At 48.6% G+C, this 57,397-nt stretch carries 55 protein-coding genes (1 of these 55 running past the window's edge); 29 read left to right on the top strand and 26 right to left on the bottom strand.

The window, feature by feature from the left end:
* Window positions 1–868, top strand: partial view of a hypothetical protein gene (locus EZJ49_RS14630; RefSeq protein WP_262552962.1) — the end only. It extends 1,106 nt beyond the left edge of the window; the window shows 868 of its 1,974 coding nt (coding positions 1,107–1,974); its start codon lies beyond the left edge, outside the window; its stop codon occupies window positions 866–868.
* A gap of 392 nt (window positions 869–1,260) precedes the next feature.
* Here EZJ49_RS14630 and EZJ49_RS14625 read toward each other — a convergent pair whose 3' ends face one another.
* Window positions 1,261–3,498 carry a hybrid sensor histidine kinase/response regulator gene (locus EZJ49_RS14625; protein WP_262552961.1) on the bottom strand — a complete coding sequence of 746 codons (2,238 nt, stop codon included), beginning with the start codon at window positions 3,496–3,498 and terminating at the stop codon, window positions 1,261–1,263.
* 210 nt (window positions 3,499–3,708) lie between these two features.
* Between EZJ49_RS14625 and EZJ49_RS14620 the strand changes: the two genes are divergently transcribed.
* The 6 genes from EZJ49_RS14620 to lspA all read left to right on the top strand — a co-directional run bounded on the left by EZJ49_RS14620 (window position 3,709) and on the right by lspA (window position 10,880).
* Entirely contained in the window at window positions 3,709–4,992 is a 1,284-nt protein-coding gene (locus tag EZJ49_RS14620; protein ID WP_262552960.1) for a radical SAM/SPASM domain-containing protein, read from the top strand.
* Window positions 4,993–5,127: 135 nt separating this feature from the next.
* A complete protein-coding gene (locus EZJ49_RS14615; protein ID WP_262552959.1) occupies window positions 5,128–7,008 on the top strand; it encodes a CHASE2 and HATPase_c domain-containing protein in 1,881 nt (626 codons plus the stop codon).
* On the top strand, window positions 7,001–8,524 hold the full coding sequence (locus tag EZJ49_RS14610) for a sigma-54-dependent transcriptional regulator (RefSeq protein WP_262552958.1): 1,524 nt from the start codon (window positions 7,001–7,003) through the stop codon (window positions 8,522–8,524). Before EZJ49_RS14615 ends, EZJ49_RS14610 begins: the two co-directional genes overlap by 8 nt.
* A 210-nt stretch (window positions 8,525–8,734) precedes the next feature.
* Window positions 8,735–9,526 (top strand): siderophore-interacting protein, encoded by a 792-nt coding sequence (locus tag EZJ49_RS14605; protein ID WP_262552957.1) that lies wholly within the window; start codon window positions 8,735–8,737, stop codon window positions 9,524–9,526.
* Between the two features lie 217 nt (window positions 9,527–9,743).
* A complete protein-coding gene (locus EZJ49_RS14600) occupies window positions 9,744–10,304 on the top strand; it encodes a hypothetical protein (protein ID WP_262552956.1) in 561 nt (186 codons plus the stop codon).
* A 60-nt stretch (window positions 10,305–10,364) separates the two neighbouring features.
* A complete protein-coding gene (gene lspA, locus EZJ49_RS14595; RefSeq protein ID WP_262552955.1) occupies window positions 10,365–10,880 on the top strand; it encodes a signal peptidase II in 516 nt (171 codons plus the stop codon).
* A gap of 15 nt (window positions 10,881–10,895) precedes the next feature.
* On the opposite strand, the gene EZJ49_RS14590 is transcribed toward lspA, so the two are convergent.
* The 4 genes from EZJ49_RS14590 to EZJ49_RS14580 form a co-directional block, all read right to left on the bottom strand.
* A complete protein-coding gene (locus EZJ49_RS14590; protein WP_262552954.1) occupies window positions 10,896–11,138 on the bottom strand; it encodes a BrnA antitoxin family protein in 243 nt (80 codons plus the stop codon).
* Complete coding sequence (locus EZJ49_RS16455; RefSeq protein ID WP_410468769.1) at window positions 11,128–11,349, bottom strand: BrnT family toxin; 222 nt, start codon at window positions 11,347–11,349, stop codon at window positions 11,128–11,130. The genes EZJ49_RS14590 and EZJ49_RS16455 overlap by 11 nt, the downstream gene beginning before the upstream one ends.
* A gap of 166 nt (window positions 11,350–11,515) precedes the next feature.
* Window positions 11,516–12,049 (bottom strand): response regulator transcription factor, encoded by a 534-nt coding sequence (locus EZJ49_RS14585; protein ID WP_262552953.1) that lies wholly within the window; start codon window positions 12,047–12,049, stop codon window positions 11,516–11,518.
* A gap of 1 nt (window position 12,050) precedes the next feature.
* Window positions 12,051–13,271, bottom strand: coding sequence for a sensor histidine kinase (locus EZJ49_RS14580; RefSeq protein ID WP_262552952.1), 1,221 nt, complete (start codon window positions 13,269–13,271; stop codon window positions 12,051–12,053).
* Window positions 13,272–13,495: 224 nt separating this feature from the next.
* Between EZJ49_RS14580 and EZJ49_RS14575 the strand changes: the two genes are divergently transcribed.
* From EZJ49_RS14575 to EZJ49_RS14550, 6 genes are read left to right on the top strand one after another with little or no spacing between them, the layout of a single operon-like run.
* Window positions 13,496–14,086, top strand: coding sequence for a hypothetical protein (locus tag EZJ49_RS14575; RefSeq protein WP_262552951.1), 591 nt, complete (start codon window positions 13,496–13,498; stop codon window positions 14,084–14,086).
* Between the two features lie 2 nt (window positions 14,087–14,088).
* Window positions 14,089–14,700, top strand: coding sequence for a hypothetical protein (locus EZJ49_RS14570; RefSeq protein WP_262552950.1), 612 nt, complete (start codon window positions 14,089–14,091; stop codon window positions 14,698–14,700).
* Window positions 14,697–15,749, top strand: coding sequence for an outer membrane beta-barrel protein (locus EZJ49_RS14565; RefSeq protein ID WP_262552949.1), 1,053 nt, complete (start codon window positions 14,697–14,699; stop codon window positions 15,747–15,749). Before EZJ49_RS14570 ends, EZJ49_RS14565 begins: the two co-directional genes overlap by 4 nt.
* 10 nt (window positions 15,750–15,759) lie before the next feature.
* Window positions 15,760–16,632 carry a metal ABC transporter substrate-binding protein gene (locus EZJ49_RS14560; protein WP_262552948.1) on the top strand — a complete coding sequence of 291 codons (873 nt, stop codon included), beginning with the start codon at window positions 15,760–15,762 and terminating at the stop codon, window positions 16,630–16,632.
* Window positions 16,629–17,198: an ATP-binding cassette domain-containing protein gene (locus EZJ49_RS14555; RefSeq protein WP_262552947.1), complete on the top strand. Its 570-nt coding sequence runs from the start codon at window positions 16,629–16,631 to the stop codon at window positions 17,196–17,198. The genes EZJ49_RS14560 and EZJ49_RS14555 overlap by 4 nt, the downstream gene beginning before the upstream one ends.
* Window positions 17,195–18,007: a metal ABC transporter permease gene (locus EZJ49_RS14550; RefSeq protein ID WP_262552946.1), complete on the top strand. Its 813-nt coding sequence runs from the start codon at window positions 17,195–17,197 to the stop codon at window positions 18,005–18,007. The genes EZJ49_RS14555 and EZJ49_RS14550 overlap by 4 nt, the downstream gene beginning before the upstream one ends.
* Here the strand turns inward: EZJ49_RS14550 and EZJ49_RS14545 are convergent.
* Entirely contained in the window at window positions 17,992–19,419 is a 1,428-nt protein-coding gene (locus EZJ49_RS14545) for a cyclic nucleotide-binding domain-containing protein (RefSeq protein ID WP_262552945.1), read from the bottom strand. The genes EZJ49_RS14550 and EZJ49_RS14545 overlap by 16 nt on opposite strands.
* A 105-nt stretch (window positions 19,420–19,524) precedes the next feature.
* On the opposite strand from EZJ49_RS14545, the gene EZJ49_RS14540 reads away from it, so the two are divergent.
* Window positions 19,525–20,289, top strand: coding sequence for a prolipoprotein diacylglyceryl transferase (locus EZJ49_RS14540; RefSeq protein ID WP_262552943.1), 765 nt, complete (start codon window positions 19,525–19,527; stop codon window positions 20,287–20,289).
* Here the strand turns inward: EZJ49_RS14540 and EZJ49_RS14535 are convergent.
* A complete protein-coding gene (locus tag EZJ49_RS14535; protein WP_262552941.1) occupies window positions 20,200–21,057 on the bottom strand; it encodes a hypothetical protein in 858 nt (285 codons plus the stop codon). The genes EZJ49_RS14540 and EZJ49_RS14535 overlap by 90 nt on opposite strands.
* Window positions 21,058–21,376: 319 nt before the next feature.
* On the opposite strand from EZJ49_RS14535, the gene EZJ49_RS14530 reads away from it, so the two are divergent.
* The 10 genes from EZJ49_RS14530 to EZJ49_RS14485 all read left to right on the top strand — a co-directional run bounded on the left by EZJ49_RS14530 (window position 21,377) and on the right by EZJ49_RS14485 (window position 31,821).
* The gene (locus EZJ49_RS14530) at window positions 21,377–22,111 is read left to right on the top strand and encodes a hypothetical protein (RefSeq protein WP_262552940.1); all 735 of its coding nucleotides are present in this window, start codon (window positions 21,377–21,379) and stop codon (window positions 22,109–22,111) included.
* Window positions 22,112–22,157: 46 nt separating this feature from the next.
* The gene (locus EZJ49_RS14525) at window positions 22,158–22,379 is read left to right on the top strand and encodes a DNA gyrase inhibitor YacG (RefSeq protein ID WP_262552939.1); all 222 of its coding nucleotides are present in this window, start codon (window positions 22,158–22,160) and stop codon (window positions 22,377–22,379) included.
* A gap of 161 nt (window positions 22,380–22,540) precedes the next feature.
* The gene (locus EZJ49_RS14520) at window positions 22,541–22,813 is read left to right on the top strand and encodes an HU family DNA-binding protein (protein ID WP_011165719.1); all 273 of its coding nucleotides are present in this window, start codon (window positions 22,541–22,543) and stop codon (window positions 22,811–22,813) included.
* Window positions 22,814–22,905: 92 nt separating this feature from the next.
* Window positions 22,906–23,895 carry a 6-phosphofructokinase gene (pfkA, locus tag EZJ49_RS14515; protein WP_262552938.1) on the top strand — a complete coding sequence of 330 codons (990 nt, stop codon included), beginning with the start codon at window positions 22,906–22,908 and terminating at the stop codon, window positions 23,893–23,895.
* 86 nt (window positions 23,896–23,981) lie between these two features.
* The gene (locus EZJ49_RS14510; protein ID WP_262552937.1) at window positions 23,982–25,103 is read left to right on the top strand and encodes an ABC transporter substrate-binding protein; all 1,122 of its coding nucleotides are present in this window, start codon (window positions 23,982–23,984) and stop codon (window positions 25,101–25,103) included.
* Between the two features lie 8 nt (window positions 25,104–25,111).
* Entirely contained in the window at window positions 25,112–26,014 is a 903-nt protein-coding gene (locus EZJ49_RS14505) for a branched-chain amino acid ABC transporter permease (protein WP_262552936.1), read from the top strand.
* Complete coding sequence (locus EZJ49_RS14500; RefSeq protein ID WP_262552935.1) at window positions 26,014–26,985, top strand: branched-chain amino acid ABC transporter permease; 972 nt, start codon at window positions 26,014–26,016, stop codon at window positions 26,983–26,985. Before EZJ49_RS14505 ends, EZJ49_RS14500 begins: the two co-directional genes overlap by 1 nt.
* Window positions 26,966–27,742 (top strand): ABC transporter ATP-binding protein, encoded by a 777-nt coding sequence (locus EZJ49_RS14495; RefSeq protein ID WP_262552934.1) that lies wholly within the window; start codon window positions 26,966–26,968, stop codon window positions 27,740–27,742. Before EZJ49_RS14500 ends, EZJ49_RS14495 begins: the two co-directional genes overlap by 20 nt.
* Window positions 27,739–28,452 carry an ABC transporter ATP-binding protein gene (locus tag EZJ49_RS14490; RefSeq protein WP_262552933.1) on the top strand — a complete coding sequence of 238 codons (714 nt, stop codon included), beginning with the start codon at window positions 27,739–27,741 and terminating at the stop codon, window positions 28,450–28,452. Before EZJ49_RS14495 ends, EZJ49_RS14490 begins: the two co-directional genes overlap by 4 nt.
* Before the next feature lie 123 nt (window positions 28,453–28,575).
* A complete protein-coding gene (locus tag EZJ49_RS14485) occupies window positions 28,576–31,821 on the top strand; it encodes a hypothetical protein (RefSeq protein ID WP_262552932.1) in 3,246 nt (1,081 codons plus the stop codon).
* Here EZJ49_RS14485 and EZJ49_RS14480 read toward each other — a convergent pair.
* The 19 genes from EZJ49_RS14480 to EZJ49_RS14390 all read right to left on the bottom strand — a co-directional run bounded on the left by EZJ49_RS14480 (window position 31,813) and on the right by EZJ49_RS14390 (window position 53,404).
* Entirely contained in the window at window positions 31,813–33,060 is a 1,248-nt protein-coding gene (locus EZJ49_RS14480) for a hypothetical protein (protein ID WP_262552930.1), read from the bottom strand. The genes EZJ49_RS14485 and EZJ49_RS14480 overlap by 9 nt on opposite strands.
* The gene (locus EZJ49_RS14475; protein ID WP_262552928.1) at window positions 33,044–35,200 is read right to left on the bottom strand and encodes a FecR family protein; all 2,157 of its coding nucleotides are present in this window, start codon (window positions 35,198–35,200) and stop codon (window positions 33,044–33,046) included. Before EZJ49_RS14475 ends, EZJ49_RS14480 begins: the two co-directional genes overlap by 17 nt.
* Before the next feature lie 116 nt (window positions 35,201–35,316).
* Window positions 35,317–36,729, bottom strand: a complete 1,413-nt coding sequence (locus EZJ49_RS14470; RefSeq protein ID WP_262552927.1) for an ATP-binding protein — start codon at window positions 36,727–36,729, stop codon at window positions 35,317–35,319.
* Window positions 36,710–37,384 carry a response regulator transcription factor gene (locus tag EZJ49_RS14465; RefSeq protein ID WP_262552925.1) on the bottom strand — a complete coding sequence of 225 codons (675 nt, stop codon included), beginning with the start codon at window positions 37,382–37,384 and terminating at the stop codon, window positions 36,710–36,712. Before EZJ49_RS14465 ends, EZJ49_RS14470 begins: the two co-directional genes overlap by 20 nt.
* A gap of 260 nt (window positions 37,385–37,644) precedes the next feature.
* Window positions 37,645–38,928 carry a flagellar hook protein FlgE gene (locus EZJ49_RS14460; RefSeq protein WP_262552924.1) on the bottom strand — a complete coding sequence of 428 codons (1,284 nt, stop codon included), beginning with the start codon at window positions 38,926–38,928 and terminating at the stop codon, window positions 37,645–37,647.
* 173 nt (window positions 38,929–39,101) lie between these two features.
* Window positions 39,102–39,533: a TIGR02530 family flagellar biosynthesis protein gene (locus EZJ49_RS14455; RefSeq protein WP_262552922.1), complete on the bottom strand. Its 432-nt coding sequence runs from the start codon at window positions 39,531–39,533 to the stop codon at window positions 39,102–39,104.
* Window positions 39,533–40,537: a flagellar hook assembly protein FlgD gene (locus EZJ49_RS14450; protein WP_262552921.1), complete on the bottom strand. Its 1,005-nt coding sequence runs from the start codon at window positions 40,535–40,537 to the stop codon at window positions 39,533–39,535. The genes EZJ49_RS14455 and EZJ49_RS14450 overlap by 1 nt, the downstream gene beginning before the upstream one ends.
* Window positions 40,538–40,548: 11 nt before the next feature.
* A complete protein-coding gene (locus tag EZJ49_RS14445; protein WP_262552919.1) occupies window positions 40,549–42,363 on the bottom strand; it encodes a flagellar hook-length control protein FliK in 1,815 nt (604 codons plus the stop codon).
* Window positions 42,364–42,396: 33 nt separating this feature from the next.
* Window positions 42,397–43,212, bottom strand: a complete 816-nt coding sequence (locus tag EZJ49_RS14440; RefSeq protein WP_262552918.1) for a magnesium transporter MgtE N-terminal domain-containing protein — start codon at window positions 43,210–43,212, stop codon at window positions 42,397–42,399.
* A 3-nt stretch (window positions 43,213–43,215) separates the two neighbouring features.
* The gene (fliJ, locus tag EZJ49_RS14435; RefSeq protein ID WP_262552917.1) at window positions 43,216–43,665 is read right to left on the bottom strand and encodes a flagellar export protein FliJ; all 450 of its coding nucleotides are present in this window, start codon (window positions 43,663–43,665) and stop codon (window positions 43,216–43,218) included.
* Between the two features lie 21 nt (window positions 43,666–43,686).
* Entirely contained in the window at window positions 43,687–45,015 is a 1,329-nt protein-coding gene (locus tag EZJ49_RS14430; RefSeq protein ID WP_262552916.1) for a FliI/YscN family ATPase, read from the bottom strand.
* Window positions 45,015–45,755: a FliH/SctL family protein gene (locus EZJ49_RS14425; protein ID WP_262552915.1), complete on the bottom strand. Its 741-nt coding sequence runs from the start codon at window positions 45,753–45,755 to the stop codon at window positions 45,015–45,017. The genes EZJ49_RS14430 and EZJ49_RS14425 overlap by 1 nt, the downstream gene beginning before the upstream one ends.
* Before the next feature lie 31 nt (window positions 45,756–45,786).
* Entirely contained in the window at window positions 45,787–46,821 is a 1,035-nt protein-coding gene (gene fliG, locus EZJ49_RS14420) for a flagellar motor switch protein FliG (RefSeq protein WP_262552914.1), read from the bottom strand.
* Complete coding sequence (fliF, locus tag EZJ49_RS14415; RefSeq protein WP_262552913.1) at window positions 46,821–48,470, bottom strand: flagellar basal-body MS-ring/collar protein FliF; 1,650 nt, start codon at window positions 48,468–48,470, stop codon at window positions 46,821–46,823. The genes fliG and fliF overlap by 1 nt, the downstream gene beginning before the upstream one ends.
* 24 nt (window positions 48,471–48,494) lie before the next feature.
* Window positions 48,495–48,830: a flagellar hook-basal body complex protein FliE gene (gene fliE, locus EZJ49_RS14410; protein WP_262552912.1), complete on the bottom strand. Its 336-nt coding sequence runs from the start codon at window positions 48,828–48,830 to the stop codon at window positions 48,495–48,497.
* Window positions 48,831–48,909: 79 nt separating this feature from the next.
* On the bottom strand, window positions 48,910–49,353 hold the full coding sequence (flgC, locus tag EZJ49_RS14405; protein ID WP_262552911.1) for a flagellar basal body rod protein FlgC: 444 nt from the start codon (window positions 49,351–49,353) through the stop codon (window positions 48,910–48,912).
* Window positions 49,354–49,356: 3 nt separating this feature from the next.
* Window positions 49,357–49,767, bottom strand: a complete 411-nt coding sequence (gene flgB / locus EZJ49_RS14400; RefSeq protein ID WP_262552909.1) for a flagellar basal body rod protein FlgB — start codon at window positions 49,765–49,767, stop codon at window positions 49,357–49,359.
* Window positions 49,764–50,606, bottom strand: coding sequence for a sigma 54-interacting transcriptional regulator (locus EZJ49_RS14395; protein WP_262552908.1), 843 nt, complete (start codon window positions 50,604–50,606; stop codon window positions 49,764–49,766). The genes flgB and EZJ49_RS14395 overlap by 4 nt, the downstream gene beginning before the upstream one ends.
* 8 nt (window positions 50,607–50,614) lie before the next feature.
* On the bottom strand, window positions 50,615–53,404 hold the full coding sequence (locus EZJ49_RS14390; protein ID WP_262552907.1) for a tetratricopeptide repeat protein: 2,790 nt from the start codon (window positions 53,402–53,404) through the stop codon (window positions 50,615–50,617).
* A gap of 665 nt (window positions 53,405–54,069) precedes the next feature.
* Between EZJ49_RS14390 and EZJ49_RS14385 the strand changes: the two genes are divergently transcribed.
* The 5 genes from EZJ49_RS14385 to EZJ49_RS14365 all read left to right on the top strand — a co-directional run bounded on the left by EZJ49_RS14385 (window position 54,070) and on the right by EZJ49_RS14365 (window position 57,327).
* Window positions 54,070–54,555 (top strand): hypothetical protein, encoded by a 486-nt coding sequence (locus tag EZJ49_RS14385; RefSeq protein ID WP_262552906.1) that lies wholly within the window; start codon window positions 54,070–54,072, stop codon window positions 54,553–54,555.
* Window positions 54,555–55,343: an MlaE family ABC transporter permease gene (locus EZJ49_RS14380; protein ID WP_262552905.1), complete on the top strand. Its 789-nt coding sequence runs from the start codon at window positions 54,555–54,557 to the stop codon at window positions 55,341–55,343. The genes EZJ49_RS14385 and EZJ49_RS14380 overlap by 1 nt, the downstream gene beginning before the upstream one ends.
* Window positions 55,340–56,086, top strand: a complete 747-nt coding sequence (locus EZJ49_RS14375; RefSeq protein ID WP_262552904.1) for an ABC transporter ATP-binding protein — start codon at window positions 55,340–55,342, stop codon at window positions 56,084–56,086. The genes EZJ49_RS14380 and EZJ49_RS14375 overlap by 4 nt, the downstream gene beginning before the upstream one ends.
* Window positions 56,086–56,901 carry an MlaD family protein gene (locus EZJ49_RS14370; protein ID WP_262552903.1) on the top strand — a complete coding sequence of 272 codons (816 nt, stop codon included), beginning with the start codon at window positions 56,086–56,088 and terminating at the stop codon, window positions 56,899–56,901. The genes EZJ49_RS14375 and EZJ49_RS14370 overlap by 1 nt, the downstream gene beginning before the upstream one ends.
* 129 nt (window positions 56,902–57,030) lie before the next feature.
* Window positions 57,031–57,327 carry a hypothetical protein gene (locus EZJ49_RS14365; RefSeq protein ID WP_262552902.1) on the top strand — a complete coding sequence of 99 codons (297 nt, stop codon included), beginning with the start codon at window positions 57,031–57,033 and terminating at the stop codon, window positions 57,325–57,327.
* The last annotated feature ends 70 nt before the right edge of the window (window positions 57,328–57,397 follow it).

Genomic DNA, 57,397 nt, shown 5'->3' with positions numbered 1-57,397 from the left:
TTCTTTCGACAAGCAAGATCAGGAAAGACACTTCCTGCTGGATACTTTTTCTAAATACAAAAAGTCCAAGATCCTGTTTGGTCTGTTCGGTGAAGAAACCCTGGCCACCTCCAATCTGCTGTTCACGGCAGGCAGCAAGTGGGAACCTCAGCGCTTCGTCACTCTGACCTCCAGCAACGAAATGAAGATGCGCGATGTTTCTGCACGCGACTTCCGCGAAATTCAGAAGATCGTTTTGGAAACGATTGGCCAGAAGGAATACAGCAAAGTGCCTTGGCACCTGTGGTCCTTTGCCAATGGCAAGATCGTGAATGGTTACTTCAAGCAGGAAGTTTTCTTCAACCCGAATGCTTTGAATTACCTTCCTTACATGACTAAAGACGCTTTCGCAGCCCGCTTTAAAACGTACATTGCAAGCAAAAGCCGTCCTCGCTCCACACCGGTGATCCGTATTCTGTTGCCACCGAAAGGGGCTGTTGGCAACTGGCTGGCGGCCTTCACAGGCGATATCAACCGCATTGCAAGCCGTTTGCAGATCATCATCAATCCGCTGACAACTGTTGAAAAACGTTTTGAAGCCTTCGAAGAACTGCAGGAAATCGGCATCTGGAGAGAGCGCGGCGTGGGCTTCCTGATGTCCCTGGTACCGGAGGCATCCCAGCATCAACTGATGCGCTATGAAATGGTTCTGTCAGCCAAAGGCACTCAACCAATTCAATACTCTTTCGGAACTTTCGCGGAAGAAAGCCTGTATCGTTCCCTGATGTATATCCAAAACATCATCCACAATCGCAGCTTTGACCTGCGCTTGTTCTCTGACGACGCTGGTGAATACCGCACATCCACAAAGCCCGCTCCGTTGATGTAATCTGAATTTCAGAATGAAAAATAAAAATCCCGGCTGTTCTGCAGACCGGGATTTTTTTTAGAAGGAATCAATAAACATCTCAAGAAGCTGAGAATTATAAGCGTCGCTGCTGAACATGACATGGTTCGCGGTGGCAGCGATGTCGGCACACCCCCGTGATCGGATAATTGCGAAACCGTCCGTCGAACAGAGCCTTCACCAAGGCCTTCCAGATCCACGATCGGTTTTCCATGTGAGTTCTAAAGAAACAAAGCCCTGCCTGTCTCTGCAAGAGATGCCGAAAGAGGTCTTTTTCGCTCCCTCAGATGGGAGCGAAATTATCATTTATAAAATCCGGAAAAATCTTTGCTTTCCCCGAGGGGATTTCTCACTTCGAGGCGTGTGAATCAAAGCTACTTTCTCAAAGAAAAAATCAGATATGGAAGCTGGCTTTTACTAAAACAACTCACTCTATACTGATCCAATAAAGCTTTCATCTCCGGAAAGGTACTCAGCGACGTAAGAAGAACTGTCTTTACACCTTTTATTTTATCGATCTTCTCTAAGAGATCCAAACCGGTCTCATTGTCTGAGTTCAGAGACAGGTCAATAAGTACCGTCCAGTCATGTGGATTCATTTTTATCCTTTCAGCCTGTGTCTCTGCTTCTTTTAAGCTCTGGCAGTATGTAAAGATGATGTCCGAAGTTTCTGGTGTTTCCAAATAACGACGTAGATCGCCGTCCTCTTCAAATACAAGAACATATTTTGAAAGTAAAAATGGTACCCGTCGCGACCGCAGTGGAAGAACTATTCGAAAAACAGCTCCTTCTTCGGAACTGCTGACAGTGATGACTCCCCCATAAATATCAAGTTCTTCCTTAACCTGAAACAATCCAAGGCCTGTTCCTGATCTCTTTCCATACGTCGCTCTCTCTTGGAAAAGCCTTCCCAGTATTTCAGAGGAAATACCAGGCCCATTGTCTCTCACTTCCATAGTTACACTGTCCGCATCGGCTTTTCCGGAAAGCATCACCCGTCTTATCCTTCCAAAAACCGGTGGAGCTTCAATCGCATTTGTCATTAGATTTGAAAGACAACGCTGCAGAGAATATTTTGGCATAAGACACTTTAAGTCTGCGTCAATATCCGTCTCAAAGAGACAGGCAGGATACAGATGCTGAAATGTCACTATAAGTTCCTGAATAGACTCCGCCAAATTTGTTCTTTCAGCAGATGAAACTTCTTTGTAAGAATTCAGGGTGCTGTCTGCAATTCCCTGCAAGCGCAGAGTTGATTCACGCAACAAAGACTCCAGATCCTCTGAAACCTGCCCTTTGATAAACTTCGTCGCCATCTGCAAGGCCATCAAAGGATTCCGGATGTCATGAGAGATCTTCGCAGCTATTTTTAAACTTGCGTCAGCCCTGGCCGATTGCAAAACAAATTTATTTTTTATTTTTTGCTGTTCATTCAATCTATCCTGTTCAAGCTTAGCCCGGTCCGCCCTCCGCAGAAAGCGAAGAAACAGTACGGGTATGCCAAGATATTGAATAACCATAGTTCCCAGTGCCGCTCGAGAAAAATCCACCAGCACACCCAAAAAAGTAAATACCATGAGCCCAAAAGACCAAGTTAAAACGAGAGCCCCAAAAGAAAATGCGAGATATCTGATTGGTCTTTTAGAAAAAAACCATAGCAAAAGAAGCTGCACATACAATATACCCACCAGCCATAATTGGTTCGTTGTCGCTCCGGCAGATTTCACATAGGAAAGCGTTTTAAGATTGCCATAGACCGTCGCCAGATAAGACGGTTCTGAAAAATAATGATCTGTATTCTGATCAGCGAAAAAATCAAACCGGCTGAATGGATGAATGCCAAGCAAGGACGAATGGGCGTCCCGAGTTCCCACAAATACTATTTTACCTTTTAAACTCTCAAAGTGCGGAGGATCTACGGCAAGACTTGCAACGGACTGTTCCGAATAGAGTCGCATATAAACCTGAATGGAGTTGAAGAGCTTAAAAGTCCCCGGCATTTGTTCCAAAGGGGGCAGGGGCAAATTCAGAACTTTTGCCAGACCTACCAATTCATCATCATAATCAACGCCATTCATACTAAGTACAAGTCGTCGGCTCTTATTATCTTTTCCCCCCAGCTTGGTATCTATGGCATATTTACTTCCAACCTGCCGGCCGAAGTTGCTGAACGGTTCGGTATTATTCAAAGCTCTATGAGAAGGCTCTCCCCAACGAGAATAGTAGAAAAGATTTGGAATTTGCTCACTTTCCCGAACGAAGCGGGCCAGGTCCTGGTCACTTCCACGTAACTCCGGAGTCCCAAGCGCCAGGATAATCGTGCGCGGCTGTTCCTTCGCTATGTCCTTAAGAATTTGGATAACATCGCCACTCGCAAGCCCTTCATCACCGTTATGCCCAGCTTTATGGGAGGAAAGAATCACTTCAGCGACTTCTTCTCCCAACGGATAGCTCTCGGCAGCGAGAAAACCGTTAAAATCCAGATTCAAACTATCCAGGAAATCCATTTTGATCGCCAGCAACGCAAAGGCCGCCAGCACCGAGAAAAACAATAAACTTCCCCCGATTACCATCGTACGTAAAGGCTGGCTCAACGATATTCTATTTATCACAGGGGCCTTATCGGATCCTTAGCCCCATGAATTGAGACTTTTGGACATCATCTAGACAGCTCTGAAATAGTTTCCTTTTGCCCCCGCTTCAGGCTTCTGGAGCCCAAAATACACCACCCAACGAATATGTAAGTATTTGATTTTACTTGATATAAGCACACCAGCCCCATGTCTCATTCTGGAACACTTATTGCAATCACCTGGGTGACTATGGAACAAAGACGATACAAGGACATTGTGGCATTTAAATGGGGACAAGGAGCTCCGTTGGCTTTCCATGCCCGAAACCTTGAGGTCGCTGAAATTTCCGACGATGCCTGGAATGAAATGTCCGCCTCCGAACCTTCTTTGGCCGGAGCATTTAAAGCCCTTACCAACTGGGAAAGTGAAAATAGTCCTGACGTAAAATCCGGAAAGCTGTCTGTCGGCATTCGCAGTCTTACGATTAATGTTACTCAAATTTGTAATTTGAAATGTACTTACTGTGCAGCTGGCGGCGACGGTACTTACGGTTCCGCTCAAACAAAGATCAATGTCGAAAAAACTCTGCCTCAACTTAAACTTTTCCTGGAGCGCATTCCAGAAGGTGGAAGCTTCAATATCACATTCCTGGGCGGCGAGCCTCTACTGTATCCTGAAGGCATTCAGGAAATCGGCAACTACGTTCGCCTCATGACGGCAGGACGTGATATCACGACTCGTTTTTCCATTGTTACAAATGGAACCCTTTTCAACGAAAAGACCTTGAGCATTCTTAGACAGCTGAAAGCCAATATCACCGTCAGTCTGGATGGTCCGGCAGAGATCAACGACAAAACCCGTCCAACAAGGAACGGAATCGGCAGCACCTCACTGGTGGTGGAAGGTCTAAAGCTCCTGGAGACCTGCAGAAGTGATTTGGGCTCGTTGACATTGCACGGGGTTTTCAATCGCGAAAATCTGGAAATCGCCAAGGCCTATGAATTCTTCCAGTCACTGAATGCCGACCGCTATGAATTCACATACTCTGTTGAAGAGAACGACGATGCCAGCAATAAGCTTTATGTTGAGCAAATGAACGATATCGCTGCCAAAGCTTATGCCTTGGGTGGCGAGTCTGAGCTGCGCAAAATCACTCTCTTCAACCAGTATTTCAACGCCCTGGATAACCAGCAACAAACCGAGAATTTCTGTGGCTCTGGAAAATCCTTCCTGGTCATGGATGCCAAGAACAACCTGTTCACTTGCCCTTGGGAAGTTGGGAATAAAGAAGAGAAAGTGGGCGAAAACACCAACGTGGACTTCGCCCGCATGGAAAATGAAAGTGCTCCTTTGATTGAAAAGAACAACTGCCAGAACTGCTGGGCACGTTTTATGTGCGGCGGTGGCTGTATGTTCATTCACAAAAAAGGCACTGGCAGCAAGCATCAAAAGGACGGTCAGTTCTGCTACCGCACCCGCAGCTTGCTTGGAACTACTTTTATATATTATAAATTAAGCAGGGCATCCTGCTAGAGGACTATATGGAACAACAGACTCATATCAAAAAAATCAAGCCTCAGAAGCCCAAGCCAAATACAAATCCCAAAGCTGGGCCTGGAAATGGTACTGGCGAAGGCTGCATCCCGGTTCGTTAAAAGATAGGATATCATGGCTCTTCCTCCCTCCCTTGAAGAGAAATCAGGAACTCCGGCAAAGAGTTCCCTTAAAGCTCTTGTGCTGCGAATGCTCTTTGCGGTGGGGATTTCTTTTTTCATTGCTCAAACAAACTTAGATTATCTTGAATCTTATCTTTACGATCTTCGTGTTCGTACCAAGATCGGCAATACAACTTCCGGCAATATTGAACTGATCTATATCACTCCTCAGACAGTTCAGCTTTATAAGGGGTTCCCGTCCGCAAAAGAACAAACGGCGTTGTTGAAAACTCTGGCGGCTCAGCAAACCAAAGCCATTGCATACGACTTTAACTTCGACGAAACACCCGGCAATGTTGATGATAAAAACGTCTGGGAAGAAACGATTATTTCCACCCCGAACACCTACGTGGCAAGTCGTACGACCCCCATGAAAGGTGAGGAAGACCAGCTCTTCCTGCAGGATCCTTTGGAAAAAGTGGCTATTGTGCCCGCCCCTAAGACAACTGATTTAGTGAACTTTGCCAAAGACGGCGTCACAAGACGTATGATTCTTACTTATCAGGATCAAACGATGCTACCCGTGCGCCTGGCGGCGCTGGTAACCCCGCAAGCTGCTGACATTTCCAGCCTGAGAGGTCTTTTTGACTTCTATGGAACTGATCAAGGCTACATAGACTTCCATGCGGCAAAGTCTTATCCATCCACATCTTTTGAAGCCATTCGCAACGGACAGGTGGATCTTTCACGCTTCAAAGACAAAATAGTTATTATTGGAACAGATCTTGGCCTGAATGAGGCTGAATACATCACGACTCCTTTCAGTCGTGATGTCATGGCGATGACCCGCATCGAAATGCAGGCCAATATCATCGACACGTTGATTAAGAATTCCGGTCCTATCAAGGTTTCCAAATACATCAATTGGCTTTTCATCCTGATAGCTTCGGTTTTAACGACTCAGGTCGTTCTAACAATGAAGCCGACACGGGGTCTGTTGGTACTGGGGGCTACTCTCGCCGGATTCGTCCTGCTGTCAGTCCTTGCCTTCTGGACATTGGGGTTGTGGCTACCTATGGCAGCCCCTCTGCTGACCATCCTGCTTTGCTATTACTTCTTCATCCCCTACCGTCTTATCGTGGAAAACCGACGTAGCTGGGAATACTATCAGAAGAACAAGCTGCTCAGTCAGGTGGAAGAGCTTAAAACCAACTTCATTTCGATGATGTCCCATGACTTGAAAACCCCGATTGCGCGCATTCAGGGCATGACGGATGTGATCCTGTCGGACAATATCGCCCTGAGCACCCAGCAGCGCGAGGCTGTCGATACGATCAAGCATTCCTCGGATGACCTTTTAAAGTTCATCAATGCGATCCTGAGCTATGGCCGTATTGAAAGTCAGGGTGTTCAGTTGAATTTACAAAGCAAGGACATCAATAACCTGCTTCAAGAGGTTATCCGCAAGCACGAATTCCTTGCCAAAGTAAAACGCATCCAGATCGTGTCTGAGCTGGAACCCATGTTCCCTGTTCCCGTGGACCCGGAGCTGATGAAGCAGGTGTTCTCGAACCTGGTTGAAAACGCCATTAAATACAGCCCGGAAGACACGAAAATCATGGTCAGCAGTGAAGAGACCGACACCAAGGTCATCGTTCAGGTGGCCGACCAGGGCCCCGGCATCCCTCAGGATGAGTTACAAAATATCTTTATGAAATTTTTCCGCTCTAAGAACGTGAAGTCCTCGCCGATCAAAGGCTCTGGCCTGGGGCTGTACTTGGCGAAATATTTCACGGAACTGCACCGGGGAAGCATTTTTGTAGAATCTTCCCATGGTAATGGTTCCACATTTACGGTAGAACTACCAATCGAACAAGGGGGTACGCATGCTTAAGGTTTTGGTTGTAGATGACGATCAGGGCTTAAGACTTTCGGTAAAATCCGCACTGTCCGTCACGCAGCGCTTTGAAATTGATGAAGCTTTCGATGGTGTCAATGCCATGGAAAAAATCAAAGCCGGTGATAAGAAGTATGACGTTGTCATTCTGGACGTGGACATGCCTCGCATGAACGGTTTGGAAACCCTTCGCCAAATCAAAGAACTTGATCCGGGCACTATCGTTTTAATCATGACGGCTCATGCGACCCTGAACGATGCCATCCAAGCGGTTAAAGACGGCGCCTTCAACTATCTGCAAAAACCTGTTGCTGGCGATGATCTGATTGCCCTGATCGACAAAGCCGTAAATGCGCACACCCTGATTTCCAATATCGCTGCCTCTGCTCCTGTAATGGTTGAAGAAGGCCGTAAAATCATCGGTCACACTTCTCAAATGCAAAAGGTCTTCAACATTATCCATCGTCTGGCTAAAGTTGACACCCCTGTTCTGATTCGTGGTGCTTCCGGTACAGGTAAAGAGCTGGTGGCGAAAGCCATTCACTTTAACTCTGCCCGTAAAGATGAAAAATTCGTGGCGATCAACTGTTCTGCCATTCCGGAAAACCTGTTCGAATCTGAATTGTTCGGTCACGAAAAAGGTTCTTTCACTGGCGCAGATCAACGCAAAATCGGTAAATTCCAGTTTGCTGAAGGCGGTACTCTGTTCCTGGATGAAGTTGGTGACATGCCTCAGTTGATGCAGGTTAAAATCCTGCGTGTTCTTCAGGAAAAGCTGTTCACGCCAGTGGGTTCCAACCGCGAATTCCCCACCAATGTTCGTATTATCGCAGCGACCAATCGTCCGTTGGAGGAAATGATCAAAGCCGGATCATTCCGCGAAGACCTGTTCTATCGTTTGAACGTTGTACCTATATTCCTGCCTGCTTTGGCTGAACGTAAAGACGACATGGAACACATGGTGAACATCTTTATCCGCAAGTTCAATCAGGCTCATGGTAAACGCATCAACGGCATTGCTCCGGATGCGATGACGGTTCTGAAAAAGCACTCCTGGCCGGGAAATATCCGTGAACTTGAAAACGTGATCGAACACGCTTTCGTTCTGGAAATGACCAACATCATCACTATTGCGTCTTTGCCGGAAGCGTTGCTGATGGCGACAGGTACGAATCTGATCGACATCCCGCCTGTTCAGGAAACAGCACAGACGGTGGCAGCAACAGGTCTTGGTTCTGTGGCTCAAGCTCATGCGACTTTGGGTGATGACGAAGACGGCGACATGGGCCTGGATGCGGACGACATGGAAGATGGCGACATCGTTCCTTACTCTGGCGAAAATCTGGATTTCAATGCGCAGAAGGAAGCTTTTGAAAAAGAGTTTATCATCAAGGCTTTGAAGACCTTCCGTGGTCGCATCAATCAAACAGCCCTGCATGCGAATATTCCGAAGAAAACGCTGCTGCGTAAGATCGAAAAATACGGAATCATCGCAAAAGATTATTCCAACTAAGTTCAAACACAAAACTGCCGGGTCCCACCCGGCAGTTCTTTTTTTGGCCCTCTGATTCTCAACAGCTTTTCATCTCATCCCTCACTTAGCAGACCGAAATTTCAAATCGCAAACTCGTTGATAACGCGAGTGATGTATATTTGAGATGAACGAAAAGCGGTTGCGTGCCCTGGTCCCTCCTCCTAGACAATAAGACATGGAGGTTCCAATATGGAAAACGCTTACAGACAGCCTCAATCAGTTCGTCACAATTTGAAATTCCGCCTGTTACAGGTCAAAGCCATTGCTGACCTTTCCCCACGCATGAGACGCATCACCTTAACCGGCGAGGATCTGGCTGATTTCATCAGCGCTTCTCCCGATGACCACGTAAAGGTGTTTTTCCCGAAGCCCGGCGAAAGTATGCCTGTTGTTCCTGAAGTCGGCCCACAAGGCCCTGTGTTCCCCGAAGGAGCAAAACCCATCATGCGCGACTATACTCCCCGTCGTTACGACAATGCCGCCAAAGAACTGGATCTGGAGTTTTTCCTGCACGAAGAAGGCGCTGCTGCGGAATGGGCCCGCCAAGCACAAGTGGGGCAGTATCTGGGCGTCGGGGGACCGCGTGGGTCTTTGGTCGTTCCTTATGATTTTGACTGGTATCTGATGGTGGGTGATGAATGTGCGATTCCATCTTTTGCGCGCCGTCTGGCAGAACTTCCCGCCAACACTGCGGCACTGGTGTTTATCGAAATTGGTCACGAATCTGAAAAGCGTGATTTTGAATCCCAGGCCAACGTGACCGTGAAATGGGTTTCGCGCGAAACACGTCCTGCGGGGGATTCATCCCTGCTGAAAGAAACTCTGCTGCGCTCAAACTTCCCGCATGGAGAGTATTTCAGCTGGATCGCCACCGAGCTTCAGTGTTCCAAAGAAATCAAGGAACTTCTGGAAACAGTTCGTGGAGCGAATCCTGAGTGGATCAAGGCCACCGGATACTGGAAAAAAGGCGCATCACACTAGTGTTCCGTCGAACACGAAAACAGTGAAATCAAGAAAAAGTTTTTCATAAATAGGGCCTTTCTGCGTCGCCTCTAGTTTTGTAATAGGCAGACAGGCCCCCTATCTAGAGATGCGTATTTTTTGAGCACATAATGTTTGGAAATAGTGCGGAGTCTGCATTGACTCAAAGTTATGAACTCTGTAGTTTGGGCTCCCTCACCCGCGGAGTTTTTAATTAATGACCATGAATCCGTTGCCACCACAGGCATACACGAAAGAGACGATGCTCAAAGCCTATCAATGGCTTATGGTGCAGAATAGCTCGATCAAGGAAATGGCAACGACTCCGGATATTCTGGTCAGCTTGTATCTAAAAGCCACTCGCGATGGCGATCATTCTTTGGAAAGACCTTCCATTCAGAATTTCAAAAATGAGCTGAAAAGTCTGGCAGGCATGATGGGTGAATTAGACAGACCTGTCATGACAGCGGCCGCCGCTGCTGCTGTTCAGGCACAACCGATGATGGCACCAGCTCAACAGGCAGTCGTGCCAACACATACGCCGGTGGCGCAGCCCGTAGTGGCGACATCTTTGCCTGCGACACAGACTCAGGTTTCATACACGGAAAAGACCCTGACCACGACATCCCATACTCAGGACCTTGTGGATCTGCTGGATTGTAGCTCCAAAGCCATGATTCAGGAAGTCAAAGGCGAGTTCAACCTAAGCTCGGACCTTGAAGCCCTTCGTATGTTAATCAAAGTCGGCTACAGCCGCTCTAAAGCCCTACTGAAGTAAGCTTATATCTCTACGAAATCATTTAATATCCGGCGGGAGTTGGGCTATACTGCCCCCCATATGAAGAACAAATATATCTGGCTTGTGCTTATTTCCGGCTTCTTAGTGGCCCTGGATCAACTGGTGAAGGTGTACGTCCACACGCATTTCCACCTGGGTGAGTCTGTCATCGTGATCCCGAATTTCTTCAATCTAACTTATGTAAGAAACTTTGGTGCTGCCTTTGGCTTCCTTGCCGAAAGCCATCCTTCGTTCCGGGAAATCTTCTTCCTGTCCATGCCACCAATCGCTTTGGTGATCATTCTGGGTATCCTGCGTGGCGTGAAGGACACAGACACCAAACAGATCATCGCTTTGTCCAGCATCTTTGGTGGTGCGATTGGGAACTACATCGACCGTGTGCGCTTCCGTTACGTGATCGACTTCCTGGATTTCCATCTTTACAACCGTTGGAGCTGGCCAGCCTTTAATATCGCTGACATGGCTATCGTCGGCGGTGTAGGACTTCTGCTTCTGCTGATGTTCCTGGAAAATAAGAAAAAAGATAATACCGAAAAAGAAGAAGGCGCCACATAGGCGCCTTTTTTATTTCTAAGACTTCTTGGGAAAAACGGCTTTCTCCAGTTTCAACAAACGATCTTCAAAAGTCTGCTCTTTCGACATGGCTTTTCGCAGATACCAATTCAGATAAGTCTGGTAACCCATCCCCTGCTTTTCCGCCTCGATCTCCAACCACTCAAGTATTTCCGGATCAAGACGAATAGTTTTCAGAACTTTGGTTTCCTTAACCACTTTGCCCTTTTTAGCTTTAGAAAAATCATACTCATTCTTCATACACACCTCGGAAATAGTATTTCATCTGTTCACTCTTCGCCGCTTTTCGAGCCGATATAATTCTAATCCGTCCCGGAGAAACTCTCTCGCAATAAATCACCAACAGCACACGGTTGTGATTCGAGTATCCTAGTCGAATCCACCTATCTTCAGAGGCGGGACTGTCCGGATCAAAAATTTCCAACGCTCTGGGGTCTGTAAATATCGTCATCCCATTCGAAATCCATAATATCACTTTCCTGCTACTATGTAAATACATTGTAAATATATTATAAGCATCTATAATGATTGGCGAAAAGAGATAGCAAAAAGGGGCCAGCTATGACGTTGGCCCCTTGGCATATTACGAGCTTTGAGGAGTCCGCTTGGCGGAAGCTTTATTTGCGGGGGATGTTTTTGCGGAGTTTTCTTTGCAGGCTTTGGCGGTGCAGGCCCAGTTTTTTGGCAGCTTGGGTGATGTTGCCTTCTGAGCTTTGCAAAACGTAGTCAATATATTCGCGCTCCATCCGGGCCAGAGAGATCTCCTCTTCCGGCAGTTCCATGTCGCCACCCTGGTCGGCAAAGGCCCGCAAAATCATTTCCACGGTCACAGGCTTGGCGATAAAATTATGTGCCCCCAGTTGCATGGCTTTCACTGCGGAAGCCACGCTGCCAAAGCCACTCATCATCACGACACGCACTGTGGGAAAACGACTTTTCAGTTCTTTTAAAAAATCCAAACCGTTTTCACTGCCCACGCGCAGATCCAGCAAGGCCCAATCCAGTCGCGGCACTTCAGACCAATCCGGTGTTTCAGCAAAGGCCTTGACCTGAAAGCCACGTTCTTGCAGCTCTTCTGTCAGAACTTCGCGAAGTCCCCTGTCATCTTCCACCAGCAGAATGGTTTTTGTGGTTTGCAGTTGTTGTTCCATATTATCTTTCCTCCAAAGGCAGGCGGATTTGGGCCGTTGCGCCTTTTCCAGAAGTATTATTGGCAATCAGAAAATCTCCGCCCGAGGCCTGAGCCATCATCTGTGCGGAATAAATGCCCAGTCCATTTCCGGCTTCTTTGCCGGTGACAAAAGGCTCTCCCAAGCGGGACAGTATTTCCTCGGAAATACCCGATCCTTTATCGACCACTTCCAGCACGGCCCAAGTGTCCTTCTGGTAAAGACGAACATACAAGGTGGCCTCTGAACCGGACGCCTCCAAAGCATTATCCAAAAGATCAAACAGAGTTTGCGAAAAAGCCAGCGTTTGCAAACGGCATGGCAGACTGTCAGTGGTCAGATAGGTTTCAACCTTAACGGATGAATTTTCTTTTTCCCAGACAGCCACCAGATCTTTCACCAGATTTTGCAACTCAACATTTTGCAGTTCACTTTGCGAGGAACGAGAGAATACGGAAGCCATATGCTGAAACACACTGACACATTCATCCAAAGAGCTTTGGGCTTTTTGCAGCTCTTCGCGCGCGGAAGCCACATCTGTATCGAGTTTACGCAAACCTCTTTCCATACGAAGCTTCAGAGAATTCATTGGCGTTGCCAATTGATGCGAGAACCCGGCAGTCAGGGCGCCCAGGGATTTCAAACGATCCGCCTGATGCTGACGATCCTGCAACAGACGAATGCGACGCTCTTTCTTCGCCAACAAGGCCGAGAAATAGTGACTGACGAACCACGAGGCAGTGATCAGCACCCACTGGGACAGAAAACGCAAAGACAGCTCTGAAAAATCCATCCCCACCGTTTTCTGCGCATCCAGATAAGTTTCATACTGCAAAATCAAAAGCAGGGATAAAACCGAGGCTCCAAATAAATAGGAGGCTTTTTTTCGTAACAGCATCCCCCCAAGGAAAGAATGAATGCACAAAATACTGACGAACGGATTATTCGCAGAGCCACTGACAAACAGCAAACCCACCGCCGCCAGCAGATCCACCCATAGATGAACCAGAACATGCTTTTGCCCGTACTCTTCCTGCTTAGGCCAGATGCCCTGACCAAGAACATTTAAAATTCCCAGCAGTACCAACACAGCGATGATGTATGGGAAATGGCGCTTGTCCAAATAACCCCACTTCAAAAGCGGGATCGTTCCAAGCAACAAACAAACAATGGCAATCCAACGAAAACGAATCAATCCAGGCATGCCCTTTTGTAGCCGAGCCCATCGGGGTCCGCAACCGCAGACTCTGAAATGCAACGATTCGCTGCCCCTTGTTCCCAAGCGCCCCAAGATTAAAATATATCTAATTATTTCAAATACTTACTGCTAACGACAGCCCGATCATTTCTCAGCTCATTTTCTAAATGCAAATTTATTGCATTTAGAAAATGACGGTGCTAGAAGCAGATTATCCAAACGAGGTGCTTATGAAAAAAATCGTCCTTAGCCTTTTAATTATCCTTCCGTCAGTCAGTTGGTCCCACGATCACAATCACGACGCGAATCTTCTTGGCAAGTCCCCGGTCACGGCTGCCTCTGTCGCCGCCTTGGAACTTTTTGAATCTGGCAATATTGGTGGGCTTATTGGGTTTCAAACTTTTTTCAGCGGAAACGAGAGCGCTGTTAAACTGACCTATCAGGATGAAAGCTCCACAACACGCGTTGTAGGTTACGACTGCCACTTCCACGCCCATGATGATGAATTTGAATCACACTGCCACGATTCTGCGGATCTTGGGATTATCGATTCTGCCGAAAATAATATTCAGTGGGGCGCTGATGAATTTATCGCCGCTCTGTCTTATTCTGCCGATATTTTTTCCCGCAAAATTGCACCTTTGCCTGAAATCACCGGCGTAAAAATGTGGCAGACCCACGGGGACATCTGGGTGAGTTTAAGCCACCTGTCTGCTAATGCAGAAGTAAAGTCACACTTTATGTGTCACATGCACGGCGACCATTTTGACTGCCATCGCAGCCGCAATCCGGGCCCTCATGAACCCCGCTATCAGGATTAGTCATGATACGTTTTATAATTTTCTTGCTAGTCCCACTTATGGTTGCTGCCTGTGGGGGCGGCTACAATCCAGATAAAGACAATCTCAGCAAGGCCCTTCCTGTCGGGGAATCGTCTTACTATGATCTTGGCAACAACAAAGGGCTGATGACAGAAGGACTTTCCTCTGTTGCTTCGGCAGCCAACTTTGAGATCAGCTTCAATTTGCAAGACGGCGGCAGCCTGACACTTCATACATTTACAAATTCACAGTTGCAAAGCGGCTTCAAATTCAAGTTCGCACGTCAGGGCGGAGCCCTGCTGATCCAAGCCGAAGCGCAGGGACAAATCCAGAACTGGAGCTCACTCTTTACTGACATCGACGCTACTCAGAAGCTGACTTTCACCATGGACGTTCACAATAATGAACATCCCGCCCATGTCATGATCTGGGTGGGCGCCAAGTCTTCGAGCATGAATCACACGAACACCATTTATAACAGTGCCGAAGACAGCCTGGATTTAAACTACGACAGTTCTCCCGGAAATGGTTCCGGCCGAGCTTGGGGATTTGAACTGATAAATGCCCAACTGACTAACGCACGACTTTCTTCACCACAGGATGCTCACGAATGAAAATTTTCACACTGATTTTGTTCTCTCTACTGTCCTTCCAGGCCCATGCCCAGATTCTGCAAAACATGCAGTCTGCGGCAGCCCTGGATTTTGTTGCGCCCTTGCATTTTGAAGATTCCGCAGAAAACAAACTGGATATCCGCTCTGCAGAGCTGATCTTTTTCGGCCCCTTGGACCCGACATTCGATGCCACTTTAAATTTTGCTGCACACAATGAAGAGGGAGAATTTGTCGCCGAGGTGCATGAGGCCTATGTGGGTTCCAGCAAGGTGATTCCGAATTCCCGCTTTCGGGTCGGGAAATTTTTCCTGGGCGTGGGACGTCTGAATCAGTTCCATCAACATGACTGGGCTTTTGTATCAGCCCCCCGTGTACAAGCCGCGTTTTTCGATGAAGAAGGTGTGGCCGACACAGGTGCGGAATTTTCGACTTTGCTTCCCACAGATTCTTTCTGGGACATCACTGTTGGTGTGACCAACGGTTATACCTATGGTCACAGCCATGATGCCGGGGAAAAGCCTCAAGTACCCACTCACTATCTGCATGCTGTGAACTTTGTGGACTGGGGCGACAGCGGAGCTTTGCAATGGGGCGCCAATTATCTGGGACGAACAGATGCTACGGAACTTAAGACCCAGCTCTATGGTTTTGATTTCGTCTATAAAAAATCTGAAGGTAAAATCACCACGCTGTTGGTGCAATCGGAGCTGTGGTATCGCAATCAAAGCGGGCCGGGCTATGAAACCACAGAAGAGCTTGGCGCCTATGTCTTTCCGCAGATTGCTTTATCCGAAAGACTTTTTGTGGGGATGCGCGTGGATCTTTTCTCGGAGTTCAGCCGGGCCTTCATCAGTGATGGATCTCGTCAAAAAAATCTGAATTATGCCGCTGTTCCAACTTTGACATTTAAAAACAGTGAGTTCTCTTTGTTACGTGTGGCGTACACCTATGATAATCAGACTTATCAGGGCGAATCGGACACCATCAATCAGAAGCTTGAATTCCAGTGGGTGGCTATTTTGGGTGCCCATCCTGCCCATTCATTCTAAGGACAATGCCATGAAATATCTTATCTGCGCTTTTTTCAGTTTGGCCCTTGCAGCAGAAGCTAAAATCAAAGTCGTCACCACCACACCGGACATCGCGGAAGTGGTGCGCGCGATCGGTCAGGATCAGGTGGAAGTGCAAAGCCTGTTAAGCGGTTCCGAGGACCCCCACTTTGCGGAAGCTCGTCCGGACTATATCTTGAAGGTCAATCGGGCCGACATTGTGTGTGCGATGGGTCTGGAACTTGAAATCGGCTGGCTGCCCAAAGTGCTTGGCAAATCCGGCAACAGCACGGTTCAGGAAGGGGGCCCGGGCTCCTGTTTCCTTGGAAAAAGCGTAACCCCTTTGGATGTTCCCAAAGGAATCATTGATCGCTCTTTGGGTGATGTTCATGCCCATGGCAATCCACACTTCAATCTTGATCCACTAAAACTGGCTGAAGGTGCTCAGGAAGTTGTGCGTGTTCTTTCGGTGGCGGCGCCATCACAAGCCCCTGTCTTTCAGAAGAATTATGATACGTTCAAAAAATCCATGACCGATCTGCATGCCCAGGTGGCAAAGAATCTGCCGAAAGTGAAAGTCATGGAATATCACAAGGAGTTTACTTACTTCTTCAGCTCCTACGGGCTGGAGTCTGCCGGGTCCCTTGAAGAAAAGCCGGGCATGCCGCCTTCCGCAGCGCGCATGGCCGTGGCAGCAAAGATGGCCAAGGAGCAAAATGTAAAAATCCTGCTGGCCAGTCCGTCGGCACCTCACAAAACTCTGGAAAGATTTCAGGAATTGTCCGGAGTCAAAGTCGTGACCGTCCCGTCCTATGTACAAAATAAGGGACAGGCCAATTCCATCGAGGCTCTGCAAAAAATTTTGGGGAAATCCTTTGAATGAAATCCTTACTGCATGTCAATAAAGTCCGGGTTCTCAGCCCCGAAGGAAACTTTCTGTCACCCGAAATCAGCTTTGATCTGGGGGAAGGGGAAGTCCTGCTTCTAAAAGGGGAAAATGGCTCTGGCAAAAGCTCGTTCTTAAAAACTCTTTTGGGATTGCACAAACCTTTCACGGGAAACTTCAATTTTGAAGTGCCTTTGCAGGACGTGCAGTATCTGCCCCAGTTGGGAAATCTGCATTTTCATCTTCCCCTGACTTTGCGGGATGTTCTGAACAGCGAACCCGCCAGTAATGGACTTTTAAAGAATCTGGATCTGAATAAGAAATGGAACACAGCCAGTGGTGGTGAGCGACAGAAGGTCCTTCTGACCTCGGCTTTGGCTAAAAAACCCCGTCTGTTGGTTTTGGATGAACCTTTTAATCACGTCGATCAGGAATCCGGTCATATTCTGGAAGAGGCTTTAAGCTTCTTTCTGAACGAGCATCCACAAAGCTCCTTGATCCTGGTGTCTCACCGCCCGCTGCTTTCAGTATGGAAAAATCTTCGCTCTTTGGAGATCCGATGACCTCATTGCTGCCTCTTTTACAAATCTACAAGTGGTCACTGCCTTCTTCAGTGATCATGGCTGCGGTGTTGGCTTTGATCGGTTCGCAGTGGACGGCCCGGGAAAAAAGTGCGCAGGTCTTCGTTCTGGGGCAGGGAACCTCGCTGGGAATTGTTCTGGGTCTTGCTGTTAATGTTCTGCTGGGCACGGATTTTCACGGGATCAGCCTGCTGATCGGGCTTTCTTTGGGCTGGATCACGCTGCTGCTGATGGATCTGCTTATTAAAGCCAAATCAGACCGCAATCATATTTATCTGACTTTGTTTGTCTTCTTTTTGGCTCTGACTTATCTGGTCAGCTATATGACCCCGGCGTTGGAAAGTCATATCGCAGCTTCTTACTTTGGTGATCTGGCTGTGATGAGTGATGCCGGAGCTATCGGGTGTCTGGCAGGTGCTTTGCTGTTCGGCTTGTTCCTGCTAAGTAACTGGCGGGAGCTGTCCCTGCGATCTTTTCAGTTGGCCAACCACAGTGCCATCCATCAAAGTTGGAAAAATCGCCTCTTTGACCTGGGCACCCTGCTGCTGACCACGATGGCCATTCAAAGTATGGGCTATCTATACACAATGGGCAGTCTGTTTATTGCCACCAGCTTTGCCGCATCCCGCAGTCAAAATCTAAGAAGCTATCTGGTTAAGATGCTGCTGATTGCTTTGCTGGGAAGTGGTTTTGGATTTGTCGTATCCCTGCAATCCACAAATCTACCCACAGTGCCTTGTGTTCTTCTGGGGCAGATGCTGATGGGACTGCTGCTTTATACGAAGAAATAATGGAAGGAAGGTTGCGCTTCGCGTTTTTGTCCGTCGATATTAAACAGACAGATCACTTCCGTGCGCACACCTTTTTTAACATTGAATACCGTCAGATCCGCATTTTCGATAATCTGATGCAGACCACGTCCGGCCCCGCCCTTTTCAGCGTTCATACTGCCAGCATGGCCGTTATAGCAGCTTAAAAGATAGTCGATAATAATATCTTTTGTCAGAGATCCAAAGGGGTCTTTGACCGCGACAGCCAACAGCACTCCATCACTGGCATAACGAAGCTGGGACTGCTGATGGGTATCCAGCTGCACCTCTTCCTTGCGTGACACATGATTAAAGATGGACTTCCCCTGAGAATCCACCGGAGCATCGTAGATCGCATTCATCAGCATTTCTTCAACAACCGTGTTCACACGATCCAGAACCGTCGTGCGCACGCCCATTTTCTTGAAATAGCCATAAAGATCTTCACGAAGTCCTTCGCGCTGATTGGAACAGGAAACCAGTTTGTTCTGAACTTCCACTCCCCAGGTCAGATACTTTTCGATGCCGAAAAGATCCTTATTCAACAGCTTACCCAAAGCCGTCAGAATATAACGGATGGTGGCGTTGCGGTCTTCAGCGTCACGCGAAACAATGTGATCCACATGACGATTGGTCTGAAGGATCTGCAGGTTCCCCTGCACGTCCTTGCTGGTCAGAAGTACCGAATAATTCGCGGCGTTCTGGTCATGGACTTCTTTTAGAATTTCAACACAGCCTTCTTCGCACAGAACCAAATCGTATTTGTTTTCTGCCAAAAGCTGCCGGGCACCTTCAGAATCATTGGCGATATCCAGCTGAACACCCGTGCCCCCCAGAGCCATACGCACTGGAAGCTGTTGCTTTTTGTCGGGCTCCACCAGAAGGACATGCCCGCCGACTTTTTCGATTTTTTGCTGAGCCTCGTGAAGCTCGCGATTCAGAATTTCAAAGAGACGGGCTTTTTCGTTGGTTTTCACCAGACGCTGGGTCAGAACATTGCAATAGATCTGAAAAAGCAGTGCCTGAAATCGATCCTTGTCCTTCGGATGCACATGCGCAAAGTCCTCGGTGCGAATGACAAAACATTCCACGGCACTTAAGGCCTTTACTGTGGTCGAGGTTGGATTTTTAGTGATGACACTCATTTCGCCAAAGACTTCGCCCGGCGTATCCAGCGTGGCAATCACCTCGGAAGCCAGAGAAACTTCAACTTTGCCTGTTCGCAAAAAGAACAGGGAGCTGTTTGTTGCACCCTCTTGCAAAAGCACGGTCCCGGCAGCAAATGACTCGGTATGAATCATAGCTGACGTTTGCAAAAGCAAATCATCCGTAAAGGATTTGAAGAAAGAGAAATCCCGAATTTCTTTGGCAATTTCAGCCGGATGCAATCTCATATAGGACCTATTATGTATTTAGTTACGGGCCCTTGACTAGAATCGTCTTGAATATTTCCTGTAATGAAAGAAAATTAAGTCTATCGTCGGTATAGCGGAGGAAGCTTGTTTCCCACCATCTCAATATCACCCAATCTATCCATACCGACCTACTATCTCATTCTGAGTCTGACAATCTGTCTGGCTCTGGTGTGGATTACTCGCCGTGCGGATCAAAGAGAGCTGTCCCGCAAAGTGGCTCTCGACCTAAGTCTTATCATTATGGTCAGTGGTTTTATCGGAGGACGTCTATTCCACGTCTTCTATGAAAGCTTTCCATATTATCAGGAAGACTATCTGCGTATTCTTTATTTCTGGAATGGGGGCTTTGTCTTTTATGGCGGAGCCATTCTGGCCACATTGTGCAGTGTCTTTTATATGTTCTTTCTGGCAAAAGTTCAGATGGAGGATTATCTGGATCTCTTTGCCCCGGTAATGTCGTTTTCTTATATGTTAGGACGAATCGCCTGCCTGTTTGCCGGGTGCTGCTATGGAAGAACCTGTGAACTTCCCTGGGCCGTGGCCGGTCGCCATCCGACACAGGCCTACGCATCACTGTGGGAACTGGGGGTTCTGTTTATTCTGTTGGGAACTGAATCCATTGCTCGACCACTTCGTCCGCGCTGGCTGCACAATCCCGGCAGTATTTTTTTCCTGTGGATGGTTTTACACGGACTGGGACGATTGCTGATGGAATCTTTCCGCGATGACTTCCGCGGGCCTTCGCTGGGACTTTCGGTTTCAAGCTGGATCAGTGTTTTGCTGGTGGTGTTGGGAATCTTCCTGCTGGTGCGGAAACCAGCAGGCCGGCGGACGACAAGTTCCGTTTAACTGACACCGAGCCCCTGCCAGATAAGTATCCAAACGACATTGCACGGATGGATAAACATTGCGCAAAAGTTCTTGGGCAGCCGGAGCGGGCGTCAGCAATGAAACTGCATCTGATTTCTGCGAATCATACTTTTGGAAAAAGCGAACCATCTCTAAGCCGACTTGAGCGGTGCGCGCGCACAACAGGTTCCCTTCACACACAGACAACGCTTCTTCGCTGATATTTGTCGCAAGTTCGGGATGGGCACTGAGAAATTCCGGCAAACAGGTTCTGCCCGTAAAGAAATCCGATTGCCCTTCTGACGAAGACCACTCCGCCCCCGCAAAAGTCTGGCGGGGTTCTTCACCCATAGTGTGACCGATCTCATGACACAAAATACCGGCTAGAACTTCCAAGGAAGCCCCTGGAGCCCGCGCAGTTCCACCCCACAGGATCACCTGCAAGTAAGTGCCTTTGTCCATCGAGCCACCGGCAAAATACGGATTCACCCAATCATAAGAAATCAGCAGGGGTTTTCCTGTCGTCTTAAAAACCGGCATCATGTACTTGCTTTGAAAATCGACGATCAATTGACGATACTGCTCTTCGGTCACACCTGAAACATTCGCACTGCCCGGGGGAAGATAGAAGTATCCGGCATCCTGAGCAAATGACGTGTGCGAACTTTTACCCTGCAACGGCTTTTGCGTCTGCACCATCACAACCAATCCCACCAACAGGATCACGGCTAAAATATAGGGAATGTATTGCTTCGTCTTTTTACTCATAGCGGTCGGGACTTTATCACAGATCAACAGGAAACCCCATAGCTAATGATTGCAAGAGCACTCACAGGTTTTGTCACTGCTTTGCCGGAAGGACACTGTCTTATTTTGAGACGCACTCACAAGCCCCTGCTTTTGCGAAAGAAATTGTTATTTCTTATTTAAGAATCGACAAAGTGACACAATTTGGCCCTTGCCGGTAAAGCTTAAACACTGATTCCACCTTCGTTGCGGGTTTAATTGCATCCGGACGCTTTCGGCCCGTGGCACGACTCCTGTATTGCATCCTTAGTGAAGAGAAGTATCGAGAGAGAGGTTTATTATGAAAAAGCTTTTAGCTTCAATGATCGCGATCTCCACAGCGTTGTTTGTGGTGGCGTGTGGAAAAAGTGGTGGTGATTCCAACTATGTGAATCCCCAAGTGTGTAATTCCGGATATATCTGGAATGGCAGTGCCTGCATACTACCCAATGGTGGTACTGGCGGTGGCAATGTTATCACAACAACCGTGGGCTTTGCCGATGGCAGCACATCCTTTATGATGGGTGGCCGTCAGGTGAACGGTTCCTTGAAAATTAAAAACAGAGGCGCTTACGAAGCCTTCCTTAAAGATGCTTTCGCAATCTGTGATCGCATGATCTGGGGTATCGAAGCAGGTCTTTCCAAGTGTGCCAACTGGTCCACTGGTTATTTGTACCTGAGCTTCACAATGGGGCCTTCCATGGTTCCAGCTGTGACTTTGACAGCTTACCCTGCACCTAACTGGTACCAATATGCTTTGAATTTCGGTATCAGCGCAGGTGGCGCGGCTTACAACCCGCTTTATTTGAATAACCAAAATACATTCAACCTGATTCCGGACAGAGATGGTGTTCCAAGTCAGGCCTTTGAGATCCGTGCACAAGGTGCGTGGGGCACTCCGGCTGGCAGATACTTGATTCAAATCCAGGCTCATAAAGGAACTTTGGCTAACACAAGCATCAACTATGACCTGGCTTACAAGTACGGAAGCCAAAACGTTGTGTTCGCAACCGGCACCTTGCAGCGTTTCCAATAAACTCCGCGTCTTGCTTCAGAAGCAGGACTTGGAATAAATTTCGACTATGACCGAATCTCAATCTCGACAGGTCAAATGCCCGCAGTGCGGGCGTTTGGCTTTGTACTCAACCGAAAATCCTTTCCGTCCTTTCTGCTCTGAAAGATGCAGATTGATTGATCTTGGCGAATGGGCCAGCGAATCCTACAGAATCCCCGTCAAAGATTCTTCAAGTGATGCTTTAACTTCCCTTGATGAAGAGGACTATTCCGACGAAGGCAAGCACTAGAATCCGCACTGAGAGCCGCAGTCAGAGACCTTTTCATATTTTGCTATTGACGAATTTGCCTTTTTGTCTTTTCATGAGGCTGTCATTGGATGACGAAGAGTTATCATCACGATTTTATTATCAACATCGGATACACAAATGTATCCAAAAGAGGAGTTCAAATGAACAAAGCTCAACTTATCGAAAAAATCGCTACTGAAACAAAAGTTTCTAAAGCTCAAGCTGAAGCAATCCTTGATTGCGCAGTAGAAAACATCAAAAAATCCGTTAAAAAAGGTGACGATGTTAAACTTGTTGGCTTCGGTACTTTCACTAAAGCTAAACGTAAAGCTCGCACTGGTCGCAACCCACAAACTGGTAAAGCGATCAAAATCCCTGCTGCATGGGCTCCGAAGTTCCGCGCAGGTGCTGAATTCAAAGCTATGGTTAAGTAATTAACCAGAACTTTCGATTTCCTGGTAAAGGCGTCCCTCAAGGACGCCTTTTTTATTTTGTCTATATCTCAAAGCTCCGGTAGCCTCTTTTCATGGCTCAATTTCAAAAGCAAATTCAAAAAATTGGTGTATATACAAGCGGTGGCGATGCTCCGGGAATGAATGCGGCGATTCGTGCGGTGGTTCGTGTTGGTATCTCTCAAAAACTTGAAGTTTACGGCATTCACAATGGTTACGTTGGAATGATGGAAAACAAAATCGAGCCTTTGCAACTGCGTGACATGGCCAATATCATTCAGCGCGGCGGCACAATTTTAAAAACCGGAAGATCCACGGAATTCATGCGTCCTGAAGGGCGTGCCCGTGCAGCAGCAAATATCAAAGCCATGGGAATTGACGCCTTGGTCTGCATCGGCGGCGACGGCTCTTTCCGCGGGGCTCATGCCTTGTGGGAAGAACATCAAGTGCCAGTGGTTGGCGTGCCCGGCACGATTGACAACGATATCTTCGGCAGTGACAAAACCATCGGCTTTGATACTGCTGTGAACACCGCACTGGAGGCGATTGACCGCATTCGTGATACGGCAGCTTCGCATGATCGTCTTTTTATTGTTGAAGTGATGGGCAGAAATTCAGGCTTTATTGCTTCTCACGTCGGTCTTGCAGGAGGTGCTGAAGAAATCTTCACCCCGGATGCAAACACCACTGTGGAAAAAGCCATTGATCGCATCGCCGATGCCAAAGCACGCGGCAAAACCAGCAGCATCCTTATCACCGCCGAAGGGCAAAAACCAGGGCGCGCTTACGATTTGGCTGATGCCATTCGTAAAAAATCCGGCATGGACGCGAAGGTCTGCATCCTGGGACACCAACAGCGTGGAGGATCTCCAACCGCTGCGGATCGCATTCTTGCAAGCCGTATGGGCGCAGCCGCAGTAGATGCGCTTTTCAAAGGCTATTGTGATGTGATGATCGGAACTGAAGGCGAAAGACTTATTCAAGTGCCTTTGGATCTCGTCACAAAAAACGAGAAAAAGAATCAGCTGGATTTGATTTCTCTGGCGAGTGTTCTGGCGACTTAAAACTTCCTCACGTTTTATCTTGACCTCTGCTGTAGATGCTTGAATTCTATGGGATATTCCATTCAAGCAACCACAGCGAGGTTCCCATGAAAAATCTTTTCGTAGCATTGCTTTTAGTTCTTCCGCTTCTAAGCGGTTGCACCAAAAAAGAAAATGAAATTGTGATCGGTGAATACGATTCCCTGACTGGCAGTGATGCCACTTTTGGACTGAGCACCAATAAAGGGGTTCGTCTGGCTTTGGATGAAATCAATGCCGCCGGTGGAGTCAAAGGCAAAAAGATCAGCTTGGTGACTTTGGACGATCAGGGTAAAAATGAAGAGGCTGCTTCCGCAACCACTCGCCTGATCACACAAAATAACGTTGTGGCCATTCTGGGCGGTGTTGCCAGCGGTCGTTCCAAAGCCGCTGCCCCGATTGCGCAGTCTCATGGGGTTCCGTTTGTTTCCCCAGCTTCCACAAATCCGGATGTAACCAAGGCCGGTGACTATGTTTTCCGCGTTTGTTTCATTGATCCCTTCCAGGGCTTGGTGATGGCAAAGTTCGCCAGTGAAAATCTAAAAGTAAAAAAAGCCGCTATTTTGCGTGACGTGAAAAATGACTACAGTGTGGGCCTGGCGGACGTGTTTTCTGCTGAATTTAAAAAACGCGGTGGTGAAATTGTTGCGGATCTGAGCTATCAGGCCGGCGACATTGACTTCAAAGCGCAACTGACACAAATCCGCTCTAAAAATCCGGATGCGATCTACATTCCGGGCTACTACACCGAAGTGGGATTGATTGCACAACAAGCCCGCCAACTGGGCCTGAAAGTCCCACTGATGGGTGGAGACGGCTGGGATTCTGACAAGCTTTACGAAATCGGTAAAGACGCCATCAACGGCAATTACTACTCCAATCACTACACAACCGAATCCACAGACCCTGCGGTGACAGAGTTCATCAAAAAATTCAAAGCGAAATACAGTGAAACTCCGGATGCACTGGCAGCATTGGGTTATGATGCCGCAAAAATTCTGGTTGCTGCAATTGAGCGAGCTCCTGACTTGTCAGGAAAAGCCATTCGTGATGAACTGGCCAAGACAAAAGATTTCCCTGGCGTGACCGGGAAAATCAGTTTGAATGAAAATCGCGACGCCGTGAAAAGTGCGGTTGTGATTCAGGTGGATGGCAACAACCGTAAATTCATCACCACCATCACCCCGTAAGGACAGACATGCAAGATTTCGTACAGCATCTGATCAATGGAGTAAGCCTTGGATCTATTTACGCCTTGATCGCTCTGGGTTACACGATGGTCTATGGAATCCTGAAAATGATCAACTTCGCCCACTCTGATGTTTACATGGTGGGCGCCTTTGCCGCCTACTACTTCGCCCGCTGGATCGGCATTGAAAACGATCCGGGCCTTAGCACCCTTCTGACCCTGATTGTTGTTTCCATGATCTGTTGCAGTCTTCTGGGGCTGGTGATCGAACGTCTGGCTTACCGTCCCTTACGCAACTCTCCTAAATTAAATGTTCTTATCACCGCTATCGGTGTCAGCCTGTTCCTGGAATATTCCGGTCAGGTGGTTTTCGGAGCTGATCCCAAAGTCTTTCCCGAAGTGATGAAAGATTTTGTGATCTTCTCTATCGGCAATGTTGAAGTTCGTTCTTTTGACGTCACAGTGCTTGTGGTCGGCCTGCTGGCCATGCTGGCATTGCAGTTTCTTTTGTTTAAAACCAAAATCGGCCGTGCCATGCGTGCGGTCAGTGCCAACCCCATGGTGGCCAGCCTCATGGGCGTAAATCCGGATCGCATCATCGCTTTCACTTTTGTCGTGGGATCATCCTTGGCTGGTGTCGGCAGTGTTCTGGTCGGCATGAAATATCCAAAGATTGATCCCCTGATGGGCATGATGATCGGCCTGAAAGCTTTTGTTGCTGCTGTATTAGGTGGTATTGGAAATGTCGGCGGAGCTGTTCTGGGCGCAATGATCATGGGGCTTTCTGAAGAAATGGTTGTGGCCTATCTTTCCAGCACCTATCGTGACGCGCTAGCCTTTGGAATTCTGATTGTGATCCTGATCTTTAAACCCGCTGGCCTTCTGGGCAAATACTCTGTGGAGAAGGTGTGATGAAAGCATTCAAGAATCCGGCCTTGGCTCTGTTGGGTTTATGTCTTCTGGGTGTGGCTCTGAATTTCAGCGTGAATGCCTACATCCAACTGATTCTTCTTTTTGCCGGTGTGAACTGTCTGCTGTCGATGAGTCTAAATCTGGTCAATGGCTATACCGGGCAGTTTTCCCTGGGACATGCGGGTTTTATGGCCATTGGGGCTTACTTTTCCGCTTATGCCTCCACCCGCTGGAGCTTTGCTCCGTCTTCTCTGTTGGTGGTTCAGTATTTTGTTTTCACACTGGGCGCGGGTCTGGTGGCGGCAGTGGCAGGCTTTTTGGTGGGACTGCCTTCCTTGCGCCTTAAGGGTGACTATCTGGCCATCGTGACTTTGGGCTTTGGCGAAATCATCCGGGTGGCCTTGCTGAATATGGATTTCGTGGGTGGACCACGCGGGCTTTCCGGTATTCCGGGCTTTGGTTCGTTCCTTTGGTCTTTTGCTTTTGCCTCTTTGTGGATTGTGATTTGTTTCTTTACCATTTGGCGCGTGATGCATTCCAGTCACGGTCGTGGATTTCTTAGTGTGCGTGAAGATGAAATCGCGGCAGAGGCCATGGGCATCAACACCACCCGCATGAAGGTAAAAGCCTTTGTTCTGTCCAGCTTCTTTGCCGGTGTTGCCGGAGCCCTGTTTGCGCATTTTACCAACTTCATCAACCCGTCCTCTTTCACCTTCCTGCAAAGCGTGAACGCCGTCATTATGGTTGTTTTGGGTGGCATGGGTTCCATGACCGGTTCCATCGTGGCAGCCATCATCATCACTGTGCTGCCAGAGGCTTTGCGCCCGCTACAGGAACTGACGGGAGTGGATTTGCGCATGGTGATTTATTCTTTGTCTTTGGTTTTGATGATGATTCTGCGCCCGAAAGGACTGTTCGGCGATATGGAACTCAGCGATGTTTGGAGAAAATATGTCAGACGTTCTGCTTGAGGCCCGAAAGATCACCATGCGTTTTGGCGGCTTAAAAGCTGTTGATTCCCTGGAGTTTCAAATTAAAAAAGGTCAGCTGGCCGGATTGATCGGTCCAAATGGCGCCGGCAAGACCACCGTATTTAATATGCTGACCGGAGTCTATCAGCCCACATCCGGAGAAGTCCTGCTGGAAGAACAAAGCCTGCAAGGCCTGGCCCCGTATGAAATTTCCCATCGTGGCGTGACCCGTACTTTCCAGAATATCCGTCTGTTTAAAAACCTGACTGTGCTGGACAACGTTCTGATTGCCGGTCACCAACATGTGAAGTACGGGCTTTTCGATACGCTTCTGCAAACAGAAAACTTCCGAACTGATGAAAAGCGTCTGCAAGAAAAGGCCATTGATCTTCTCAAGATCTTCCATCTGGAAGACAAAGCCCACAAACCTGCAACCTCCTTGCCCTACGGTGAACAGCGCAAACTGGAAATCGTTCGCGCACTGGCAACAGACCCAAAAATCATTCTTCTGGATGAACCGGCTGCCGGAATGAATCATTCCGAAACCCATCATTTGATGGAAACCATTGCCAAGATCCGCGAAGAATTCAAGCTGACCGTTCTTTTGATCGAACACGATATGAAGCTGGTCATGGGGATTTGTGAAAATATCATTGTTCTGGATCATGGTGTAAAGATCGAGGAAGGCGCCCCGGCCAAAGTGCAAAATTCCGCCAAAGTGATAGAAGCCTATCTGGGTGTGGAGGAAAAGGAATGAGTGCTCCACTTTTAAAAGTTGAAAATCTGGATGTCTTTTACGGCTCCATTCATGCTCTAAAAGGCGTCAGTTTCGAGGTCAATCAAGGCGAGGTGGTCTCTCTGATTGGCGCCAATGGTGCGGGAAAAACCACAACTCTGCGTGCGATCTCTGGCATCGTGCCCTGCAATGGCCAATTGCATTTTAAAGATCAAAATCTAAAAACAGTTTCCACCTTCCGTCGTGTGGGTTTGGGCATTGCCCAGTCTCCGGAAGGTCGCGGTGTTTTCCCCCAAATGAGCGTTCTGGAAAATCTGGAAATGGGCGCTTATTCCCGTAATGACGCTGCCGGGATCAAAAAAGATCTTGAAATGTGTCTGGAGCTTTTCCCGCGCATGAAGGAACGTCTGGCTCAGATGGCCGGAACTCTGTCCGGAGGCGAGCAGCAGATGCTGGCGATTTCACGGGCCTTGATGGCAAAACCGCAGCTACTGCTGCTGGATGAACCGTCCCTGGGTCTGGCTCCGCTGATCGTGGCGCAAATTTTCGATATTGTAAAAAAACTGAATCAGGAAGGCATGACCATCCTTTTAGTTGAGCAAAATGCGCGTATGGCTCTGAAAATTTCGCATCGGGCTTATGTTCTTGAATGTGGTCGCATGATTATGCAGGACACAGCACAGAATCTTTTGAATAACGACGTTGTTCGCAAAAGCTATCTGGGCGTCTAGTTTCTGGACCTTATGGCCGCCCCTGTTCCCCAGTCTTTCACTCGGGAACTTAGAGCGTGTCTCATTACGGGATTTTACCTGACTAAGCCTTTATAATTGCTCTCAAAAACCGAAAAGAAGAGCATGATCAGGCTCGTTCTTGCAATCAGCACAGTTTGGCTCCTTAGTTCTTGCACCACCAAGAACGACATGTCGTTAATTTTCTCCAGTGAAAATACTCCGACCGTGACATTGAAACTCAATGACGACAAGGCTTATACCAGCCAGACTTCCGTTCCCCTGCAAATCACAGCTTCTCGCGAATCAACGGAAATGACCTTTTCCAACAGTGCAATCTGTTCCGGTATCTGGGAACCGTTTTCCTCTTCACGCACTGTCACCGTCCCGAACGTGGAGGGTGAGCATTTTGTCTCTGTTAAAATCCGCACTCAGGACGGCTTCAGCAGCAACTGTGTAACCGCCAAAGTTGTACTGGATAAATCCCCTCCGACAATCAGTGATTCCATGAGTCTGACCAACACCCGCTCGCTTACAACCCAGTCTCCGCGTCTGCTGCCTCCGGTAACAGCAGATACTTTTTCCGGTGTGGCAAAGTATGAAATCAAACTGATCAAAACAGCAGGCACAACCGTCATTAAAGACTGGGCGGTTAAAGATAAAGACGCTCTTTATTTCGATGGACTGACTTTGCCTGATGCTGACAGTGACACCTATTATTATCTGATTCGCGCCACAGACAATGTCGGCAACGTCAGTCTGGAAAAACAATCACCGAACTTTATCGTCGGTCCAGTGGTTACCGTCGTTGGTGAATCTTATAATATTCAACAAACCATGGGTTCAGCGGATATTCAGTTGTCCCGTGCAAGTTCGCTTAGCACCACTGTCTATCTTAGAGCCGTTTCTGGAACGGCTATCGCGGGTCTTGACTTCCTTTATCCGGATATCACTTCGCAGGAAGTTGTTATTCCCGCAGGAGCCACGACAGCCAAGACCTATTTTTCCATCGCGACTTATTCCACCCCCGGCAGCAACAAACGGTTTGAACTTGAAATTGCGAATATTATCAATGCAGCCCCTTCTCCTTCCAAGGCTGCGATTGAACTATTAAATGCCAACCCGGTAATTTCAGGTCAGACAGCTTCCGGCTACAAGGGCCTGACGGGCGCCAAGGGACATATGTGTGCCCTGCGAACAGACAATAAACTCGATTGCTGGGGCGGCCTAAGATACTCCAACGGTCAAAGCGGCGAGGTCTTCTATGCCACGGAAGTCGCTGGTACCGCCAACGTCCGTACTTTAGGAATCGGATACAGCGATCACAACTGCTACATCGACACAGTGGGTGACCTTTACTGCTTTGGTGACAATACATATAAACAACTGGGCAACAATGCGGTGACGCCATCCGCTTCTCCGCTTAAGATTGCCGGATATAGCAATGTTAAAAAAGTTTCTGTCGGAATGGGCTTTACCTGCTTCATTGATTCATCTGACAAAGTCCGATGTTTGGGTAAAAACGACGAAGCCACCTCGGGTCAGGCCGTATCGGCACCGGTGGCAACACCGACTCTTTATGCTTCTGTGACCAAAGCCATAGATGTTGCCACCGGCAACCGCATGGCCTGCGCAATTGATGACGTCGCAGGAACCCGCACCGTGAAGTGCTGGGGTAAAACCATCAACGATGTGGCAGGATCTGCAACGGCCACCAGTATCACCGATATTCCTAATGATATTATTTCCCTTACTGTGAACGGCAGTATTCTGGCGGATGTTCGCCACGCATGCGGACTGACCGAAAGTGGCGATGTTTATTGCTGGGGCAGTAATTACCGCTCTCGCCGTGGGGCTGCGTCAGGCTCTGTCGGCTGGACTACGGCCAACAAAGTCACCCTGCCGGTGAAAGCTGTGAAAGTTCAGGCAGGTACTGACAGTACTTGTGCCCTGGGTGAAGATGACAGCCTGTACTGCTGGGGTGCCGGTCTTCCTTCTACAAGCAACGTGAATGAATATCTTGAAAGTTACATCCCGCTAAAGCTTGATAATTTCAATGAAAATGTCACGGACTTCCAACTTACAGAACTGGTCAGTTGTGCGATCACCGTCAGTTCCCGCATCAAGTGCTGGGGCGTGAACAAACTTGGTGAACTTGGAAATGGCATTGCCGGTGACGCATGGAGAACCGTTGCCTTTAATCCTGCGCAAACCTTTGACAAGTATTTGCAAGTGGCCACTGGTGTTTATTCCACGTGTGCGATTCGCGCAAATAAAACTGTCACCTGCTGGGGACAGAATGACGAAGGCCAACTTGGAAACAATTCGCGAAATCCAATTTCCAGACCGCATTACACCTTGGCGGGACTAACCAACGTTAAAAAAATAGTGGGCCGAAATCAGCACTATTGCGCGCTGACCGAAAGCGGTTCCGTGTACTGCTGGGGCTATAATCTTAGTGGTCAACTTGGCAACAATGCCACGGCAGGGACACCTGAAGCCGCACGAGTGATCGTGCCTTATCAAATTCCTGTCACCTATCCCGGCGGCATCTCCGGACTTCCCACAGGGATCAAGGATATTACTGTGGGCTTCTATAATTCTTGTGCAGTCACAACTGCCGGAGGTGTGATGTGCTGGGGCAACAACGCTGCCGGAGAATCAGGCCACAATGCCGGAGCCGCCTTAAGCTATCCACAGAACGTCACCGGTCTTGCCACCGGAGTCGAAAATGTCGCCATCGGCCTCAGCACCAGTTGTGCTGTTCGTAACAACACCACCACCAAAACCATTCACTGCTGGGGATTGAACAACTCTGGCATTCTGGCCAACGGTCTTCCGATCGGACCGACCAGCTATAGCTACACCCCACAGCTTATCGACACTATTACGACGACAAAAGCCGTTCAGGTTTTTGTCGGCGGTGAAGGCGCTTGCTACATTCACGACGGAACAACCAAATGCTGGGGCATTCGCACCACCAACGCCATCATGCCGGTTTCTTCGGTCCCGGCCGGAACTCCGGTGCAGACGCCGACGGCCGTGCCGGAATTGGCAGGAGCCTCCACCATCAGCTTTGGAACCTTCTCTGGTTGTGCAGCGATGACAGAGGGAACTGTTAAATGCTGGGGCGTGGACAACAGTGGTTTTGTCAGCTCAGCCTTCCAAATCGTCACAGCCCCTACGACAAGCTATGCGTTTTCTTATGGACTGGCGACGTCACTATCTTTGGGAATGGCACCGCAGGCAACAGATCGCGTTCATGCCTGTGCCGTCACTAGTTTAGGTGATCTAAAATGCTGGGGTTCCAGCACCTATGGCGAAGGCCATGATGCCTTCTTCCAGAACACGCCAAGCTATGTTCTAAAATAACCAGCCGTAACGAACTTCAAGATGGGTTTCAAAAAGAGAGACATCCGAATTGTCCTTGTCATCGGAACCCGTGTGTTTTCCCTTAAAGAAGCTTCCGTAAGTGTAAATTCCGACAGAGCGTTCATACCCCAAAGGGCGGGCAACACCCAAAGATCCTGAAACACCGACGCCACTGTAAGTGTGATCAATACCCATATATAAAGGATGCAGTCTTAACGAAACATCCGTGTACCATTTATTATTATGCGAAAAGAGTTCCGCATATCCACCGGCCGTGGCGCTGACATGCTGGCCAACGCCGATACCGCCTTCAGTGGCACTTTTAACAAAGGAATAAGGGCGTCTTTCAAAATCCCCTCCGACCAGATAGCCATATTGAACTTTGAAAAGAGGATTACGATAGGTCCAGTGTCGTTTGGTGAAGGTCACATCGCCCTTGATATCATAAATTCTTTCAGTTCCTGACGTTCCCAGTAAATTACTGAAGGAAAAACTGCTGGTGTAACCATTCACACGAATGGATCTGTCCACTTTCCAGTTCCAACGGCGTTCAAACGAAAGAGTGTCAAAAGTAAAGGACTGCTGATCCAGCGTGGTCAGAACCGGGCTGGTATCCTGTTTCTGCGCGGCCCCCATCAATCCAACTCCGGCCCACATCAGATTGCGTGAACAGAAGTCCTTACCCACCTTGTCCAGAATCGGCAAGGCCGTGATCTTCATTTCCTGACTGATATTTTTGATCTGAATCAGGTAACGGAAACGGTCTGACCCAAACAATTCCAAGGGCACAGCGATCATCTGTGCATTCAGAGGCACATTCAAAGATATTAGAAATCTGCCATTTTCACCCTTCAATGGCAGATTCACCAGCGGCAGGATAACCGGCGCCAGGGGCTTTTTATCCTTATCATACAAAAGGATACGGCGGCTCCAGAACCGGATGTCCAGATCCTCCTGCAATTCACCGGAAATCTTCAGCTGCATGACTTCCTGATTTGGCATTTTAATAATTTCAAACTGGTCCCACACGGCCTTGGGTTCACGCAGGATATTGCGGCAGTCTGTCTGAAAAGGATGAATATGTTTTTGCAGTGATGAAAATGGAATCACTTCCACCAGTGCCTTATTCATCATAATCTGCTCGGCCTTTACAGTTTTACGGGCCTGTGTCTGCGCCATCGCAGTACCACCCGCCAAAACCATAATTGCCATCGCAAAATACTTACTTAGAGACGCCAAAGTAGAACACTCCTGTTTCGCTCCAAGCAGAGGCCCGGTATTGATTTCTTCCTCGCACCCGGAAATACCACTGTCCGTTTTTAATCGGATTCTTCAAGACATATTCCTGGGCTTCGACCTTGATGTGTGTGGCATCCGTGAAATTTGGATTTTGTGCCATTTCCAGTGCATACCATTCATTTTCCGGAGACTCCGTCCAGGAAAACTTGATCGACACCGGAACTCCACGGGGAATCAAAAAAACCTCATTCTTTTTCGGTGTCAGCAGTTTGGGTGTAATCAGCGGCCCCGGCTTTCCATAAGACACGGCCAGAATCGATGTCGGCACAGAGAAATACTTACTGTTGTCACCCAGTGGCCAGACCCGGAAATAATACCAGCCCTCGTCATTCACACTATGGAAGAACTCCACGTTCTCGGTTTCCATCGTTTGTGAGTTGGCCAGTTTCGGATCACGACTCAATTCCACACGATATTTCTTTGCAGCCTCACGATGCGTCCACAGCAAATGGAACTGCGGTGTGCTGCCGGGCTTTTCAAATAATGGCGGCAACACTTCCTTTTTCTCTATAGCCGGACCACGCAGTAAACCCTTCACCTGATAGACATCAGATGGTGGAGAGTATTCTCCTTCCGGAGATCTTGCCACAACACGCATATAACCTGGCACTGTTTCATTGTGTTTAAGAACGTAAGGGGACTTATCCACCACAACATTTTTCAAAACCCTGGTGAACTTCGGACCTTCACCAATTTGCACCAGATAGTCCTGAGCATACGGAACCGGCGTCCAGGACAACCCCATTTCGATCATCCCAGCATCGTTCAGCTTTTCATCTGCCTTGGAAAGCAACGGCGCCGTCAATGGCGGACGGACAAAGATTTTCTTTTCATCAGACCAGTCCGAATAAAGACTGCTGCCATAGGATTTACGCACACGAACCCGATATTCACCGGCGGCGTCAATAAAGCTGCGCAAAGGTTCCGGACCTTCGTACTCATCAAAAAGATCTTCAAAGCTCTTGTTTCTACCGACCTGCAGATGGAACTTTTCGCCGGTTTTGGCACCCTCCACCGGAACGTTCAGCTGCCACTTCCCACGCTCTTTAAAATTCAGAACCGGATCACTGATCTTATTCCCCTTCAGGCTTTCCAAACGGAAGCTGCGGGTTTCTGAAAACTGGGGTACACCCTTGTCCTGCACCACCAGACGCCAATAGTATTCGCCCGTACCCATATCCTTGGGCAGCACCGCTTCCTTCATACCCGTCACGTCCTGCTGCCTGCTTTCGGTCAAGAAGTCTGCTGTGCGGCTGTATTCCAATGTCACTTTTTTATCCGGAATCTGTTTCCACTTAAAGAATTCCAGATGAGACCCGTAGATGACTTTCCTGCTTGGTGGTTCCAGCAGAACGATTTTGTCCTGCTCCACATCGCTCAACTCGAGCTTGGGTGCAGCGGCTTTCGGCGCCACACTACCTCCGGCATTCTTTTCAGCTCCTTGCAGAGGTGTTGTTCCCCCTCCTGTCCCGGGAGCAACAGGTTCTGTCTTGGCAGGCTCCGGAGTCAGCGGTTTCAGCTCGATCGCCTGACCGGCAGTTAAGGCCTTTTTTATTCCGTCACCTTCCAGTGTCACCTGTCCAGAGGACAATGACAGAGCCACTTCGCCAGACGCGTCCTTTTTCACAAAAAGACCAAAGGGTGCATCTGCATTTAGAGTCAAGTCGGAAGAACCCACACGCAGATTTAACGGCTTGCCAGTCCCACGGCCTTCCAATTGCAACTGTCCCTGTTCCAAATTCAAAGTAAGGCTGCCACCTTCAGGACTGTCCGTGATACGCAAAAGAGTTTTTTCCGGAACCACCACCACATCTTTATTGCGCATTTCAATCTGCGCTTCGGATGAGCTGCCGGTAAAGACTTCAGAACCATTATAAAGTTTTTGTGATTGGGCGGCATCGGCCCAAAAAAAGCCGGAAACATGCTTGTAGCGAAGTTCGTTTTTTACGTTGCGCACTTCCGCCAGCGTCGGCCCCAAATTTTCATCACTCAGCTCAGCTTTGAACAGGAATTGTTTTGCCACGAAGAAAGACAAAACAGTGATAACAAGAAGGCATCCGATGAGAATCTGTTTTTTCATAGAAGTGCTTCTATTATGTCCGACTTGAAATAAGCGGGCCAGATCTTTCCGGTTTTCTAGACATTGCTGGAACTCTGACTTTCGTCGAAGTTCCCACTTTATGGGACACAAAAAAACTAAGACATCTTTTGCAGCAGCACTTCAAACTCTGTTCCGCGGCCGTCTTTTACGGGACTGCGCACGGACACCTTGCCATCATGGGCCTCAACGACCGCTTTCACAAATGTCAGGCCCAGGCCCATACCGTATTCAGAACGACTCTTATCACTGCGGTAAAGCTTCTGCCAGATCATTCCATGTTCATCTGCGGAAATACCCGGACCTGAATCCGTCACACGAATAATCACGTTTTCCGTGTGATTGATGGTTTCAATAGTGACCTCGCCACCGGATGGCGTGTACTTGTGGGCGTTGTCCAGAAGATTGGCGACCACACGGCTGATAAGTTTTGCATCCACCATCGCCCAGTCATGACTGTCGAGCTTTTGAATCACCTTGATGTCTTTTTCCTCAAAGGCCATCTCGTACAGACTCATAATCTCTTTCACCAGATCGCTGATAAATTTCTTTTCCAGCTTTAAACGCTTACTGCGATTCTCGGCTTCTGTGATATCCGTCAGGACCTGAAGGAAATTCAAAATCTTGTCCGAGTTTTCATAACAGCTTTGCAAAGCCTCGCGATAAGATTCCACATCTCCTTCGCTGGTCAAAGCCAGTTCCGCACGACCACGAAGACGCGTGACCGGAGTGCGAATATCATGAGCCAGATGGTCAAAGGCCTCTTTCAAGCCGCTGACCAGACCTTCGATTTTATCAAGCATCTTATTAAATAGAACTTTCAATTCCTCCAGTTCGTCGTCACTGCCTCCCACGGGCACACGAGTGGACAGGGAACCGCCCTCGATTTTTTTCATCGACGTGATCAGTTCTCGCACCGGACTGAGAGTCCGATTGGAAAGGAACAGTCCCCCCAGGAAGCCGATCAGAGCCACAGGCCCCAGCAGCCACCAGAAGATCTTTTGCAGATTGCGCAGCTGCTGACTTAAAGCCTCGCGGCTTTTTCCAACGATCAGACGACTGCCATCCTTTAAAGTTGTACCCACCACATAGACGGCATCCCCACCGTGCAATTCCTGCATGATGAATTCAAAGCTCTGTCCCCGATGGGTGTTAAGCTCTTTCTTCAGTGCCTCTTCACCCAGTTTAAAGTTGGGAAAAGGCTCGTGGAAGAAACTTACCTGACCTTTGGGCGCAAACACGGTCACCAGCAAAGCCGCATCCCGGTCATAATTGGGAATATAAAGAAAATAGTCGTTAAACTCGCTCAAGCCGCGCACTTCGATACGATTGCGGTATTCTTCGAGCTTGGAGGTCAAAAGCACACGTTCCTGCTCTTGCAGGCCATGGCTGATTTGAAAATAAAGAAAGCTAAAGATGACTGTGGAACTAAGAATCAGCACCAGAGAGTACGCAAGCGTCAATTTGGTGCTGATTCTAAATAACGTCGGTTTAAGACGACTTGAGAACATATCCTACACCTCTAACCGTATAGATAAGGCGTGTAGGGAAATCTTTTTCCAGCTTGTTTCTGAGTCGGCATACAAGGACGTCCACCACATTGGTTTGAGGGTCAAAATCATAGTTCCAGACTTCTTTTAGAATTGTCTGCTTACCAATGATTTTATTTGGATTACTCATGAACAGGTCAAGAAGAACAAATTCTCTTTCCTGAAGGTCGAGTTTGCGGCCCGCACGAACCACATCACGATTCAAACGGTTCAACTTAAGATCCTGGAAAACCAACTGGGTCACTTCAGAGGCTTTTTGGGATCTTTTCAAAAGATTCTTCACACGGATTTGAAGTTCCGCCATGGCGAAAGGCTTTGTCAGATAGTCATCACCACCCATGCTCAAACCTTTAAGGCGGTCATCCAACTCTCGCAAAGCACTCAGGATCAGAATAGGAGTGTTCACTTCTTTTTCACGCAGGGATTTTGCGAAAGTGTAACCATCCATCTCAGGCAGCATCAGGTCCAATACGATAATATCGTAATGATTCGTTAGAGCACGTTCGTAAGCGCGACGCCCATTGGACTCAACTTCGACTTCGCCCTCAAGCTCCCCCAGGCCCTGCTTCACTATCGTTGCAATTTCGTTATCGTCTTCGACTACTAAGCATCTCATCTCGGGTCACCTTTGTTTCGGGTTCCTAATGTTATATCTGTAAGCCAATTTATAGCAGATTTGTTTCTAAACAAAAGGATGAATATTCATATTGTAGCCTGAAATGCTTATTATTACAGAGATTTAATCGCTCTGCAGATCAGAATTGCCGAGATGAAACAAATCCACCCTTGAAACCTTCTTGCAAAATAAAAAAACAGGCTCCTGGTCAGGGAGCCTGTGACATGGTCTTTCTATGGTTTAGATCAGATTATCAAGAATTAACGTTTAAGCTGGATAACCTCGTTCAAAAGTTCATCTGTCGTCGTGATTGTTTTGGCATTGGCCTGGAAACCACGTTGGTTTTGGATCATGTTTACGAACTCTGTTGCCAAATCCACTGTGGATCTTTCAAGAGATTTCGCGAACAATTTACCGCGACCTGCTGCACCCGGAGCACCTACAGAGGCAGTTCCGGAGTCTCTGGATTCTTTCAAACGGTTGTTACCGACTTTGAACAGAGCTTCAGGGTTTTCAAACTTCGCCAGAGCGATCTGCGCAAGGTCATTAGCCTGACCGTTGGAATACACGGCAGTCAATGTTCCTTCGTCATTGAAGGACAAGCTTGTGATTGTACCGGCAGCCGCACCGTCCTGATGCCAGGAGATCAGATCGGAGTTTTTACCGTACTGTTTAGTACCATCCAAACCTTTACCGCCATCCTTGATAGCATCACCGAAGTTGATTTTAACCTGTTGATCCTGAAGGGCACCACCCTTGAAGTTGAAGTTCGTGGAAGTGGTTTCCTGGGATTCCAGCTTACCATCAACTGTGAAAGTCAGTTTACCTTCCGCCACCTGGGACATTTTTCCTTCTTCGCCGCCAGAAATCTCTTTACCGTCAACCAAACCTTTGAAAGACCATTCACGGTCATTGGTTTTGTTGAAGAAGAAGCTGACAAGGTGTTTGTTACCCTGAGAGTCAAACATCTCAACACCAGTGGAGTAATGAGACGTGGAGTATGGATCATTGATATCGAACTTCTTGGTTGGCTCCATACGGGAGTCCAAGTTCAGGTCGAACTTCAATTCTTTTGTCGCTTTCGCTGGAATCAGGGCGCGAGGGAACTTGATATCCGTCATTTTATTAACGATGTTGCCCTTTTCGTCTGTTGCGAAACCCTGAACTTTTTGATTGTCATTAGTTACCAGGTAACCTTCACGGTCAAAGTGGAAGGAACCGTCACGAGTGAAGGATTCACCGTCAGAACCTTTAACCTTGAAGTAACCGTCACCAGAGATGGCAAGGTCAGTCACTTTTTCAGTTGCGTCGATGTTACCCTGGGAAAGAATTGGATTTACGGCACCGATCTTCACACCACGGCCGATTTGGTTACCACCAAGGATACCTTTCAAGTTTTTGGAAATGATGTCCTGGAATTCCGCGCGGCTTGCTTTAAAACCGATAGTGTTCGCATTGGCGATATTATCCCCGATAACACCCAAAGCCTCGCCTTGCGCTGTCATACCGGATACACCAGTGTACAATGAAGAAAGAATACCCATGTGACCTCCATGTCGTTGGCAGATTTAGTCGAAATCCACCGTTTTTGGAGGGCCTCCTCTACGAGGACCAGCCCTAATATTTAGTTTTTAAAACCATCCACTTCCGCTCATCCTGAGCCGCAGCGGGATCAGCCTATTCCATCACGTCGGGATGGCATTCAGCTATTTTGCGCCTAGAGCACCACTGTTGAGTCGATGTTCGTGAACACATTTTCTTTCAATGCATTCTTATCCATCACCGTCACAATCGTGTTGTTCTTCACGCTGACAATCAGTGCCGAGTTATCCATCAGAATCAATGAATCCTTCGAACCTTTTGCCGCCGCTCTCGTCACCGCTTCTGAGATCCTCGTGAGATCCTCAGGGCTGTAACTGATGCCCCGGGTTCTCATGCGCTCAATCGCATGATTCGAGAACTTGATTCCTTCAATGGCTTTATTCAAGCCCGGAGGTTGCATCTGTCCCAGATTTTGCGGCGGCACGCCACCAACCTGATTCAGAGTCTCCTTGAAGGAGGGTCCCCCAGCCAGATCCGGTTGTTTCACCTTCCCTGGTTGCTGCGGGATGAGTTGATCAAGAGTTTGTATCTTTTTTAAATCGACCATTACTTCGCCGTCTCCTTAGCGATCTTTTCCATCATGTCGCGGGACAAACCCACATTGTTCATGATGTTAGATTTTGCTACAGGAGCGGGATTCATGGAAGAGTTTTGTAACTCTGCATTCCCCTCTTTCATAGTTTGTCCTTTAGCATCATCTTTCTTCAAGTCTAGGTTTGTTACATCATTTATTTTCTGGTCAGTGGTCATAAGACGTGGGTCTGTGATCTTTTTCACGTCAGAGAAACGAATCGCCTGATTTCCCACATGCAGCACAGGGCCTTCATTGGAATAGCTCACACCCGTGATCATTCCATCGAAGTCTGTTTTGATTCCCAGCTTCTTCCCATCAGCAGTCTTCGCCTCTGCGATGAACTGATATTCACCCGGAGCCGCTTTCATTGCCTTCTCGTCCTCACCATTCCACGTCAGTTTGTTCGCACCCTGCTTCAGGGATTTCAGATTGTACGTACGCACAATGTTTCCTTCAGCGTCACGAACTTTCACCGTCACTTCACTTGCGTCCATTGGAAGATTGAACTTGAAGTCATGCTCTTTGTCATTCACACCGCGCACCACTTTGGAGGAATCACCTGCGACAGCCTTGCCAATCAGATTCAACGCCTGGAAGTTTTCTGAAGGCTTCTGTCCATTCTTCATTTCATCAAGTGACTTGTTCATGTTCTGCATCTGCTCCAGAGAGGAGAAGCTTGCCAACTGTGCCGCCATCTCATGGCTCTTCAATGGATTTGTCGGGTCCTGATTTTTCATCTGTGTCAGCATCAGCTTAAAGAAAGCATCCTTATCCAAGCTGGCATTACCAGCTGTACGAACTTTCTTGGATGGATCTGTCCAGTTGGCATCGACAATCTTATTCAGAACCTCACCGACGTTTTCGCCGCCAAGTTTTTCTCTGTCTGTCGCACTCAAATTGGAAGGACCTGCTGTCTCAGGTTTTGTCTGAGTCGCCCCGAATGCATTCACTCCCAATTTCGCGTTTACCATTGTCATGCATAACTCCTTTATGCAACCAGGTTAAGTCCACTGCCTTTGCCTTCAACTTTGCGAGCCGGCGCTGTCGTGCGTGTCTCGATCGGTTGAAGTGGATCGCGACGTCCGCCATAACCTTTCAATGAAGGCATGTCAGTCAAAGATTCGCGTCGTCCCTGGGAACCGAAGTTATCATTAAACTGGTTCCAGAATTGACGGGCTTGATCTCTTTGCTGATTGCCGTTCATGTTGGTCTGGTTTTGGGTCGCCGTATCCGCGGAAGTCGTGTTCACAACGTCCACCTTTACATTCTCCATGGACAGTTTGTGAGCAGCAAGACTGGTTTTCAGTTCAGCTAGACTAGACTCGATGGTCTTTTTAGCCTCCTGAGTATCCGCCGACATTTGCAGGTTCACCTTGCCATCCTGAAGCATCACTTTGAGATGAATGGTTCCCATGCCCTCCGGGGTCATCTGAACCTTCATTTCACCACCGCCGCGCTTAATCAGGTACTGCGCCTGATTCATCAGTTGCTTCACCGCCGCTTCATTTTCAGCGGGATTCGCCTGCCCTTGTGGAGCCAGGCCCGCAACCGGAGCGGTATTCGTCGGCACAGTCAAAGTTTCACCCTTGATCGGAGCGCCGTGAAGACCTTCAAGCCCCTGCAAGCTATGTTTAAAGTCTGCGGACTTGATATTCATTTTGTCAGCGACAGCCTCTTTTTCAGCCCCTGTCCCCTGCTGCATAAAGTTGCCCGATTGCTGCTGCATCATGGAACCTTGCGATTCATTGCGCAGCAGATCCTGCATTTTCGCCTGCACCTGTAAAGGATTCAGAGCCTGGGATGTGGGAACTTTCGGAGCCTCCGGCGCTTTCAGTGCCTGAGAGAACTCAGCCATCAGTTCCGCACCCTCTTCCGAGGTTGCAGCAGCCGTTGTCGCTCCCGCCCCCTGGGCAGCCTGAGCCTCTGCGGCTTTCCTTGCCGCCAATGCCGCCAGCAGTGCCGGAGACATTGTTTCCTGCATCTGCCCTTGCAGATGAGGAGGAAGCTCCGGCAACTTCGCCATCGGTGCCTGAGCCATTTCCGGCAAAGCCATTTCTTCCGTCATTGGAAGGCCGGCTTCCGGCGTAAAGGAAGCTTCGTCCAAATCCATATTCTGCATCGTGCCCGCATCCAGATGCGACATCGCCGCAGACTGTGGCTGAGGAGATTTCCAGAATTTCTGATTCAAACGGTCAACTGTGGCGCCCAGCATATCCTGCTTGGCCTGAGCCTGATCCACGCGCATCTGCATGCCCTGCTGGGTCACGCCGGTGCCAATGGTAAATTCAGGTGCCTTGGCCTGAGGCGGATTCTTTTGCAACTGCATCAGCAAAGAGGCATACATCGCCTGAGCTTTGTCAGCGTCTTCCTCTGGCAGTCCCAATTGCGCAATCACAGCCTCTGCCGTGTCTTCCGGGGATTGTATTAGTTGGGTGTCGTCCAGCTGGGCCATCGCCTCCACGAGTCGCGTGGGGGATATTTCGAATTCACTCTCGAAGGAGTCCATGAATTCTTTGATTTTTTGCTGTCGAACCGTTCCCTTCTTTTCTATTTTCCCATCGTTTTGGCTGACCTCGGGTTCTTTCCCCTTCTTCGCTTCGGCTTGCTCCGGCTTTTCATTCTTCGCCTTCACTTCCCGTTGCGGAGATTCTTCTTTCGGGCTTTTCGAAGTTATTTTCTCTTCGAGAGCCTTTCCGAATGAAGAATCGGATCCGGAACCTTTGAAGTCCTTGTCCACCGTTTTACCGGGTGGTGACTTCAGCTCGGTCGCACCCACCATGGGGGGTACGATACTCTGTAACAAACCTTCCTCCTTCCCTGGAAAAAATCGTTGTTACTACTTCGTGCTCGCAGGAGCACGACGCTTGTAGCCCGCAAACATCTCAGACAGAATCTGAGCTTTTTCAGGCTTCAATAAATTCATAATATCAGCAGCATTCTTCTTTTTCATACGGCCAAGTATCTCAATGGCCAAATCCTCGTCCATCGTCTCAAAGACTTTGGCCGCCTGTGGGGGCTTCATATTGGTGTACATCTGTACCAAAGTATCGACTTTTTCCGCGTCGGCCTTCACACGCTCTTCCAGGATCGAGGAAATACGGGTGCGCATTTCCTCCAGATCCTTCAGGCGTTTTTCCAACTCCACCTTTTGGGTGCCAAGTTCAGCCTCCATGCGGTTCAGTTCTTCTTCACGCGCATCAAGTTCTTTTTTTCTTTCATTCAGTTTTTGCAGATGATCAATTTCCGCACTGCTTAAAGCCGCAGGGGCTTCGGTTTTTTCCAGTTGCGGGCCGGCATCTCCCGGAGCCGGCGCTGCGGGCTGCACAGGAGCCTGGGCAATTGCCTCACCCGTCATCTGAACTTCAACGCGTTTGACGATGTTTTCAACTTCTTCGTAATTCTGGAAACCCCAGATTGCCACCAGCAACCCGACGAATGAAAACACAATCATTTTCCATGGCACCGGAGCTTTTTTGGATTTTTTCGGAGCAGACATTTTCATGCGACGGCGGATTTGCTGTTCAACGTCTTCAGAAGCCAGATCAAGATGAAGTTTCGTGGATTGAGGTTTCTTTTGAAACTTAACGCCGCCTTGTTGCTGGCCGGCCGCTTGACGGGCATTCTTAAAGAACTGATCGTATCCGCTTTTCATCGACTATGATTCCTTCACAGCTTTGAACCTCAGAATGGACTGCTCATCCATTTCCTTCTGGTCATTAGAAAGACGCTCAGCCCGATATTCTTCGAACTTGTTTTCACGCATCTTCTCCATAATTTTATATTCCAGAGCGGCTTGTCGCAAAATTTCTCTCTTGGACTCGACCAATTTCTCGATTTCCTGTACTTTTTGCCTTTGCCGCTGGATGCGGATGTCCTGGCCTTTCAGAAACTCATGAATCTGGCTTAGAGCTGGACCTTGGGCCCCACCTTGTTGAGACAGGCTCCCGGCCTGGGAATGTGCGCTTTGCACCTGTCCCAGCATGGCATCCAAACGTGCCTGTTCCTCGTTCAGCAAAGTCACCACTTCCTGAAAATCCTTTTGCGCCAGATTTTCCTTAATCTTGCGGTGCTCAAGCACCTTCTGGAGTGGGAATTTAAACTTCATGTGGGAACCTCATTGGAACCATTAAGCATTTATCAGAATTTGCTGCATCTGACGGATCGTCTGCGTGAAGTTGGTTGGATCTTCCACACGTTGCTTCAGGAAGTCGTTCACACCATCAATCACTTTCACAGCTTTATCAATCTTCGGATTGGAACCCGGTTTATAAGCCCCGATATTAATCAGATCTTCGGCGTCCTTATAGACCGCCAGGGTTTCACGCAGCTTTTGCGCCAGCTTCACATGCTCTGGCGAAGACACCGCCCGCATCACACGGCTGGCACTTTGCATGACATCAATCGCAGGGAAATGACCCTTCTGCGCCAAAGCCCGGCTTAGAACAATATGTCCGTCCACGATGGAGCGCACAGAATCCCCAATAGGATCATTCATATCGTCCCCTTCAACCAGGGTCGTATAGAATCCAGTGATACTGCCTTCACCTTCAAAGGAACCAGCCCGCTCCAACAACTTCGGCAAGGTCGCAAACACGCTTGGCGTATAACCTTTTTGAGACGGTGGCTCTCCGGTACTAAGACCGATTTCACGCTGAGCCATGGCAAAGCGGGTGACGGAATCCATCATCAGCAAAACATTCTTGCCTTGCGAAGAAAAATATTCAGCCAAAGCGGTTGCCACGTAAGCTCCCCGCATACGCAGCAAAGGACTTTGATCACTGGTCACACAAACGACCACGGATCTTTTCATCCCTTCAGGCCCCAGATCATGTTCAATAAATTCACGCACCTCACGACCACGTTCACCGATCATTGCAATCACATTGACGTCGGCATTGGTGTTACGGGCCATCATCCCCAAAAGGACGGATTTACCCACACCAGAACCCGCCATAATTGCGACACGCTGACCTAGACCTGCGGTTAATGCACCATTGATTGCCCGAATCCCCAGATCAATAGGTTCGCGGATAGGCCGGCGAGCCAAAGGATTACGGACTTCACTGTAAAGAGGAACTTCTTTGAAATTTTCGACTTCGCCTTTGTCATCCAAAGGACGACCCAAACCGTCCACGACACGACCTAAAAGCTCATCGCCAGCTCTCACGGTGGCGATCTGACGGGCCAAAACGATCTTGGAACCCAAGGCCACGCCTCTCATATCGTTCAGGGCCATCATCAATACGTGTTTATCTTTGAAACCGACCACTTCGGCCAGAAATGATTTTTCGGTGCCGCTGGGATTGATGGACACAATACTGCCGACACTGGCGCCGGGCAGATAGCCCTTGATAAGCATCCCGTTAACTTCCGTGACCTTGCCGCTGTCCTTCGTCAAATGGATGGACTGAATCACTTCAGAATACTTATCGAGATTCAGCTCAAGCTCACTCATTATCCGGCAATCCTGTTTTTAACTTTAGGCATGTTTTCAGAAAGCACGGACCAAAGCTGCGCTATGCGCTGTTCAATGCGGGCATCCACTTCACCGTAGTTGGTTTCAACGATGCAGCCGCCGTCCGCCACTTCCGAATTGGGTTCAAAACTGATTTTTTTGATAAATTCAAACTCGCGGCCCGTTTCCTGTTTCAGCGTTTCCAGGAACTCAAACTGCGCCTGGGACACATGCACGGTGATTTCTTCCTCGTCCTGTGCCAAGCCCACGGCATCGCGCAAAATTCCGACCATGGCTTCATTGTTATTCTGAAGCTCCATCTTCGCCAGACGTGCAGCCATCTCAAACATCAATTTCAACAAATGAGCTTCGTTGAAAGAGGTCATGTCTTTTTTTAAATCCTTGATCGCCAAAAGCAGTGTGTCCAGAGTGGACATGCGCTCGGCAATCTCGGAGGATGTCTGTTCAAAAGCCTCTTTGCGGCCTTCTTCCAGTCCCAGTCTGTAGGCTTCCTGATATGCGGATTCCTGGATTTCTTTCAGTTTTTCCAAAGCAGCGACTTCGACTTTTTCCTCTTCGCTGCCTTTTTCCACCTCGTCGATGCCTGTTTGCACTCGCACGGCATCGTTCATACGGAAATCAGAGCCTTTTTTCTTTTCAGCCAGATAGTTCAAAGCCTGTTCGGGAGTCCCCAAATCAAAACGCATGGGAACGAACTCAAGAACTGTGTTCTCTGCCATTTCCTTTGGTAATACCGCTTTAGACGTGCGATTAGACCATTGCATCTTCTGAACCACCTCTTGCAATCAGGATCTTTCCTTCGGCTTCCAGACGACGAGCGACGTTGACAATCTCCTGCTGTGCCGATTCGACGTCGGACAGACGGGATGGTCCCATGTTCGACAGATCCTCGCGCAGCATCTCGGCCGCACGGGCAGAAATGTTCTTGAAGATCTTCGTGCGAATTTCCTCACTGGACGTTTTCAGTGCCAGCAGAAGTTTTTCGTTCGCCACTTCCTTAAGAAGAGACTGAATACCACGGTCGTCGATTTTCACGATGTCATCGAAGACGAACATCAGTTTACGGATCTCTTCCGCCAGCAGAGGATCTTTTTCCTCCAGACGGGACATGATCGCGGTTTCTGTGTTCTTATCCATAACGTTGAGCATTTCCGCCACCGGATGCACACCACCCAAAGCGGCTTGTTCGACGGTTGTATTATTGGATAGTTGATTTTTTAGAACGCGGTCGATTTCTGCGATCAATTCCGGATCCACGTGCTCAAGATTGGCCATACGCAAAACCACTTCGGCTTGCAGGGCCTCTGGCAGACGTTTTAGAACCTCACCTTTTTTCTCCGGCTCCAAGTGTGCCAGAATCACAGCCACTGTTTGCGGGTGTTCGTTCACAAGGAAGGTTGCCAAAGATTTTGCATCCACCATTTCCAAAGATTCCAGCGAACGGGAACCGCCGGAAGTGATGTTCAAGCCCCCTAGAATGCCACGGGCTCTTTCCTCTCCCAGAGCATCCACGATGGTGTCCTTGGCAGAGATATTTTCAGAGAAGATGTAATCTTCCGTCTCAGAAATCATTTCATAGTATTCTTCCAGAACACGTTTTGTCACGTGAACCGGCACCACACGCAGCTTGCTCATTTGGTTGATCAGCTTGCGGATGTCAGAATCGTCCATGCGGCGTAAAAGCACTTTCACGGCGTCTTTACCCAAATAGTTGATCAGGATAGCGGCCTTATCAAAGCCCTTGAGATTTTCATACTCAATATTATCTGACTTATGAAGCTTCATTAGCCATCCTTCCTAACCAGCCACATACCAAAGGCATTGGCTGCTTTTTCCTCGTCACGACTCATGGACGACAGGATACGGTCTTTCAACAGTTCACTTTCGGCCTTCTCTGGATCAATGGATTCCTGAAGAACCGGCAGGGCCGTGGACATGCCCGGAAGGGTGCTATCCACGGACTGAAGCTCTTCCAGTTCCTCAATTGTGCGAGGAAGCATTTCCTCCACAGAATCCTGGAAACTGTCGGTAATCCACTGCATGAACGGACGAACCACGATAAAGAAGAACAATGCCAAGCTGAAGCCCAGCAACGCCCACTTGAACAGCGCATGGATCAGTTTTTTTCTTTCCAGTGTTGTCAGGATCTTTTCAGCCTCGGAAAAATCCTCTGGCTGGAACTGGATGTTTTCGATTTTAACACTGTCACCACGAGCGGTGTTGAAACCGATCGCATTTTTAACCAGATCCTCGTACTTTCTTAGCTCTTCCGCAGAACGGGGTTTCCAGGTGGTTTCAGTCGTGCCATCCGCCTTCGTCGTTGTGGACATCACGCCATCCACGACAACCGCGACACTCACGCGCTCCAGATTCCCGGCGGATTCACGGATATTACGCACGGTTTTTGGAACATCATAATTTGTTGTTTTGATTTCTTTTTTAACGTCCTGACGGAAACCAACAGTTCCCTGATCTTCCGCACCCGGCAGATTGGAACGGGAGCCCGGAACGCCGGCAGGATTGGTACGGGAACCATCCAGGGATTCCTCTTCAGACTGCTGGGAACGGATTGCTGTTTTGTCCGGGTCCACAGATTCTTCCACAGAGGAAATCACACGGTGATTTAAAGTTGCATCAACCTTGGCCACCACTTTGGCATGACCCACAACCTTGGAAAGAATGTCCTCAATACGGTCTTCCAGATCGCCTTCGATTTTGGCTTTCAGATCCAGAAGCTCATTGGAACCACCCGTGGCACCATCCGCCACGCGAGTCAGAACCTTTCCACGCTCGTCCAGGACTGTGACCTTGTCAGCATCCATGCCTTCGACAGAGTTCGCTACAAGGTAACGGATACCGCGCACCTGTTCCGGTGCCAGCTCTTTACCCTGATGCAGCTCTACCACAACGGAAGCCGAGGCCTGACCGCCTTCTTCAAGGAAAGTCTTTTTGTTCGGCAAAGCCAGGATCACCTTGGACTGCTTTACGGCCGTCAAAGTGTTGATGGCGCGCATAAGCTCGCCCTGCAAGGCTCTTTGATAGTTAATTTTTTGTGCGTAAGAGTTCATCCCGAAATCCTGCTTGTCGAAGATTTCAAGACCGATGGAGCCCATTTTCGGAGAACCGATTTCCGCCATCAAAGTCATTTGCGTGGAATGCAAAAGCTCTTTTGGAATAGCGACTGTTTTACCGCCATCACGCAGCTGGAAAGGCACATTCTTTTCATTCAGTTTTGCCACGATAGTGGAAACCTGTTCGGTCGGAATGTTAGTGAACAGAGGCACATAATCTTTTCCGGAAGCCATAAACAGCATCGTGAAAAGTGCCACCGCCGCAATAACAGTAACCGCAATTACTGAAAGTCTTTTGGTCGGACCCAGGTTTTTGAAAAACTCGCGAAACTGGACAACCAATCCACCAAAAATCTTATTCAAGGAAACCCCTCCAGCCTAAGAAAACTAAACCTGCATCTTCATAACTTCTTGGTACGCATCAATGATCTTGTTGCGCACTTGCACCATCACCTTCAGGGCGATGTCTGCTTTTTCCGCGGCGATCATCACATCAGCCACGTTGTCCGTTTTACCAGTCGCGAGATTCTGCATGGCTTTGTCTGAAGCCTTCTGCATTTCATTCACGCTGCCTACGGCGTCTTTCAGGGTGTCGGCGAAGCTCTTACCCGTATCGGATGTCGAACTTGTTGAAGGGGTGTTCTCGATGCTTAGTGACTTGGAATCACGAACGATTCCAGTATCGAGAAACCTGTTTGCATTTGATACAGTAAAACCCTCCATGGCTTCACCTTCTCCTTATAAAAATTGTAATAAACTAATACAAAAAAGTCCCTAAATTTTGCCGGGGTCTAGGAAGGAATTACCTGCCTATTTCCAGCGCGGAAAGGGCCATATCCTTGGACGCCTGCACCGCTGTCACGTTGGCTTCGTAAGAACGTGACGCCTGTATCATATTGGTCATTTCTTCCATCAGGTTGATATTCGGATAAGCCACGTATCCGTCTGCATTTGCATCAGGATGGTCCGGCTCATATTTCATCAACGGAGCCTTGCGATCCGAGATCACATCTGTGACCTGGACCCTCTGAAAACTTCCTGCGGGGTCGGTCGAGGAAATGATCTCGCCGAAGTTCTTTGCATCGGGCATGGACTCGAAAACCACGTCCTTGCGGCGATACGGCCCCCCTTCAGGCGTCTGGGTCGTGTTAATGTTGGCGATATTGCTGGCAATAGTGTTCATGCGCATTCTTTGCGCTGCCATACCGCTGCTGCTGATTCTCATGCCTGTCAAAAAATCAGCCATCTATTACCGTCCTTCAGTGGCTGCATATTTTAGCGCCGCCATCTTCTTGTTGATAAGCTGCAAGGCAGTTTTGTACAAAATCGCATTTTCAGACAGGGCCGACATTTCTTTTTCCACATCCACGGTGTTACCGTCGTTGTTCACCGCCCCTTCCGGATCGTCGTAAATATCCGGACGAGTCTTGGAAACAGAAACACCACCGACAGAGAAATGTTCAGGATTGCTGGTGCTCAAGCCGTTGGCGCCATCCAAATCCAAAGCTCTTTGCAAAGCTCCTTCAAAGTCCATCTTCTTGGCGTGATAACCCGGAGTTTCCGCATTGGCGATATTCGACGACGTCACATTGTGACGAAGCTGCCTCATGTGCAATGAGGTCGCCAGGGCGTTGGTTGTTTTATCGAAGAGACCGCTCATAAAACACCTTCTTCCTTGTATTCATTAAGTTTGTTTCTCAATGTACGAATACTGATTCCCAGCATCTGCGCCGCACGCGTGCGGTTCTGGGCTGTCAGCTCCAAGGTCTGCAAAATAAGACGCTTTTCGACCTCGGAAAGGGACATGCCCGGAGCAAAATCCAGGTCCATATCCGAGAATTCAGCCTCAAATTGAATACAATCAGGGCCGATGTCTGAAGCTTTTGCAAGAACCACAGCTCTTTCCAGAACATTTTCAAGCTCGCGTATATTGCCCGGCCAGTTCCAGGCATTCAGGCGCTCATAAGCTTCAGCCGTCAAACGCAGGCCCGACTTGCCGTGCATGATCTGGGAAACTTCCAGAACAAAGCTCACGATATTCTGGAAATCCAAGCTGCGATCTTCCAGACGGGGAAGTTCCAGATGAACCACCGCCAGCTTATAGAACAGATCCTGGCGGAATTGTTCCTGCTTCACTAAAGAACGAACGTCACGACGGCTTGTGGAAATAAAACGCGGGCGAGAACCATCGGTTCTTTCCACCAGCTTCATCAGATCATTTTGCAAAGCCACGGAAGCACAATCCAGATCCTCGATCAGCAAAGTGCCGCCATCAACGCGGGCAAAGTCAAAGCCGCCCGCATTTTTGCAGTCCAGACAATACAGCCGGGAAGAACGGCTTTTTGTGTAGATATAGCGAGCCAGACTGGTTTTACCGGAACCGGCTTCCCCCACCAACAGCAGACTTGCCTGTGTCGCAGCCAATTGCAGGCTCAACTGCTTCACTTCGTGCATTCTTCTATCTTCGATGTGTAGGGCATCAAAATCAAAGTACGACATCCAAACTCCTATTGGCCTTGCTCGTTCTCAGACATAGCTGGAATTCTTTTGATATATTTTTTGTATCCGTCTCTCCAGTCCGAGTTCTGAAGTTGCTCTTGAGCCAGCTTCTTCCAGAAACCGCTCTTGTCACCTTTGAACTCGTTCCAGACTTCCGCTGCTTTTTGGATCTCACCTTCTTTAAAGTAGATCTGACCCAACTTGTAGCGGATAGAGGAAAGAGGACGGCTGTCTTCGTATTTTTCAAGAAGCTTTTCATAAGAACCTGTCGCCAGATTTCTTTGCTTCTGTTCCAGATGGATATCCCCCATTGTTTCCAGCGCCTTGGCGTGAATCACCGGGGAAATCCGGCCGGAATCTTTTTGAAACTGATCAATCATTTCCAGGGACTTCAAAGCTTCATCGGGCTTGTTCTGCTTGATTTGCAGTTCTGCCAGCTTCAGATAAGGCTCGGCCACCAATTGCGGCTGGCCTTTCCATGTGCGCAGCAATTCGCCCAGATAGCGAACCGCAGAATCATTGTCCCCACGTTTTTCCAACAGACGAACTGCCACATTCACACGTTCAATCTGGGCGTTTTCATCCATCTTTTCGGGATTCTTGATATTTTTCAGATAGTCATAAGCCTGATTGTACTTTTGCTCCTGAGCAAACACTGTCGCCAAACGCAGATTCAGCTCGTCTTCAGAAGGTGCCTGTTCTTTTACCTGCACTTCTTTGGCTTCCTGTGTTCCACGAATCGCATAAGTGCGATTTAGAACATCCTTGTAATAGCGCTCGGCTTCGACTGGCACACCGGCCATTTCGAACGCACGGCCCACATTGTATTTCGTGTCCAGACGTTTGGAATTCTTAAGCCAGTTGTCAGCATATTGACTGTGAGTTTTCAGACCCGCGATAAAGTTACCAGCCGTCACTTCGGATTCCAGCTTATCGTTGATGTTGGACACAATACGATTGGTCAACAATGGAACATCCACAGATGTTGGATGCTCTTTATAGTACTTCGACAAAAGGTCCACGGCCTTCTGGTATTCACCACGGTTGGTGTAACCATCCGCCACCATGACAGTCGCAAACTGTTCAATATTCGGAAGGTCGATCTTTTTGGCCAAAGACATGATCTCTTCAACAGCATGATTGACCTCTTTTGGTTTCATGCCCTTCATACGACCGCTCAAAAGACGCAGACGTGCGATCACAGCGTTCGGAGTTTCGCCATAGCGGAAATAAGTTTCCAGATAGGCACCCATCACACGGGACTTATCCGCCCCGAAGATTTCCAGCAGTTCCCCCATACGAGTCATCGCAAACGCAGAATGATTGCTGCTTGGGAATTTTTTTACAAATTCACGATAAGTATCCAGACTTTGCTGATACTTGTTCGTCATAAACAGAGATTCCGCCTGATTGAAGAACGCATTCGGATAAAGCCCCTGACCTTCCGGATATTTCTTCAGGGCACTTTGGTATTCCGCAATCGCTTTTGGATAGTTTTTGCTACGAACCCAAACATCACCGCGACGGTAAGCCGCCTCCACTTTCAAATCACGGTTGAAAGCGTCTTTTTCCACCTGATTGAAATGAGAAATCGCATCATCCCATTTATTCAACTTCATAAAATCCAGACCCATGCCCAAACGAGCCAGGTCCTTCGACAAAGATTCCTTGTCAGAGAAGTTCTTGTTTTCGATATGCTCCTGGAAGAAGCGCAGCGAATTTAAATAGTCCCCTTTTTCAAAAGCCAGATAGCCCAGCTTCAGGGATGTTCTTTCCGCCAGTGGAGAGCGTGGATACTTCGCCACAGCTTCCTTGTATTTTTGAATTGCCTGATCGTAGTCCTTCACTCGGCCTTCATCCTGCCACATCGCCAGATGAACATCGGCAGTCATGAAGTCGATCACTTCGTTGTATTCAGATTGTGGATACTTGTCCTTGAACCACTGCTGGGTTTTCAAATAAACGCCATAACGTTGTTTTTCAAACAGAGTCAAAAGCAAACGCGCCTGTTTATTTTCCTCAGAGGACTTTGGCGTGATCTGATAGATCGTCGGCGTCACCTTCATTTTTTCCCAATAGCTCACCGGAGTTTCCAGCATCGGGAACGGGATATAATAGTTATCTTTCGCCCGGATCAAAGCGTCTTCTTTGATCTCATAATCCTTAATAGAGAAGCGCTCATACTCTGGATCGCCCCCGTCAAAGATTCCGGATTTCACACTGTCATTTTGGGCAACAGCCACACCACCCTGCTGGGCAATCGTCAAAGTGTCCGCCGTGGCAGGCTTTCTATTCTTATCTGTTTTGGCTTTTGCCACTGGTTTTACGATCTTAGGCGGCAGCTGGGTCGGAAGTTGTTTTTCTTTTTCCGCCACAGTTTTCTTGGCGGTTTTAGCCGGTTTCGCGGACGGATTCACATAGAAATCCATAATCAAACGAGACGGCTGATCTGTCAGATAGTCAAAAGTATCAATGTCTTCACCAGAAAGAGTGAACTGAATCACGTTCTTGCCATCCGGACCTTTGCGATCCACGGCAACAGCAGTCACGAAATCACTTTTAAATGAGGAAAGAGAACCAATAGTAGATTCATCCAGAGCTGGCACGGTCATTTCAACCACAGTCTGGCCTTTTTTATCCAAGCGCTTTACATCATAGTCCCAGTTCTGCTGACCCGTCAGTTCCAAGTGAACAGTGTCCCCTTGGAAATTGATCACGCCATTAACCTTGTTAGCTTCTGCTGAAGCCAGACCAAAGAACAGGCATCCTGCCATCATCACAAATCGTAAAGTGTTCACTCCTTGAACCCCTTCTCTTCCCTTCGCTTTGCTGTTGCACATACGGTGCCACCCCTTTCAAAGGCCTGATGGCAAATAAGTTCAAGCTGGGCAAAAAGTTTCATAGAATTTCCAACACCTCCGCCAAAACAATGACGGCGGGGACGACCCGGCCCTTGGCGGAGGGGCTTAGGGGAGGCCGCCGCTTCGGACAGTGGCAAGGGCTCCTGCCCATGCCCCTTCGGGCTTACGCGTGAAAAGTCCATCATGGACTTTTCATCCTCGCTGACGCGCCCTTCGGGCTGCTGCTGCGGAACTTGCGTCGGACTCCCCTAAGCCCCTCCGCCAAGAGCCTGGTGTGCCGACGTTGTTTTGCGGGATCTGGTGCACGCGGGGCGTGTTCTTTGAGCTTTTTCGGTGCGGAGTGAATCGAAGGTTTTGTTGATGTGCTAAAAGCAGTGGGGAAATCTAGTGTTTAAACGACGAGCCAGCTTGGTCTAGGAGGAAAGGGGTGGGCGGTGGCTCAGCCCCAAGTTCCGCAGCAGTAGATCCCGACAGGGATCACGTCCGCGAGGATGTGTCCGAAGGGGATGAGGCACCGCCCACCCCTTTCCTCCTAGACCGAGGCACTGTTTCGACGGACAAGCTCTGGATTTTTCCTCAATTTATTCCGATGGATGGGTGCTATGAGAAACTTCTTTGGTGTTTGCATCTTGAGTGTGCTGCTTGCTAGTTGTGTGTCGGTGAATTTGCCGGGGCGAAAATCCGTGCCTGCAAAGGGTGTGGAGTTTTCGGCTCCGTCCTCTCCGTTTAAGGCTATTGATTCTGCCTCTTCTGACAAGGCCTGGTTGAGTGGGGCTACTGGCAATACCATTTCTTTTGTTTCTGACTGTGGCGGGGCCGATCCCTCCTTACAGCAGATGGAAACAGAATCCTTGGCGGCTCTTTCCAATCTGGATGTGAAAACTTCTGATTCTGTCATGTTCAATGGGCGTGAAGCCCGCCAGACTGTCGCTACAGGCACCGTGGATGGCATTGCTGTTCAACTGGCGTTGGTGGTCTTTAAGAAAAATAACTGCAACTATACCCTGAGCTACGGTGGTGTTCAAAAGCAGTTCGCAGCTGAGCAAAATCACTTTGAGCAGTTTAAAGCTCAGTTTAAGGCGCCTTAATGAACAATCTCGCACTTCCTTTTACAGTCTTTATGATGGAAGTCCTTCACTTTATCGGTGGAGTGGGCCTGTTAAGCCGCGATGTTTTCCGTGAAACCTTTCAAGGGCGTATTTATTTTAAACTTATTGCTGAACAAATCTACCAGATTGGTATGCGCTCGTTACCCCTGATCGTGATCACAGCAGTCAGCATCGGAATGGTGATGTCCCTGCAATTTGGACTGGGTTTGGAAAAATTCGGTGGAAAGCTCTATGTCCCGAAACTTCTGGCCGTCACTATCTTGCGTGAAATGGGGCCGGTCTTCACCAGTTTGATGCTTGCAGCCCGTGTGGGTGCAGGTATTGCCAGCGAAATCGGCAGTATGGTTGTGACCCAGCAGATTGATGCGATTCGCGCCCTGGGCACCTCGCCGATTAAGAAAATCGTTATTCCCCGTGTGCTGGCCTGTCTGATCACTTTGCCTATTCTGGTTTCCATTGCCAATCTGGTGGGAAATCTGGGCGGACTGATCGTGGGGGCAACAGAGCTGAATCTGGACCCTAATTTTTATCTGCTTAAAGTAATGACGACGTCCTCTATTCAGGACTATTTGTCCGGCTTCGCCAAGACCTTCTTCTTTGCCTTGTTTATCGCCATTCCGTCCTGTTATTTCGGCTTGAATGTAAAAGCTGGCACAAAAGAAGTCGGTATTGCCACCACCAAAGCTGTGGTGGTTTCTTCCATTTTGATTGTCGTGGGCGACTTCTTCCTGTCGAAACTTTTCTGGATTGTGGAGAAAATGATATGAGTAACGAACGAAATGGCGTTATTGAAGTCGTTGATTTTCACAAATCCTTCGGCAACAAAAAAGTTCATCAGGGCGTCAGCTTCTACGTCCGCAAGGGCGAATGTCTGGGACTGATTGGCGGTTCCGGCACCGGTAAGAGTGTTCTGCTGCGCAGTCTGGTCGGCTTGGAAAAGCCTGACAGTGGTCAGATTCTGATCAACGGCACAGACATCACACCCATGGACGAGGCCCAGCTTATCGAAATCCGCAAAAAAGTGGCCTATGCCTTTCAAGGCGGAGCATTGTTTGATTCCATGTCTGTTTACGAAAATCTGGCGTATCCGCTAAGAGAGCATTTCAAATTCTCTGAACAGGAAATCGCCAAGCAGATTCATGATCAGTTGCAGGAATTCGGTCTGCCCGGATCCGAACATCTGCTGCCCGGAAATCTTTCCGGCGGGATGCAAAAGCGCGTGGGTTTGGCCCGTGCGATGATGATGCACCCTGAAGTGGTTCTTTACGATGAACCCACGGCAGGGCTTGACCCCTACAATACCAAACGCATTCAGGAATCCATTTTAAACCTGAAAGCCAAGGGTGTGACCTCCATTCTGGTTACGCACGACATGCCCACAGTGTATGCCGTCTGTGACAAAGTGGCACTGCTGCTGAATGGAAAAATCGGAGAACAATACACCATCGAAAAGCTCAAGCAGGAACCTGCTGGTGTCATGAGTCAGTTTATTAACGGAGAAAGTGCTTAATGGAATCTCACTTCAGCACCCAAGTCAAAGTCGGCATCTTCCTTACCATCGGGATTTTCCTGATTTTAGCATCGATCTTTTTCCTCGGCGCCGACAAAGCGATCTTTACCTCTTACGTGCGGGTTCATGCCCACTTTGACCAGGTTCAAGGCTTGGCCGTCGGCAGTGTGGTGTCCCTTTCCGGTGTGACTGTCGGAAATGTCGAAACCATCACCTTCCTGCCGGAAAAAAACTCTTTGGATGTAAAAATGAAGATCAACGAAGACTACATCGATCGCATTCGTCAGGGATCGCAGGTGGAAATCCGCACTCAAGGCGCCTTAGGGGACAAGTTCGTCTTTATCATTCCCGGTGATCCCCGCGCGGACAATCTGAAAGAGGGCGACATCCTGGCCGTGGCAAAGCCCACCGATGTTTTAGGTATCATCGCTGAACGTGGCAACGAAACATCGCGTATCTTTGATATTATCAATGAGCTCTATAAGATCACCCACGCCATGAATGTTGATAACCGCATGATGCGCGTGATGAACAATCTCGACACCGTTTCCAGCAGTCTGGCTCAAACCAGCAAGGACAGTCAGAAATTCGTGGCCGGCTTGAACTCGCACGGCGGTGGCGAAAAGCTGGCGAAATCCATCGACAAGCTGGATGCAATTTTATCCAAAATCGATCGTGGCGAAGGAAGCCTTGGCGCTTTGATCAACGATCCATCCATTCACAATCGCCTGAAATCCATGCTGGGCGGATCAAACCGCAAGAATCACGTCGAGTCGCTACTGCGAACCTCGATTGAAAAAGAAACCAAAGACTAGTCCGAAACTGGCCCTAGGAAATGCTTCTGGGGCTTTCTTCATTTTAATTCTGCAAGCTTCCTCCACTTGGTCCGGAATCACACTGAACGTGAGTGGAAAATCACTCTGCGGATCTCTACGCTCAGATTCATGGAAAGATCAAAAACACTCGAAGCAATTTCAATAGGTGTCACTCTTCTTCTGGTTCTGGCGGGCACTGTGCAAGCCAAAGAACACCGCATGGAAGTCCCCCTGCACGGGCTTGAAGAAAAGCGATTCGGCACAGAACTGATTTATCATGATGAAGAAAATGCCGAAGATGAAAAAAGAGAAGTCCGCTTTTCATGGACTGAAACTTTCAAAAAAGCCCCGGTTTCCTTGCAGGTTTCCAGCCTGATGAACACCGACGGCGTTGGCGCTGCCGCCCAGCTGAATTGGGCTTTTTAAAACCCGCCCCCGCCCGCTGTTGATCATTTCGCGGCACTATCCAACTTTTTGACACTTCCGGAGCGCTTTT

The organism is Bdellovibrio bacteriovorus (assembly GCF_025558485.1).
In the GTDB taxonomy this organism is placed as follows: Bacteria; Bdellovibrionota; Bdellovibrionia; order Bdellovibrionales; family Bdellovibrionaceae; genus Bdellovibrio; species Bdellovibrio bacteriovorus_G.
Note: the sequence above shows the minus strand (reverse complement) of the source record. Positions and strands in the feature narration are given on the sequence as shown.

What these genes read in the sequence shown, in the direction of transcription:
- EZJ49_RS14620 (WP_262552960.1), top strand. Translation starts at nt 3,709, where the DNA reads ATGGAACAAAGACGATACAAGGACATTGTGGCATTTAAATGGGGACAA.
- EZJ49_RS14615 (WP_262552959.1), top strand. Translation starts at nt 5,128, where the DNA reads ATGGCTCTTCCTCCCTCCCTTGAAGAGAAATCAGGAACTCCGGCAAAG.
- EZJ49_RS14610 (WP_262552958.1), top strand. Translation starts at nt 7,001, where the DNA reads ATGCTTAAGGTTTTGGTTGTAGATGACGATCAGGGCTTAAGACTTTCG.
- EZJ49_RS14605 (WP_262552957.1), top strand. Translation starts at nt 8,735, where the DNA reads ATGGAAAACGCTTACAGACAGCCTCAATCAGTTCGTCACAATTTGAAA.
- EZJ49_RS14600 (WP_262552956.1), top strand. Translation starts at nt 9,744, where the DNA reads ATGACCATGAATCCGTTGCCACCACAGGCATACACGAAAGAGACGATG.
- lspA (WP_262552955.1), top strand. Translation starts at nt 10,365, where the DNA reads ATGAAGAACAAATATATCTGGCTTGTGCTTATTTCCGGCTTCTTAGTG.
- EZJ49_RS14590 (WP_262552954.1), bottom strand. Translation starts at nt 11,138, where the DNA reads ATGAAGAATGAGTATGATTTTTCTAAAGCTAAAAAGGGCAAAGTGGTT.
- EZJ49_RS16455 (WP_410468769.1), bottom strand. Translation starts at nt 11,349, where the DNA reads ATGACGATATTTACAGACCCCAGAGCGTTGGAAATTTTTGATCCGGAC.
- EZJ49_RS14585 (WP_262552953.1), bottom strand. Translation starts at nt 12,049, where the DNA reads ATGGAACAACAACTGCAAACCACAAAAACCATTCTGCTGGTGGAAGAT.
- EZJ49_RS14580 (WP_262552952.1), bottom strand. Translation starts at nt 13,271, where the DNA reads ATGCCTGGATTGATTCGTTTTCGTTGGATTGCCATTGTTTGTTTGTTG.
- EZJ49_RS14575 (WP_262552951.1), top strand. Translation starts at nt 13,496, where the DNA reads ATGAAAAAAATCGTCCTTAGCCTTTTAATTATCCTTCCGTCAGTCAGT.
- EZJ49_RS14570 (WP_262552950.1), top strand. Translation starts at nt 14,089, where the DNA reads ATGATACGTTTTATAATTTTCTTGCTAGTCCCACTTATGGTTGCTGCC.
- EZJ49_RS14565 (WP_262552949.1), top strand. Translation starts at nt 14,697, where the DNA reads ATGAAAATTTTCACACTGATTTTGTTCTCTCTACTGTCCTTCCAGGCC.
- EZJ49_RS14560 (WP_262552948.1), top strand. Translation starts at nt 15,760, where the DNA reads ATGAAATATCTTATCTGCGCTTTTTTCAGTTTGGCCCTTGCAGCAGAA.
- EZJ49_RS14555 (WP_262552947.1), top strand. Translation starts at nt 16,629, where the DNA reads ATGAAATCCTTACTGCATGTCAATAAAGTCCGGGTTCTCAGCCCCGAA.
- EZJ49_RS14550 (WP_262552946.1), top strand. Translation starts at nt 17,195, where the DNA reads ATGACCTCATTGCTGCCTCTTTTACAAATCTACAAGTGGTCACTGCCT.
- EZJ49_RS14545 (WP_262552945.1), bottom strand. Translation starts at nt 19,419, where the DNA reads ATGAGATTGCATCCGGCTGAAATTGCCAAAGAAATTCGGGATTTCTCT.
- EZJ49_RS14535 (WP_262552941.1), bottom strand. Translation starts at nt 21,057, where the DNA reads ATGAGTAAAAAGACGAAGCAATACATTCCCTATATTTTAGCCGTGATC.
- EZJ49_RS14530 (WP_262552940.1), top strand. Translation starts at nt 21,377, where the DNA reads ATGAAAAAGCTTTTAGCTTCAATGATCGCGATCTCCACAGCGTTGTTT.
- EZJ49_RS14525 (WP_262552939.1), top strand. Translation starts at nt 22,158, where the DNA reads ATGACCGAATCTCAATCTCGACAGGTCAAATGCCCGCAGTGCGGGCGT.
- EZJ49_RS14520 (WP_011165719.1), top strand. Translation starts at nt 22,541, where the DNA reads ATGAACAAAGCTCAACTTATCGAAAAAATCGCTACTGAAACAAAAGTT.
- pfkA (WP_262552938.1), top strand. Translation starts at nt 22,906, where the DNA reads ATGGCTCAATTTCAAAAGCAAATTCAAAAAATTGGTGTATATACAAGC.
- EZJ49_RS14510 (WP_262552937.1), top strand. Translation starts at nt 23,982, where the DNA reads ATGAAAAATCTTTTCGTAGCATTGCTTTTAGTTCTTCCGCTTCTAAGC.
- EZJ49_RS14505 (WP_262552936.1), top strand. Translation starts at nt 25,112, where the DNA reads ATGCAAGATTTCGTACAGCATCTGATCAATGGAGTAAGCCTTGGATCT.
- EZJ49_RS14500 (WP_262552935.1), top strand. Translation starts at nt 26,014, where the DNA reads ATGAAAGCATTCAAGAATCCGGCCTTGGCTCTGTTGGGTTTATGTCTT.
- EZJ49_RS14495 (WP_262552934.1), top strand. Translation starts at nt 26,966, where the DNA reads ATGTCAGACGTTCTGCTTGAGGCCCGAAAGATCACCATGCGTTTTGGC.
- EZJ49_RS14490 (WP_262552933.1), top strand. Translation starts at nt 27,739, where the DNA reads ATGAGTGCTCCACTTTTAAAAGTTGAAAATCTGGATGTCTTTTACGGC.
- EZJ49_RS14485 (WP_262552932.1), top strand. Translation starts at nt 28,576, where the DNA reads ATGATCAGGCTCGTTCTTGCAATCAGCACAGTTTGGCTCCTTAGTTCT.
- EZJ49_RS14475 (WP_262552928.1), bottom strand. Translation starts at nt 35,200, where the DNA reads ATGAAAAAACAGATTCTCATCGGATGCCTTCTTGTTATCACTGTTTTG.
- EZJ49_RS14470 (WP_262552927.1), bottom strand. Translation starts at nt 36,729, where the DNA reads ATGTTCTCAAGTCGTCTTAAACCGACGTTATTTAGAATCAGCACCAAA.
- EZJ49_RS14465 (WP_262552925.1), bottom strand. Translation starts at nt 37,384, where the DNA reads ATGAGATGCTTAGTAGTCGAAGACGATAACGAAATTGCAACGATAGTG.
- EZJ49_RS14460 (WP_262552924.1), bottom strand. Translation starts at nt 38,928, where the DNA reads ATGGGTATTCTTTCTTCATTGTACACTGGTGTATCCGGTATGACAGCG.
- EZJ49_RS14455 (WP_262552922.1), bottom strand. Translation starts at nt 39,533, where the DNA reads ATGGTCGATTTAAAAAAGATACAAACTCTTGATCAACTCATCCCGCAG.
- EZJ49_RS14450 (WP_262552921.1), bottom strand. Translation starts at nt 40,537, where the DNA reads ATGACAATGGTAAACGCGAAATTGGGAGTGAATGCATTCGGGGCGACT.
- EZJ49_RS14440 (WP_262552918.1), bottom strand. Translation starts at nt 43,212, where the DNA reads ATGAAAAGCGGATACGATCAGTTCTTTAAGAATGCCCGTCAAGCGGCC.
- fliJ (WP_262552917.1), bottom strand. Translation starts at nt 43,665, where the DNA reads ATGAAGTTTAAATTCCCACTCCAGAAGGTGCTTGAGCACCGCAAGATT.
- EZJ49_RS14430 (WP_262552916.1), bottom strand. Translation starts at nt 45,015, where the DNA reads ATGAGTGAGCTTGAGCTGAATCTCGATAAGTATTCTGAAGTGATTCAG.
- EZJ49_RS14425 (WP_262552915.1), bottom strand. Translation starts at nt 45,755, where the DNA reads ATGGCAGAGAACACAGTTCTTGAGTTCGTTCCCATGCGTTTTGATTTG.
- fliG (WP_262552914.1), bottom strand. Translation starts at nt 46,821, where the DNA reads ATGAAGCTTCATAAGTCAGATAATATTGAGTATGAAAATCTCAAGGGC.
- fliE (WP_262552912.1), bottom strand. Translation starts at nt 48,830, where the DNA reads ATGGAGGGTTTTACTGTATCAAATGCAAACAGGTTTCTCGATACTGGA.
- flgC (WP_262552911.1), bottom strand. Translation starts at nt 49,353, where the DNA reads ATGGCTGATTTTTTGACAGGCATGAGAATCAGCAGCAGCGGTATGGCA.
- flgB (WP_262552909.1), bottom strand. Translation starts at nt 49,767, where the DNA reads ATGAGCGGTCTCTTCGATAAAACAACCAACGCCCTGGCGACCTCATTG.
- EZJ49_RS14395 (WP_262552908.1), bottom strand. Translation starts at nt 50,606, where the DNA reads ATGTCGTACTTTGATTTTGATGCCCTACACATCGAAGATAGAAGAATG.
- EZJ49_RS14385 (WP_262552906.1), top strand. Translation starts at nt 54,070, where the DNA reads ATGAGAAACTTCTTTGGTGTTTGCATCTTGAGTGTGCTGCTTGCTAGT.
- EZJ49_RS14380 (WP_262552905.1), top strand. Translation starts at nt 54,555, where the DNA reads ATGAACAATCTCGCACTTCCTTTTACAGTCTTTATGATGGAAGTCCTT.
- EZJ49_RS14375 (WP_262552904.1), top strand. Translation starts at nt 55,340, where the DNA reads ATGAGTAACGAACGAAATGGCGTTATTGAAGTCGTTGATTTTCACAAA.
- EZJ49_RS14370 (WP_262552903.1), top strand. Translation starts at nt 56,086, where the DNA reads ATGGAATCTCACTTCAGCACCCAAGTCAAAGTCGGCATCTTCCTTACC.
- EZJ49_RS14365 (WP_262552902.1), top strand. Translation starts at nt 57,031, where the DNA reads ATGGAAAGATCAAAAACACTCGAAGCAATTTCAATAGGTGTCACTCTT.